The organism is Micromonospora sp. WMMD980 (assembly GCF_029626035.1).
GTDB lineage: Bacteria > Actinomycetota > Actinomycetes > Mycobacteriales > Micromonosporaceae > Micromonospora.
Window position 1 is genome coordinate 6493214 of record NZ_JARUBE010000003.1, and the last position, 56078, is coordinate 6549291.

Consider the following 56078-nt stretch of genomic DNA (forward strand, 5'->3'; position numbering starts at 1 on the left):
GGCCCGGTTGCAGCGGGCGGTGGAGCTGGAGGCCGCCACCCGGGAGCGGGAGCGGCTGGCCCGCGACATCCACGACTCGGTGCTCCAGGTGCTGGCGCTGGTCCGGCGGCGCGGCGCCGACCTGGACGGCGAGGCGGCCGAGCTGGCCCGGCTGGCCGGGGAGCAGGAGGCCGCGTTGCGGTCGCTGATCGGCCGGGTGGACGCCGAACCGGAGCGGGGCGGGGCCGACCGGGACCTGCGCGATCTGCTCGACCGTTACGCCTCGGCGGCGGTGCAGGTGGCCGCGCCGGCCACCCCGGTGCCGCTGCCCGCGCGGGCAGCGGGTGAGCTGGCCGCGGCGGTCGGCGCGGCGCTGGACAACGTGACCCGGCACGCCGGTGGGCGGGCCTGGGTGCTGATCGAGGACGAGGAGGAGACGGTGACCGTCTCGGTACGCGACGAGGGGCCGGGTATCCCGGACGGGCGGCTGGCGGAGGCCGCGGCGCAGGGCCGGCTCGGGGTGGCCCAGTCCATCCGGGGCCGGGTGGCGGACCTGGGCGGCGAGGTGCGGATCGTCTCCGCGCCGGGCGCCGGGACCGAGATCGAGCTGACCGTGCCGCGGAGCCGGCGGCGGTGAGCATCCGGGTGATGGTGGTCGACGACCACCCGATGTGGCGCGAGGGGGTGGCCCGGGACCTGACCGAGGCCGGCCTCGACGTGGTGGCGACCAGCGGCGAGGGGCGGCAGGTGGTCCGGGTGGCCGCGGCGGCCCGCCCCGACCTGGTCGTGCTCGACCTGCAACTGCCGGACGTCTCCGGCGTCGAGGTGGTGCGCGGGCTGCGCGCCGCGCTGCCCGAGGTGCGGGTGCTGATGCTCTCGGCCAGCGGCGAGCCGCAGAGCGTGCTGGACGCGGTCAAGGCCGGCGCCACCGGCTACCTGGTGAAGTCGGCCGCGCCGGCCGAGTTCCTCGACGCGGTGCGGCGCACCGCGGCCGGCGAGCCGGTGTTCACGCCCGGGCTGGCCGGGCTGGTGCTCGGCGAGTATCGCCGGCTGGCCGCCGCGCCGCCGGCCCCGCACGACGACGCGCCCCGGCTCACCGACCGGGAGACCGAGGTGCTGCGGCTGGTCGCCAAGGGGCTGTCCTACAAGCAGATCGCCGAGCGGCTCCGGCTGTCCCACCGGACCGTGCAGAACCACGTGCAGAACACCCTGGGCAAGCTCCAGTTGCACAACCGGGTCGAGCTGACCCGGTACGCCATCGAGCGGGGCCTGGACGAGTGAGTCAGCGCGCGTCCGGCGGCTGGGTCTCGTGCACCGCCAGCTCCTCGGCGCTGGCTCCGCCCCCGGCGGCGCCGGCGTCGTAGGCCACGTTGTCGGTCTCCTGGTCGGTGCGTGCGCCCTCGTCTGGTTCGCCCAGCCGGCCCACCTCGTGGTCGGCGACGGTGCCGAGCTGGCCGTGGTCGTAGACCGAGACCGGGGAGTGCGGGTCGGAGACCGGGCCCGGGTCGATCACGTCCGCGTCGAGCTGGGCCTGCGCGGCGGCCTCCTCGCTGTCCGCCTCGGCCGCGATCGCCGGGTCGACGGTGCCGGCCAGCGGGTCGTCGGCGGGGCGCTCGTACTGCTCGCGGTCGAGCTTGTAGTCGAGTGACTCGCCGTCGAGCTGCTCCTCGGCGGTGGTGCCGAACCGGTCGACGGCGACCGGGGTGCGGTCGCCGGGGATCTGGGCCGGCTCCGGGCCGTCCGCCTCGCGCCCGGTCGACACGTCGTCGTTGGCGGTCGAGTCGTCGTCGGCGGTGTCGGGCAGGCCCTCCGCCTCGGGGTCGGACACGGGGGTGGGGTACTCGTCGTCGCGCATGCCGATGAACTACCCACTGCCCTTGCCCCATTAACCGCGAGCGGCAGGGTAGATCGGGAGGAAAGCGGCGAAATCCCGCCTCAGTTGCGGAACGCCGCCTCGTCCTCGGTGTACAGCACGCACCACACCACCTTGCCGTCGGGCAGCGACGTGCTGCCCCAGCGCCGGGCCACCGTGTCGATGAGCAGCAGCCCGCGGCCGCCCACCGAGTCGACCGGGGCCGGCCCGGCGTAGGCGGGACGCCCGGCGGCGTGGTCCCGCACGGCCGCGTGCAGGGCGTCGCCACGCGACGCGAGCCGGAGCGTCATCGGGGTCGCCGCGTGTGCGACCACGTTGTTGACCATCTCGGTGACCGCGATGCAGGCCGGCTCGGCCAGTTCCCGCAGGCCCCATCTGGCGCACCCCTCGGCGATCAGCGACCGGGCCTCGCGTGCCGCCTCCACCACCGGTGGCAGCTCGACCTCGAGCAGGTCGGAGGGCGCGGCTCGGGGCGCCGGCGGGTCGCCCGGGTCCAGCAGCAGCTCGGTGGCCGGCCAGTCGGCCACCTCACGGCGGACCTCGTCGAGCGCGTCGCGCACCGCCGGGTCGGGGATGCGCACCCCGGACAGGTCGACCCGCACCGGGCCCGGCCGTTGCCACAGCCGGGCGAGCAGCGTGCCCCGCACGGCCTCCGCCCCGGATCGGTCGAGCACGTCGGTCAGCCTGACCGTCGCGGTGGATTCGTCGGTCTCGACCAGGCAACGCGCATCCGTCGGCATGATCGTCCCATTGTGCACGTCGGCTCTGGCGCGCGCATCAGTCCGGCCGACGGGACTCACGGCCGCGCCGATCGGGAGCGCCTGTTGATCGCCGCGACGGTGCCGACCGCGGTGCCGGCGGCGGCCAGGCCGAACGCCGCCGTCACCCGCAGCAACTGGCCGCGCCGGCCGGACCAGCCGTCGGTCCGCTCGGCCGCCGAGCCGGGCGTGAAGACGTTGCCGGTGGCGTCCAGACGGACACCGGGGCCGAACTGCGTCCGCGCGGTGTACCAGCCGAGCGTCCGCTCGGCCAGCGCCGGGGCGAGCCGCCACTGGAGCCCCATCAGCCGGGCCGCGCCACCCGCGTACGCCTCGCGCCGGGGCCGACGCAGCAGCCGGACCATCCTCTCGGCCACCATCTCCGGCGGGTAGACCGGGGGCGGCGGGGTCAGCTCCCGCCCGGTGTGGTTGGCCGCGTGCCGGAAGAACGGCGTGTCGATGCTGGCCGGCAGCACGGTGCAGAGCGAGATGTTCCCGCGACCGGTGACCCGCAGCTCCTGCCGCACCGTGTCGGTCAGCCCGCGGATCGCGTGCTTGGTGGCGTTGTACGCCGACTGGTACGGCATGGCCACCTCGGCCAGCACGGACGCGTTGTTGATCAGCACGCCACCGCCGGCTGCGGCGAGCCACGGCAGCGCGGCCCGGGTGCCGTGCACGGTGCCGAGCAGGTTCACCTCGACCACCCGGCGGAACTCGGCGACCGGGATCTCGTCGAAGAGCCCCACGGTGCCCACGGCCGCGTTGTTGATCCAGGCGTCGATCCGGCCGAACTCCTCCGCCGCGCGGGCCGCCAGCAGTTCCACCGCGTCCGGATCGGTCACGTCGGTGGGCACCGTGAGCGCCTGCCCGCCCAGTTCCCGGCAGTGCTCGGCGACGCGTCGCAACGCCGCCTCGCTGCGGGCGGCGAGCACCACGGCGGCCCCCCGGCCGGCCAGCGCGTAGGCGGTGGCCGCGCCGATGCCACTGGAGGCGCCGGTGATGACGACGGTGGCGTCGGCGAGACTTCGGGTGAGCGGCATTCCTGGGCGGTACCCCGGCGTCGGCCGGTCATGCCGGTGCGGCCCGCGCTGATCGGGTTCGGTCGGACGTGCTGTCCCGTGGACGGGACGCCGGGCACGGTGGCGATCTGCCAGGTTTGGGGCCACCGACGCCGGGTTAATGGGACGCTCTACCGGGAGACCCAGCTACCGAGCAACGCATGGAGGTGCACCATGCGCGTCGGCCTTGTTTGCGCGCACGCCGGCTCGTCCACCGACGGTCCCACCGTCGGGACTCAGGAGCATATTGCGCGCGTGGCGGCTGAACTCGCCGCCCGGGGCCACGAGGTCCGCGTGTACGAACGCCGCGACGCGGCCGCCCAACCGGCCCTGGCCGAGCTGGACGGCTACCGTCTCGCGCGGGTGCCGGTCGGCCCGCCCGATCCGCTGCCCACCGGCGAGCTGGTGCCGTACGTGGCCGAGTTCGGCCGTTGGCTGGCCGGCGAGTGGTCCGGCGACTGGACGCCCGAGGTGGTGCACGGGCACTACTGGGTGGGCGGGCTGGCGGCCGCGCACGCGGTCCGGGCCACCGACATCCCGGTGGTGCAGACGTTCCACTCGCTCGGCGTCGAGCAACTGCGCCACCTCGGCCGCGGCTACGCCGGGCCGGGCCAGCGCATTCCGCTGGAACGGGCGCTCACCCGGGCCGTGGACGTCGCGGTCGCGCAGTGCAACGACGAGGTCGACGAACTGACCCGGATGGGCCTGCAACGGACCTCGGTGGCGATGGTGCCGACCGGTGTGGACACCGGATACTTCCACCCCGACGGCGAGGCGGCCCCTCGGGACCAGCGCCCGCGCATCCTCTCCGTGGGCGGGCTCGCGCCCGGGCACGGCCAGGACGACCTGATCCGGGCGATGCGCCTGGTCGGCGACGCCGAGTTGGTGATCGCCGGGGGCCCGCCGGCCGACCGGCTGGCCGGGCACGCGGAGGCGCGCCGGCTGCGCGAGCTGGCCGCGCGGGCCGGCGTGGCGGAGCGGATCCAGCTCGTCGGCGCGGTGCCGCACGACCAGATGGCCACCTGGTACCGCTCGGCGGACGTGGTGGCCTGCACCCCGCACTACTCCTCGGCCGGCCGGGTGTCGCTGGAGGCGATGGCCTGCGGCGTGCCGGTGGTCGGCTACGCCATGGGCGGCATCGCCGACGCGGTGGTCGACGAGGTGACCGGCAAGCTGGTGCCGCCGGGCGACGTGCGCACCCTCGGCGTCACGCTGCGCCGGATGCTGACCGACAACGCCGGCCGGTTCGCGTACGGGCACGCGGCGGTGGACCGGGTGCGGTGCAGTTACACCTGGGAACGGACCGCCGCCGCCCTGGAGCGGCTCTACGAGCGGGTGATCGGTCGCCGCCGGCCGACGGCCGTGCCGGTGGAGCCGACACCGCCGGTCGAGGTGGCCGTCTCCGAACGGGGGCCGGTCGAGGCGGCCTGAGCCGGCACCACCTGGACGCCGATCATCGCCGGCTCCCGGTCCCGGGCGGTCGCGTGGTGGTGCTGCGGCTCGGCGTAGCGGGTCAGGCCCACCACGGCCGCCAGGGTGACCAGGAAGCCGAGCCCGGCCAACCACTCCCGACCCGGCCAGATCTTGTCATTGAGCAGCAGCAGACCGACGATCGCGGCGGGCACCGCGCCGGCCGCGTCCATCGCGGCCACCGCCGCCGTGGTCGACCCGCGCTGCATGGCCAGGCCGAGCAGCAACTGGCCGACCACCGAGTGGGCGATCAGCAGGTAAAGCAGCGGGTCGCGGACGAACGCCTCCGTCGAGTCGGCGGAGGCGAGCGGGCGGGCCGCCACCGCGGCGGCGGAGAACGCCATCCCGGCCAGCGACCCGAGCACCACCGAGCCGAGTGCGCCCTGCAACCGGGCGGCGAAGAAGCCCGACCCGGCGATCAGGCCGAGCGCCGCCACCAGGCCGACCAGCCCGGCGGTGCCGAGCTGCCGGGACGGCGCCGGCTCGGCCGACAGCACCAACGCGGTGATCCCGCCGAACAGCAGCGCCAGCAGCACCACCTCGGCGGCCGGCAGGCGCCACTTGAGCACCAGCACGCCCAGCACCGCGGTCACTCCGAGCCCGGCCGCCACCGACGCCTGGACCAGGAACAACGGCAGGTCCCGGCGGGCCAGGAAGGCCAGCACGAAGCCGACCACCTGGCAGGCCAACCCGATCAGGTAGGTCCGGTGACCGGCCAGCCGCAGCAGCAGCCCCGGATCGAAGGTGTGGTGCACGGTGGTCCGCGCGGCGGCCACCGACTGGAGGAGGTTGGCGAAGCCGTACGCGACGATCATCGCCGCGAGGAAGCACCAACCGGAGGAGACCACCTGGCGAGGATAGAGGCTCGGGCCCCCTCAGCGCTCGGCCGGCCGGCCGAGCCGGCCCAGGACGTCGGCGTGCAACGGGCCGTTGGTCGCCACGGCGCTGAGGTCGGCCGAGTCGGCGCCGGCCGGGGCGGGCCGGCCGGCCAGGTCGGTGAACCGGCCGCCGGCCTCGGTGACGATCGGCACCAGCGCGGCGATGTCCCACAGCGACAGCTCCGGCTCCACCATCACGTCCAACGCGCCCTCGGCCAGCAGCATGTAACCGTAGAAGTCGCCGTACGCCCGGCTGCGCCAGGTGTCCCGCATGAGCTGGAGCACCGCGTCCAGCCGGTCGGCCTGTTCCCAACCGGTCAGCGACGAGTAGCAGACGCTCGCGTCGGCCAGCGCCGTGACGCCGGAGACCCGGATCGGCGCGCCGTCGGCCGGGCCCGTGCCGGCGAACGCGCCCGCGCCGGTCGCGCCCCACCAGCGCCGGCCGAGCGCCGGCGCGGAGACCAGACCGAGCACCGGCCGGTCGTGCTCCAGCAACGCGATGAGCGTGGCCCACACCGGTACGCCCCGGACGAAGTTCTTCGTCCCGTCGATCGGGTCGAGCACCCAGCGGCGCCCGTCCGGGCCGGCCGGCGGCTGCTCCCCGTACTCCTCGCCGAGCAGGCCGTCGGCGGGGCGGTGGGTGGCCAGCAGCCCCCGGATCTCCCGCTCCACGGCGGTGTCCGCGTCGGAGACCGGCGTCAGGTCCGGCTTCGACTCCACCCGCAGGTCGAGCGCGCGGAACCGGGCCGACGAGACCGCGTCGGCGGCGTTGGCGAGCAGGTGGGCGAGGGCGAGGTCGTCGGCGTACCCGGTCATGGTCGACACGCTAGCGCCGCCGCGGCGGCCGGCACCGGCGGGTGCCGCGCGGTCCGCCGGTCAGGAACCGGCGAGCGGATCGCCGGGGTTGCGCTCGGGTTCGCGGGCGTCGCCCTCGCCGCTGCGCGAGGCCAGCAACCGGCGGTACGAGGCGAGCCGGCGCGGGTCGGCCCGGCCGGCCGCCACCCACGCGTCCAGCGCGCAGGCCGCCTCGTCGGCGGTGTGCGGGCAGTTGGCCGGGCAGTCGACGGTCGCCTCGACCAAGTCTCCGAAGCCGTGCAGCAGGCTCTCCGCGGAGACGTGCGCCAGCCCGAAGCTGCGTATGCCGGGGGTGTCGACGATCCAGCCCGGGTCGCCGCCGGCGTCGGGCCCGGGCGTGGGCGGCAGGCGCAACGCCACCGCGCTGGTCGAGGTGTGCCGGCCCCGGCCGATCGCGCTGACCGTGCCGACCGCCCGCTCGGCCTCCGGGACCAGGCGGTTGACCAACGTCGACTTGCCCACGCCGGAGTGGCCCACCATGACCGAGACGCGCCCGGCGAGCAGCGTGCGCAGATCGGCCAGCTCGGAGCCGGGTCGGATCAGCACGTACGGCAGCTCCAGCTCGGTGTAGTAGCCGAGCACCGCCTCCGGGCCGGCCAGGTCGGCCTTGGTCAGGCAGAGCAGCGGTTCGATGCCCGCGTCGTACGCGGCCACCAGGCAGCGGTCGATGAACCCGGTGCGCGGCGGCGGGTCGGCCAGCGCGCTGACGATCACCAACTGGTCGGCGTTCGCCACCACCACCCGCTCCAGCCGCCCCTCGGCCGTGGTGTCGTCGTCGTCGGCGGTGCGCCGCAGCACGGAGGTGCGCTCGGCGATGCGCACGATGCGGGCCAGCGCGCCGGGCGCGCCGGAGACGTCACCGACCAGCCCCACCCGGTCGCCCACCACCACCGACTTGCGGCCCAGCTCGCGGGCGCGCATGGCGGTGACGACCGGGTCGTCCAGGCCGGCGTCCGGCCGGACGCAGGTGTAGCGGCCCCGGTCGACCGCGACCACGAAGCCGTCGACCGCGTCCGCGTGCCGGGGTCGGGTCCGGGTGCGGGGTCGCGACGACCGGCCGGGGCGCACCCGGACGTCGTCCTCGTCGTACTCCCGCCGCCTGGTCGCCAGGACGTCCCCCCGCTTTCAGCTCTTGCCGGTCACCATCCCCGACCATAGTGCCGGGAACTCCGGCATGGTCTTCGAGGTGCACGTCACGTCGTCGATCTCGATGCCGGGGACGGCCAGCCCGGCCACCGCCGCGGCGTGCGCCATCCGGTGGTCGGCATACGTCCGGAGGGTCCCCCCGCGCAGCGGGCGGGGACGGATCTCCAGGCCGTCGCGGGTCTCGGTGATGTCGGCGCCCAGCGCGGTGAACTCCTTGGCCAGCGCGGCGACCCGGTCGGTCTCGTGGCCCCGGATGTGGCCGATCCCGGTCAGCCGGGACGGCGTGTCGGCCAGCAGGGTGAGCGCGGTCAGCACCGGCGTCAGCTCGCCCACGTCGGAGAGGTCGGCGTCGAGCCCGTGCACCGCGCCGGTGCCCCGCACCCGCAGCCCGTCGGTGCCGAGCGTCACCTCGCCGCCCATCCGGTGCAGCAGCTCGCGCAACCGCTCCACCGGCTGGAGGCTGCCGCGCGGCCAGCCCTGGAGCGTGACCTCGCCACCGGTGACCAGGGCGGCGGCGAAGAACGGCGCGGCGCCGGAGAGGTCGGGCTCGATCTCCCAGCCGCGCCCGGTGGGCGGGCCGGGCTCGACCGCCCACACGTCGGGCGTGGTGTCGTCCACCGCCGCGCCGGCGGCACGCAGCATCTGCACGGTCATCCGCACGTGTGGTGCGGAGGGCACCGGCGGGCCCTCGTGCCGGACCACCAGGCCCCGGTCGAAGCGGGGCCCGGCGAGCAGCAGCCCCGAGACCAGCTGGCTCGACGCGGAGGCGTCGATCACGACGTCGCCGCCGGTCACCCGCCCGGCGCCCTGGACCACCAGCGGCAGGCTGCCGGTGGGCGGGGCGTCGACGCGGACGCCGAGCGCGCGCAGCGCGTCGATCAGCGGGCCGAGCGGCCGGGTGCGGGCGTGCGGGTCGCCGTCGAACGTCACCCGCCCGGCGGCCAGCCCGGCCACCGGGGGGAGGAAGCGCATCACGGTGCCGGCCAGGCCGACGTCGACGTGCGCCGGGCCGACCAGCGGATGCGGCCGGACCAGCCAGCGGTCGTCGTCGGAGACGGACATGTGCGAACCCAGCTCGCGCAGGCCGCCGGCCATCAGCTCGGTGTCCCGGGCGCGCAGCGGCCGGTCGAGCGTCGACGGCCCGCTGGCCAGCGCGGCGAGCACCAGGGCCCGGGCGGTCATCGACTTGGAGCCGGGCAGGCGCAGCGTCGCGGCGACCGGGTCGCTCGCGGTCGGCGCGGTCCACGGCTGCGGCGGACGCGTAGCGGTCAGATTCCCCACGCTCACATTCTGCCAACCCGACACCGCCGGTGGGACCGGTCGTCGGGCCTGCTCCCGCTGGGCGGGACAGCCGGAACGGCCCGGTGGGGCTAGCGTGGGCGCCATGTGCGGGAGGTACGCGACGACCCGGAGCGCGGGCGACCTGAGCGCGCTGTTCGAGTCGGCCGACCCGGACGGCGAGATCGGGCCCGACTTCAACGTCGCGCCCACCGATCCCGCGCCGTTGGTGCGGCTCGGTGCCGAGGGGCACCGGCTGCTCTCGCGGGGCCGCTGGGGGCTGCTCCCGCCCTGGGCCCGCAGCGCGACGGCCGCCGCCCGGATGATCAACGCGCGCGCCGAGACGGTCGCCACCAGCCGGGCGTACGCCCCGTCGTTCGCCCGGCGTCGCTGCCTGGTTCCGGCCGACGGGTGGTACGAGTGGGTCCGGCGACCGGACGGCGGCCGGCAGCCCTACTTCATGACCCCGCGCGACGGCTCGGTGCTGGCCTTCGCGGGCATCTGGTCGGTCTGGGAGTCGGCCGGGTCGGCCCGGCTCACGTTCAGCGTGCTGACCACCGCGGCGCTCGGCGAGCTGGCCGAGGTGCACGACCGGATGCCGGTGCTGGTGCCCCGGGAGCGCTGGGCGTCCTGGCTCGGCCCGACCGACGAGCCGGCCGCGTTGCTCGGTCCGCCCGACGCCGGGCAGCTCGCCGGGTTGGAGATCCGGCCGGTGTCGACGGCGGTCGGCGACGTCCGCAACGACGGCCCGGAGCTGATCGCCCGGGTCGCCACGCCCGCCGGGGCGACCCCCTCCGAACCGATGCTCTTCTGATCACACCCCGCACATTGTCGAGTGCTGATTTGCCGGGGTTGCGCCTGAAACGTCGCCCGGCCGTTTAGTCAGGTTTACCGAAGACCCTTGTCCCCACGTGCGCGAGTGCGATAGAACACAGCGCCGGTGATGGGCGTCCATTCGCACGGGGCGAATGACATTCATCGATCTCTAGCAAGATCTTCGCCGGTCCCACGGGGGAGGTGGGTGTATTGACACGGGCACGCATGCCGCGCCCGCACGAGGTGGCCGCCGCGCGGCGTGATCCGCGCCTGTTGCGGGCCTTGCGCGAACGGCGCCAGGACGAGGCGTGGCGCACCAGGGGAACCTGTCAGAGCGTCGATCCGGAGACGTTCTTTCCGGCGCCCAACGAGCCGGCCGACGCGGCGGTGGCGCTCTGCCGCACCTGCGACGTCCAGGGCTCCTGCCTGGCCTGGGCGCTGGAGGTGGGCGACTGTCACGGCGTCTGGGGCGGCACCACGCCCCGGGAACGGCGGGCCATGCTGGTCGCCTGGCGCAGCGAGGTGCAGCCGGATCCGGACGCGGCCGACGAACCCGGTCCGCCGGTGCGCGACCGCCTGCTCACCCTGGTGCCGCTGAGCTGACGCCGACGTCGCCCGTGGTCCGCCGGCCGGGCCGGGTGGCGGTGGCGTCCGGGTGCCGGATCGGTCCGGCGGCGACGGCTGTCGCCGGGTCTGCCGTCGCCGGGCGACGTGCCGTGCGCAGAATGGGACGGTGCGGCACGACGACGAGGTCGACACACCGAGGGGACCGGCCCACATCCGGCTCGACCCGCCGTCGGCGGCCAGCGGCACGGTGCTGGTGCTGGGTCACGGCGCGGGCGGCGACGTCGACGCGCCGGATCTGGTGGCGGTCCGCGACGCGTTGCGCGGCGCCGGGGCGGGGGTGGCGCTGGTGACCCAGCCCTACCGGGTCGCCGGGCGGCGGGCGCCCGCGCCGGCCGGGCACCTGGACGAGGCATGGGCCGTGGTGCTGGCCGAGCTGCGTCGGCGCCTGCCGGAGGCCGGCCGCTGGGTGGTGGGCGGCCGTTCCAGTGGCGCGCGGGTGGCCTGCCGGACCGCCGGCGCGGTCGGAGCGGCGGGCGTGGTGGCGCTGGCGTTCCCGTTGCACCCGCCCGGCCGGCCGGAGCGTTCCCGGGCCGGCGAGCTGGGCACCGGCCTGCCCACTCTGGTGGTCAACGGCGACCGGGACCCGTTCGGCGTACCCGATGCCGGGCCCGGGATCGAGGTGGTCGTCCGGCCGGGGGAGCGGCACGACCTGCGGCGGGATCCGGCCGGCACGGCGGAGGTGGTACGCGGGTGGTTAGCGGCCCGGGGCTGGCTGCCGTGAACTCGGGCTGAGGCCGAAGCCGTCCTGCTCCGGGCGTCGGCATCGGCGTGCGTGACCGTCCCTGGTGGGCGGTCGTTGCACCGGTTGGTGCCGTCCGCCCGGTTCGGGCGGGGCCGGGACCACCTCCCAGGCCCTTCCTGGTCCCAGCGTCGGTCGCGGCCGAGGCTGGGGCCGGGACGGGTGACCCGCTCCGCCACCCACGCCGACGTCTTCGAGATCTTGGTAAGTGGAACGTTCGTCCCGCACGTTGGGAGATCGTGGACGCGCGGGCCGACCGGGCGCGAGGTGCCTGCTCAAGGCGCGACGGAATGCGGTGGCCCGTGGTCCGCGTTGACACCCGTGGAACGACATTGTCAGCGCGAGGGGGTGACCGGTGCCGATCGAGACACGGAGCCGGGAGCGGGACGAACGGGACGAACGGCAGCTCCGCCGGCTGCTCGACGCGCCGGAGTGGCCCGCGGCGGCGTCGGCCGTGAGCACCGGCACACACTCGGGAAGTGAATCTGCCGGCAGGCGGGTACGCGTATCCTCGGCGGGGAAGCATCCGACGCGAGGGGATGTGCGGTTGACCACCGAGAAGACGGACGAGCGCAGGGCCCGCTTCGAGCGGGACGCGATGCCCTTCGTCGACCAGCTCTACGCTGCCGGGCTGCGGATGACCCGCAACCCGGCGGATGCCGAGGACCTGGTCCAGGAGACCTACCTGAAGGCGTACGCCGCCTTCCACCAGTTCGAGCAGGGCACCAACCTGAAGGCCTGGCTGTACCGGATCCTGACCAACACCTACATCAACTCCTACCGGAAGCGGCAGCGCCAACCGGTCCAGGCGCCGACCGACGAGATCACCGACTGGCAGCTCGCCGAGGCCGAGTCGCACACGTCCAGCGGCCTGCGTTCGGCCGAGACCGAGGCGCTCGACCGGCTGCCGGACAGCGACGTCAAGGAGGCCCTCCAGCAGTTGCCGGAGGAGTTCCGCCTGGCGGTCTACCTGACCGACGTCGAGGGCTTCTCCTACAAGGAGGTGGCCGACATCATGGGCACGCCGATCGGCACCGTGATGTCCCGGCTGCACCGGGGCCGACGCAACCTGCGGAAGCTCCTGGAGCGCTACGCGGCGGAGCGCGGGTTCAGCGCCGCGCCGTCGAAGGGCTCGACCGCCGCCGCCGGCCGGGAGGTGTGACCGTGAGCTGTGGACAACCGCACGAGACGGACTGCCGCGAGGTGCTCGCCGAGGTCTACCTCTACCTCGACCTGGAGTGCGCCGAGGAGCGCCGGGTGCTGATCCGGCACCACCTGGACGAGTGTGGGCCCTGCCTGCGCGAGTACGGCATCGAGCAGGAGGTCAAGGCACTTGTCGCCAGGTGCTGCGGCAACGAGGCCGCGCCCGAGAAGCTGCGCGAGCGGCTGCGACTGCGGCTCACCGAGCTGGTGGTCTTCGAGACCAGCGAGTCCCGCGAGTTGGCCGACTGACGTCAGCCGTCGATCAGAGACCGGTGGCCCGGGTCCGACGCGGACCCGGGCCACCGGTGTGTCCGGCCCCTGGGGGTCGGTGCGGCTGATCGATGATCAGGAGTTGGGGCGCTTGCCGTGGTTCGCGCCGCTCTTCTTGCGGGCCTTCTTCTTGCGGGCCTTCTTCGCCATGCTCTGCCTCCTTGTGCTGGTCACGGTCCGGCCGCGGGCGAGCGCGGCGGAGGTCGCGTGCGGCCGGTGGATACGCCGGGCGCCGACCCGCTCGATGCTAGTGCCGCCGCTGCCGCGCCGGGCGCGGTGGGGCGCGTCGCGGGCCGGTGGTCAACGGGTCGGCGTGACCGGCGTCATGGTTGGATACGTTCGCAGGACCGTCGGACTTGAGGGAGGGCCCGGAGATGGCCGAGGAGATCCGCGCCGAGATGGTGGCGAACGTCTGGAAGGTCGTGGCGTCGACCGGGGACACCGTGTCCGAGGGTGACACGCTGGTGATCCTGGAGTCGATGAAGATGGAGATCCCGGTGGTCGCCGAGTCCGACGGCGTGGTGCAGCAGCTCGCGGTGAACGAGGGCGACGTGGTGCAGGACGGCGACCTGATCGCGGTGATCGGTTGACCGGCCCGCTCGTGCGCCGCGCCGAGCCGGCGGACTTCCCCGCGGTGGCCCGCCTGACGGTGGCCGCGTACGAGGCGGACGGCCAGCTCAAGGCCGAGAACGGGTACGAAGCGGTGCTCGCCGACGTGGCCGGCCGGGCGGCGACCGGTGAGGTGCTGGTCGCCGTGGACGAGCCCACCGGCGCGGTGCTCGGCTCGGTGACGTTCGTGCTGCCCGGCACCCCGTACGCGGAACTCGCCGGGCCGGGCGAGGCCGAGTTCCGGATGCTCGCGGTCGATCCGGCCGCGCAGGGTCGGGGCGCGGGCGCCGCGCTGGCGCGGGCCTGCGTGACGCGGGCCGCCGAGCGCGGTTGCACGGCGGTGGTGATCTGCGTCCGGGCCGGGATGTCGGCGAGCGCGCGCCGACTCTACGACCGCCTCGGGTTCGTTCGCGCGCCGGAGCAGGACTGGACCCCGGCGCCCGGCGTCGACCTGCTCGGCCTCCGCCTGGACCTGACCGCGGCACGCTGATTCGAGCGGGGCCCCGACGGGCTCAGTCGCCGTCGCCGATCTTCGCGAGCAGTTCGTCGGCCACCTCGAGCGCGAGTGCCTTGCGTTCCTCGTCGGTGATGCCGGGCGCGCGCACCGCGAACCAGCTCGTGTGCACCGCGAACAGGGTGAGGGCGGCGCGTAGCTGCGCGGCGGGTGAGTCGTCGCCCCGGCTCAGCTCCGCGGCGAGCCCCATGATCCGGTCGCGCATCTGCTGGCCGGCGGGCAGACTCTTGAGCACCGTCTGGTTCTGTTCGAAGAACCGCATCACCTTGGGCAACTCACCGGCGAACATGGCGTCCGCGTAGCGGCCGATCAGCGCGCGCCGGGTGGTGTGCGTGGCGGGCTGGTCGGCGGCCCAGGCGATCAACTCGTCCACCAGGCGCAGCCGGTCATCCACGAAGCTGGTGACGATCTCGTCCTTGCTCTTGAAGTGGTAGTAGAGCGCGGCCTTGGTCACGTCGAGTCGCTCGGCGATCTCCCGGAGCGAGGTTCTCTCGTACCCCTGCTCGGTGAAGAGCTGCAGCGCGACGGCCTGGATCCGTTGCCGCGTGCCACCTGTGCTCTCGCTCACCCGACCGACACCTGCCAATCCGCTTGACGTTGTTCCCGGATCGAGCTTACCGTGCGGCTAGTAAGTTCACTAGCCGGGCGGCAAGTAAGTCGACCACCGATCTGCGGGGGAGCCTACCCATGAGTCAACCAGCCCCGGTCACCGCGAAACCGAACGTCCGGGTCGTCCTGTTCGGCCTGATGATCGCGATGATGCTCGCGATGCTCGACAACATGATCGTCAGCACCGCGCTGCCGCGCATCGTCTTCGAGTTCGGCGGCGCGGACCACTTCACCTGGGTGGTCACCGCGTACGTGCTGGGCACCACGGTCTCCACCCCGATCTGGGGAAAGCTCGGTGACCTCTATGGCCGCAAGGCGGTCTTCCTCACCGCGGTGGTCGTCTTCCTGGTCGGCTCCGCGCTCTGCGGCATGTCCGGCTCCGGCGTCTTCGGCGGCGCCGACAGCGGCATGATCGAGCTGATCGCGTTCCGGGCGGTCCAGGGTCTCGGCGCCGGCGGTCTGATGGTCGGGGTCATGGCGATCATCGGCGACCTGGTCCCGCCCCGTGAGCGCGGCCGCTACCAGGGCATGATCGCCGGCATCATGGCCATCGCCATGGTGGCCGGCCCGCTGGTCGGCGGCTTCATCACCGACCACCTCTCCTGGCGCTGGGCGTTCTACGTCAACCTGCCGCTCGGCGGCGTGGCGCTGCTGCTCCTCGCCACCACCATGCACCTGCCGAAGTACCGCACCGAGCACAAGATCGATTGGCTGGGCGCGGCACTGCTCTCCGTCGGCATCACCGCGATCGTGCTGGTCACCACCTGGGGCGGCAACGAGTACGCCTGGGCCTCGGCGCAGATCCTCGGCCTGGCCGTGCTGGCGGCGGTCGCGCTCGCGGCGTTCGCGCTCGTGGAGCGGCGGGTGCCCGAGCCGATCCTGCCGCTGGGCCTGTTCGCCAACCGCAACTTCGCGCTCATCTCGGTGATCGGCTTCCTGCTCGGCTTCGCCATGTTCGGGGCGATGAACTTCCTGCCGCTCTACCAGCAGACCGTCCAGGGCGCCTCGGCCACCAACAGCGGCCTGCTGCTGCTTCCGCTGATGTTCGGCATGCTCGTGGTCTCGCTCGTGGTCGGCCGGACGATCACCAAGACCGGTCGCTACCGCGCCTTCCCGATCGTCGGCGGCGTGGTGATGGCGCTCGGCATGGGCCTGCTCAGCCTGCTCGACCTGGACACCAGCAAGGCGCAGTCCTCGCTCTACATGGTGGTGCTCGGCGTCGGCATGGGCTTCCTCATGCAGACCTCGATGCTGATCGCGCAGAACAGCGTCGAGCAGAAGGACCTGGGCGCGGCGAGCGGCGCGGCCACCTTCTTCCGGTCCATCGGCGGCTCGTTCGGGGTCTCGCTCTTCGGTGCCATCTTCGCCAACCGGCTGGCCGACTCGCCGGCCGGCCCCGCGTTCGCCGGCAAGGGCGGCGGCGAGGGCGGCGCGATGGACCTGGAGAAGCTCAAGGAGCTCACCGGCCCGGCGCGGGAGCTGGTCCTCGGCGCGCTCGCCGACGCCATCTCGCACGTGTTCCTGTGGGCGGTCTTCTTCACCGTCGCGGTGCCGGTGCTCGCCTGGTTCATCAAGGAGGTGCCGCTGCGCGCGACGAACGACGTCCCGCCCGCCGGCGCCACACCGGAGGACGAGGCCGAGGTGGCCCTCGGCAGAGCCCCGGTCTGAGGCAAAGGAGGGGCCCCCGCTTAACGCCTGGCGTTGTAAAGGGGCCCCTTCTTAACGCCGCCGCGGGGTGCCGACGCCGCAGCGAGACGCCGAGCGGCGGGGCGCCGCCGACGCGCGCTCAGGTGCGGCGGAACAGGCCGGTGAGGCGTCGCCAGAGGCGGCGCAGCGGGCCGGCACCGGAGTCGGCGACCACCGCGTCGGCGGTGGCGCGGGCGGCCGGGTCGAGGGCCGGGGTGGCCCGGGCCAGGTGCGCCAGCGACACCGCTTCCGGGGTGCGTCGGGCCGCGCCGGACGCCACCTCGGCGAGCCGCCCGGCCACCACCGAGGCCACGTCGGGGCGGACCGCCGGGTCCACCCAGGCGGCGGTGACCAGGGCGAACAGCGCCGCCTCGGTGACCGGCCCGGGTGCGCCGGCGGCCAGTTCCCGCAGCACCCGGCGGCGCGTCGACTCCGGCCACGGCTCGTCGGTGCGGTGGTGCAGCAGGCCGAGGCAGGCCCAGACCTGCGCGCAGCGCACCCAGAGGGCGGGGTCCTGGTCGCCGAGCACCCGGCCCAGCGCGGTGGGCGGCGCGTCCGGCGGACACGCCAGCAGGCCGAGCAGGTCGGCCAGGTCCAGCGTGGCCAGCCCGACCGCGGCGTCGTACGCGGCCGGCGGGTGCGGCCAGGCGGGGTGGGCCAGTTGCCGGAGCCGCTGCGCCGCGTTCGCCGACGGGGGAGTGGCGTCGGCGGGCGGCACCTGGGTGGGCGTCGGGCCGGCCGGGGTGACCTGGCCGAGCCATGGTCGACCACGGCAGCACTCGGCCAGGTCGCCGTGCTCGTGCGAGTCGTCCGGGTGATCGCGGACGAAGTCGGCGAGCGCCACCAGATGGTCCACGTCGCCGTCGCGCTGGAAGCGCAGCCGGTGCGCGGTGTGCACGGCGCAGTCGAAGGTCGGGTCCTTGGCCAGCGCCCGGTCGACCCACGCCAGTGCCTCGTCGAGCCGGCCGTGGTCGGCGAGCGTGCCGGCGATGTCCGCGTAGACCGCCAGGTCGTCCGGGTCGAGTGCCACCGCGCGTTCCAGCGCGGCGAGCGCGTCGCCGGTACGGCCGGCGCTGCGGTAGGCGTACCCGAGCCACACCTCGCCGAGCTTGGTGGGCTCCGCGCGTACTCCCCGGGTGGCCCAGGTGACGGCGAGGGCGACCTCGCCGAGGCGCCGGGCCAGCGCGGACGCCGCGCCCAGCAGCAGCGGGTGGGCGGGGTGCACGGTGATCGCGTTGCGGGCCAGGGTGAGGTAGGGCAGCAGCGGCTCGCGCAGCCGGCGTGGGACGGGGTCGGGCGTGGCGGCGCAGACCTGCATGAGGATCCGGGCGGTCCGCTCCGGGTCGAGCCGCTCGGGCAGGTCGGCGGCGGTCACCCAGGGCACGGCGGCCCACGGCGCGCCGGGGGCGTAGCCGGTGGCGGCGGCCAGCAGGTCGAGCCCCTCGGCGGGGCGGCCGGCGGCGGCGAGCAGGTGCGCCCGGGCGACCACGGCGCCGACGAAGGCGTGCTGCCCGAGCGGGAAGAGGTCCAGGTCGCCGCCGCTGGCCGCGGCGAGCCGGGCGAGCGTCTCGTGCGCCTCGGGCAGGGTGGGGGAGCGCACCAGCGCGGCGGCGACGTGGTCGGCGGCGTGCTTGAGGTCGCCCTCGCCCAGCGCCAGCCGGGCCAGCGCGAGTTCCTCCTCCGCGGAGAGCGCGGCGTCGTCCTCGGGCACGTGGTCCTTCCATCGGCGGCGGGTCTGTCGGTCGGCCGGGCCAGCGTAGGGGATCTTGCCAATCAATGGTGATCCACTGCGCACTAGTGCTCGTTGCTTTGCTTCCTGCGGCCAAAACGTGCAAGACTGAGCATCGAACGCGCGGCAATCGCGCAGAAGGGGGTGCTGGGTGACGCGTCCAGGGACCGGAATGGCCGCCGACATCGACGAGCAGCCGGCCGGCTACGAGCGCCTGCTCGCCACCGAGCACGCCACGGCGATCGCCCAGGTGGCGGCGGCCGTCGCGCGGCGGCGACCCCGCCACGTGGTCTTCACCGCCCGGGGCACCTCCGACCACGCCGCGCTCTACGCCGCCTACCTCACCGAGATCCGCCTCGGGCTGCCCGCCGGGCTCGCCTCGCCCAGCGCGGTCACCCTCTTCGGCGCCCGCCCCGACCTGTCCGACGCGCTCGTCGTCGGCGTCAGCCAGAGCGGCGGCTCGCCCGACCTCGCGGAGGTGCTGCGGGTGGCCCGGGACTCCGGCGCGCTCACCCTCGCGGTCACCAACAACCCCGACTCGCCGCTGGTGGAGACCGCCGAGTTGAGCGTGGACATCGCCGCCGGCCACGAGCGCGCGGTCGCCGCCACCAAGACCTACACCGCCGAGCTGCTCGCGCTCCTCATGCTCGTCGAGGGGGTACGCGCCGGCGACGGCGCGCTGCCCGCCGAGGAGCGGGACGCGCTGGCCCGGCTGCCCGAGTTGGCCGCCCGCACGCTCGCCGACGACACCCCGGCCCGGCTCGCCCCGCGCTACCGGTTCGCCGCCCAGCTCGTCACCACCGGCCGGGGCTACGCCTACCCGACCGCCCGGGAGGCGGCGCTGAAGCTGATGGAGACGTCCTACCTGCCGGCGCTCGCCTTCTCCGGCGCCGACCTGCTGCACGGCCCGCTCGCCATGACCGACCCGGACGTGCCGGTGCTCGCCGTGGTCGGCTCCGGCCCCGGCGGTGAGTCGATGCGCGAGGTGCTGCCCCGGCTCGGCGAGCGCCGGGCCGACGTGGTGGTGGTCGGCTCCGCCGAGGTCGGCGCCACCCGGATGGCGGTGCCCGACGTCGACGAGCGCTACGCGCCGCTGCTCGACATCCTGCCGCTGCAACGGCTCGCGCTGGCCCTGGCGCTGGCCCGGGGCGAGGACCCGGACGCACCACGCGGGTTGAAGAAGGTCACCGCGACGATGTGAGCCCGGCGTGGCACGCTGTGGGGCGTGTCCACCCTCCGTGACCTCGCCGAGGAGCACACCACGCTCCGGCCGGCGGACATCGACCACCTGCACCGCATCGCCGGTGACTGGCAGCTGCTGTCCGACCTCTCCTTCGCCGACCTGCTGCTCTGGGTGCCGGTGGACGGCGACGGCACCTTCCTCTGCGTGGCCCAGGTGCGCCCGACCACCGCCCCCACCGCCTACCTCGACGACCAGGTCGGTCGCATCGTGGGCGGCCCCGAGGTGGCGCACCTGGAGGTGGCCCACCGGCAGGGGCGGATCTGGCGGGAGGGCGACCCGGTCTGGTACGGCGACGTGCCGGCCCGGCACGAGGCCATCCCGGTGTGGCTGCGCACCGGCGACGGGGAGAACGGCGAGGTCGTCGCCGTGGTCGGCCGGGACACCAACCTCTCCACCGCGCGCACCCCGAGCCAGCTCGAACTGAACTACCTGACCACCGCGGACGACCTGGCCCAGATGATCGCCGACGGCACGTTCCCGCCGCCCCGGCACCCCGGCGAGACCACCTCCGCGCCCCGGGTCGGCGACGGCCTGGTGCGGCTGGACGCCAACGGCAAGGTCACCTACGCCAGCCCGAACGCGCAGTCCGCGTACCGCCGGCTGGGTTACGCCTCCCACCTGGTCGGGGAGGACCTGGCCAAGCTGCACCGCCGGCTGGCCGGCGACCCGCTCGAAGGCACCGACGCGGGCAACGCGGTCCTCGCCGCGCTGCGCGGCGAGGCCCCGCCCCGGCGGGAGATCGACGCCCGGGGCGCCACCATGCTGACCCGGGCGCTGCCGCTGATGCCCGCCGGGGTGCCGATCGGCGCGCTGGTGCTGGTCCGCGACATCACCGAGGTACGCCGCCGCGACCGTGCCCTGATCACCAAGGACGCCACCATCCGGGAGATCCACCACCGGGTGAAGAACAACCTGCAGACCGTCGCCGCGCTGCTGCGCCTCCAGGCCCGGCGGGTGGCCATGCCGGAGGCCCGGGTCGCGCTGGAGGAGTCGGTACGCCGGGTCGCCTCCATCGCGCTGGTGCACGAGACGCTCTCCATGTCCAGCGACGAGGCGGTGGAGTTCGACGGCATCGTGGACCGGGTGGCCAGCGCCGCGACCGAGGTGGCCGCCACCGAGGTGACCGTCGGGATGCGCCGCACGGGCAGCTTCGGCGTACTGCCCGCCGAGATCGCCACGTCGCTGGTGATGGTGCTCAACGAGTTGCTGCTCAACGCCGTCGAGCACGGCTTCCCGCCGGCCGACGAGGACGCCGAGCCCGCGCCGGCCGACGCGCCGCGACCCGAGGTGGTGGTCTCGGTGCACCGGCGCCGCAAGGAGTTGCACGTGGCGGTCACCGACAACGGCGGTGGCCTGCCCGGGCAGTTCGACGCCGAGCGCGGCGGCAACCTCGGGCTCCAGATCGTCCGGGCGCTCGTCACCGGCGAGCTGCGCGGCACCATCGAGCTGCGCAACGGAACGGCCGGCGGCACCGAGGCGATCCTCGTGGTCCCGTTGGCCCGCGGCACCACCGACCGCCTCACCGGGCGAGCAGGGCCACCGTGAGGCCCGGGCGGGGCCAGACCTGGCGGACGGTGAAGCCGCCACGCAGCGCCTCGCCCTTGGCGCCGGGCACCGCCGCCAGCGGATCCGCCCGGCGGCCGGTGACGACGAGCCAGACCCGGTCCACGCCGGCCAGGCAGCGGGCCGGATCCCCGCACTCGACGGCCCAGAGGCTGCCGTCCGCCCGCTGGTCGCGGACCACCAGCACGTCGCGGGGCACCCGCGACCCCAGGTGGTACGCCAGGCCCAGATCCGGGAAGAGCCAGCCGTCCCGGGGCGAGTAGACGACCGCGTCTCCCGGCCGCTGGCCGGCCGCGACGATCCGGGCCGCGCCGGCGTAGTCGACCGGTGCGCTGCGGGGCCACTCGTGGGTCCGGCACAACGCCACCTGGTCGGGCAGGCCGAGCAGCCCGGCCAGCGTGATCACGGCCAACGCCGCCCCGAGCCCACCGCCGGCACCCGTTCTCGTCGCGGCGGCTCCGGTCCTGGCGGGTGCTGTGCTGGCGGGTCCGGTTCCGGCTGGTCCCGCTGTGTGCGGTTCCGCTCGGGGCGGCCCTGTTCCGGCCGGCTCGGTTCGGGCGGGCTCGGTTCGGGGTGGCCCTGTTCCGGCCGGTCCGGATCGGGGCGGCTCGGTTTCGGGTGGTGCCGGAGCGGGCCGGGGGGTGCCGGCCGGCGTCGTCGCGGCCAGTGCGGCCCCGGCCAGCACGCAGGCGAACGGCACGGTGAAGACCAGGTAGCGGGTCACCCAGAGCGGCACCACCGTGCCGGCGGCGAAGAGCAGCAGCACCGGCAGCAGCACCGCCGCCCCGGGCAGCAGCGACCGCCGGCCGAGCCGGGCCGAACCGAGCGCGGCGAGCCCCAGCAGGAACCCGCCCAGCACGCCGCTCTGCGCCAGCCCGCCCGGCAGCGACGCCAGATCCGGCAGGCGGGCCGGGTCCACCCAGTCGAGTTGCCGGCCGCGCTGTCCCCGGGCCACCAGCGCCAGCGGGCCCACCAGCAGAGCCGTCGGCAGCAGCGTCACCAGCCACCGCCCGAGCAATCGCCGGCCGGGCGCCGGTGCCGCTCGGGCGTCGCGCGCCACGTTCCCCGGTCCCGCCCCGGGCTCACCGGGCGGGTCGAGGCCGGCGGTGGTTGGGCCGCGGGCGGCGGTCAGCAGCACCGCCACCGCGTGCGCGGCGAGCAGGGTGAGCGCGACCAGATGGAGCAGGCCGAGCGCGGCGACCGCGACCGCGTACCCGGCCCAGCGTCGCCAGGTCGGCCGGCGCAGCGCGTCGACCAGCAGCAGCGTGGCCAGCACGGCGAGCAGTGTGGCGAGCGCGTACGGGCGGGCCTCCTGGCCGTACCGCGAGGTGGCCGGAAGCACGGCGAACAGCAGCCCGGCCAGCAGCCCGGCCCGGTCACCGACCAGGCGCGCGCCGAGCCGGGCGGTCAGCGCGGCGGCGGCCGCCATGGCGAGCGCGGAGGGCAGCCGCAGCGCCGTGGGCGAGGTGCCGGCCAGCGCGGTCCAACCGTGCATGAGCAGGTAGTACGGGCCGGTGGCGGCGTCGATGGTGCGGGTGAGGCGGACCAGGTCGGGAAGGGGGCGGGTGGCGGCGCTCCAGGTGGCCAGCTCGTCCCGCCAGGGCTGCGCGTGGCCGATCCGGACCAGGGTGACCGCGAGCGTGAGCAGGCCGGGAACCGCCCACACCGGCCAGCCGAGGCGGACTCGGGACGGCGCAGGCTCGGCATGACCGCTCACACCCCGCAGCGTCACACGCCCACCCACCCCTGCCACCCCGCTCCGCCAATTCCGCCCCGACCGGTCCGTGACGGCGTCCGCCGGTCCGGTCGGCACCGCCAACTTCATGATCGACTCGACTGGGGCGGGGTGCCGGGGAGTGACGCTGGTCACCGGGGGTGGGGGGTGGACGGGTGTCGATCTGGGCGGAGGTGGCCCGTGATGTGGGATCACCGGGTCGGGCGGTGGTCGGGCCTGCCGGGGTGTGGCAGCATGAGGCACATGACCGCCGCTGTCGTCCGCCGCTTCGTGGCCCGTCGCCACGTCGACTACGGCCGCGTGCGCAGCGCGATCTGTCCGGCCCACTGACGACGCCCGACCCATCCGTCTCGGGCGCGTGTCCGCGCCGGCCGTCATCGACATCGCCGTCCACGGCCCTGAAGAAGGGCCGGCCGTCGCGTCCGCGCTCCCAGGCACCGCAGCAGACAAACGGAGGACGCCGCGATGGCGGTCAGCAGCACCCCCACCCGCCCCGACCAGCCGGCTCCCGCCGCCCGGGCGCCCCGTCGGCCGCGCGGCGAGGGCCAGTGGGCGCTCGGGCACCGCGAGCCGCTCAACCCCAACGAGCGGATCAAGAAGGACGACGACCCGCTGAACGTGCGGGACCGGATCGAGAACATCTACGCCCACCGGGGCTTCGCCTCGATCGACCCGCAGGACCTGCGCGGCCGGTTCCGCTGGTGGGGCCTCTACACCCAGCGCAAGGCGGGCATCGACGGCGGGCGCACCGCCGTGCTGGAGCCGCACGAGCTGGAGGACGAGTTCTTCATGCTCCGGGTGCGGGTGGACGGCGGCCAGCTCAACCTGGCCCAGCTCCGGGTGATCGCGGAGATCTCCCGGGAGTTCGCCCGGGACACCGCCGACATCACCGACCGGCAGAACATCCAGTACCACTGGATCCGGGTCGAGGACATGCCGGAGATCTGGCGCCGGCTGGAGGCGGTCGGCCTGCAGACCACCGAGGCGTGCGGCGACTGCCCCCGGATCGTGCTCGGCAGCCCGGTGGCCGGGGTGGCGCGCGACGAGCTGCTCGACCCCACCCCGGCGATCGACGAGATCGTCCGCCGGTACGTCGGCGACAAGCAGTTCTCCAACCTGCCCCGCAAGTTCAAGACCTCGATCTCCTGGCTGGTCGACACGCCGTACGAGGCGAACGACATCGCGTTCCTCGGCGTCGACCACCCGGAACACGGGCCGGGCTTCGACGTCTGGGTGGGCGGCGGGCTCTCCACCAACCCGATGCTGGCCAAGCGGCTCGGCGTCTGGGTGCCGCTGCACGAGGTGCCGGACGTGTGGGCCGGCGTGGTCGGCATCTTCCGCGACTACGGCTACCGCCGGCTGCGCAACCGGGCCCGGCTGAAGTTCCTGGTGGCCGACTGGGGCGTGGAGCGCTTCCGCGAGGTGCTGGAGAAGGACTACCTGGGCCGGGCCCTGCTCGACGGGCCGGCCGCGGAGCTGCCGGCGAAGCCGGTCGACCACATCGGCGTGCACCCGCAGCGCGACGGCGCCAACTACGTGGGCGCGGCCCCGGTGGTGGGTCGGGTGTCCGGCACCCAGCTCGCCGCGCTGGCCGACGTGGTCGAGGCGCACGGCAGCGACCGGGTGCGGCTCACGCCGTACCAGAAACTGCTGGTGCTGGACGTGGCGCCGGAGCGGACCGAGGAGCTGGTGACGGCGCTGCGCGGGATCGGCCTGGCGGCCCGGCCGTCGGCCTGGCGGCGCGGCACCATGGCCTGCACCGGCATCGAGTTCTGCAAGCTGGCCATCGTGGAGACCAAGCGACGAGGCGAGGAGCTGGTGGCCCGGCTGGAGGAGCGGCTGCGCGACTTCGACGCGGACATCTCCATCCACCTCAACGGCTGCCCGAACGCCTGCGCCCGTACCCAGGTCGCGGATATCGGGCTCAAGGGCCAACTGGTGGTCGGTCCGGACGGCCGGCAGGTCGAGGGCTTCCAGGTGCACCTCGGCGGCGGCCTCGGCATGGCCGCGGGGCAGACCGCCGGCTTCGGCCGCAAGCTGCGCGGCCTGAAGACCACCGCCGACGACCTTCCGGAGTACGTGGAACGGCTGGCCCGCCGCTACCTGGCCGGCCGGACCGACGGCGAGAGCTTCGCCAACTGGGTGATCAGGGTCGACGAGGAGGAACTCCGATGAGCGATGCTCGATCTGCGCCTCTCTACTGCCCGTACTGCGGCGAGGAGGATCTGCGTCCGCACGAGGCCGGGCACGGCGCCTGGGAGTGCCACGCCTGCGCCCGGGTCTTCTCGGTGCGGTTCACCGGCCTGCTGAGCCGGGCGGTGAACCGGTGACCGGCCTGCTCTCCGCCGCCGGTCTGGGCCTGGTCGGCGCGGGCGCGACCGACCCGGCGGATGAGGCCCGGCGGGACCCGGAGGAGCTGCGCGCGCTGGCCGAGGAGGCCGGGCGGGAGTTGGCGGACGCGCCCGCGCTGGAGATCGCCCGCTGGGCGGCGCAGACGTTCGGGGACCGGTTCTGCGTGACCAGCTCGATGGCCGACGGCGTGGTGGCGCACCTGGTGTCCCGGGTCGCCCCCGGCGTCGACGTGGTGTTCCTGGACACCGGCCTGCACTTCCCGGAGACGCTCCGGGTGCGTGACGAGGTGGCCCGGCGGATGCCGGTGCGGGTCCGCTCGATCCGGCCCCGGATGACCGTGGGCCAGCAGGACGGCCAGTACGGACCCCGCCTGTTCAACAGATCCCCGGACGAGTGCTGCCAGCTACGCAAGGTCGAGCCGCTGGAGCGGGCGCTGGCCGGGTACGACGCCTGGGCCGCCGGGCTGCGCCGGGACGAGTCCCCGACGCGGGCCAACACGCCCGTGGTGGGTTTCGACGCCAGGCGCGGCAAGATCAAGGTGAACCCGATCGCGGCCTGGACGCAGCGCGAGGTGGACGCGTACGTGGCCCGCCACGGCATTCCGGTCAACGAGCTGTTCGCCCGGGGCTACGGCTCGATCGGCTGCTGGCCGTGCACCCGCCGGACGAAGGCGGGGGAGGACCCCCGGGCCGGCCGGTGGGCGATGTTCGAGAAGACCGAGTGCGGGCTGCACACCTGACGGCCGTGCCACCTGTGGTGCTGGTGGCACACGGCAGCCGTGACCCGCGCGCGGCGGAGGCGACCCGGGCGTTGGCCCGGGCGGTGGCGACCGCCTGCCCGGGCCGTCCGGTGCTGCCGAGCTGGCTGGACCACGCCGATCCCGGGCCGGCCGACGTGCTGCGCCACCTGGCCGCCGACGGGCACTCCCGAGTGGTCCTGGTGCCGTTGCTGCTGACCGCCGCGTACCACCGGAAGGTGGACATCCCGGCGGCGGTGGCGGCGGCCGGCGCGGGCCTGGACGTGCGGGTGACGGAGGTGCTGGGGCCGACCGGCGGCGTGGTCGACGGCCGGTTGCTGGCCGCGCTGCGGCGCCGGCTGGCCGAGGCGGCCGGGGAGGACGCGGACGCGGTGGTGCTGGCCGCGGCCGGCACCCGGGACGCCGGTGCGCGTGCCTCGGTGGGCCGGGTCGCCGCGGCGCTCGGCGCCGGCCTGGGCGTGCCCTGCCGGGTCTCGTACGCCTCGGCCGCGCCCCCGGAGGTCGGCGGCGCGGTGGCGCGGCTGCGCGCGGCGGGTGCCCGGCGGGTCGCGGTGGCGGCCTACTTCCTGGCCCCCGGCCGGTTCCACGACGGGGTACGCGCGGCGGCCCGCTCGGCCGGTGCGGTGGCGGTCGCCGAGCCGCTCACCGACCTGCCGGAACTGGCCGACCTGGTGCGGCGGCGGGTGACGGCGGCGGGCTGATCGACCCGGACAGCAGAGCGCCCCGGCCGGAAACCCGGCCGGGGCGTGTGCGTGTGATGTGGGTCAGGCGGAGTGAGCGCGCAGCACCCGGAGACCGCCGCGGCGCTTCACCGCGCGGCGCTCCTCCTCGCTCATCCCGCCCCAGACGCCGGCGTCCTGACCGGACTCCAGCGCCCACTGCAGGCACTGGTCGGTCACGGGGCAGCGCCGGCAGACGGCCTTCGCCTGCTCCACCTGCAGGAGGGCCGGACCGGACGTCCCGATCGGGAAGAACAGCTCCGGGTCCTCGTCGCGGCAGACCGAATCGTGGCGCCAGTCCATGGCGGCAACACTCCTCATTCTTAGTGGATGGCTGGATAACGCTTCGTTGCTATTCCTATATGCATCCGCATTGCCGATCGGTGACGGTCAGCATCCGTCAATTCGGCGTTGCGTGAGCAGGCTGCGGGCCCCTGGACCTGCTGGAACAGCTCAACCTGACGAGCATATCCAGGCAATGTCCCGGTAACACGAGTTCGCTTGTGAATACTTTCACGAACTACAGCGATGTCAAGGGTGACGCTCGGAAAAACTCCGAGCAGTGAGCGGGCTCACCACCCATTTGTCCCGGTTTGCGAGGGCTCTCGTTACCCGGCGTGCCACAGTCGAGGATCAATATAGTACGGTCTGCGTGACGTTGCTGACATTTCCGGCACCCTTCCTCGGCGTGGCGGCCACCTCACCCTGCGCGGCGGGGGGTCCGCGTCAACCGACGGGGATACCCGAGACCTAGCAGATTACTCTCAGTGCGGCCGGCACGGAGGTGAATCTGACTTTTTCCCGTTCGCCGAGATAGTCGCCGTCGAGCTGGAACGGGAGCGGACGCGTCGCGACCAGCGTGAACTCCGACAGGTCGTGCAACCGGAGCACCTGCTTGCCGTGCGGATCGGGCTGCCGGGAGAAGAACTGGGTCACCGTGCGTGCGGTGCTCGCCACCTTGAGCTGTCGGATCGCCAGCACGTCGAGCCCGCTGTCGAACGACGCCTCCGGATTCGGGTTGATCTCCCGGTCGCCCAGGTAGGTCCACGGCGCGGTGTTCTGGATGATGGCGGTGGCCAACTCGGTCGCCGGCGCCTCCCCCGGACGCTCCAGCGTGATCGGCGGGTGCCGGCGGTCCGAACCGACGAAGTACTGGCTCGCGGTGGACCGGAAGTAGAGCGCCGGCGTGGCGACCCGGCCCCGCCTGCGGGCCTGCTCCACCCGGCGGATCACCGCCGCGTCCAGCCCGAAGCCCGCGCAGAACGTGAAGTAGCGGTCGTCCGCCCGGCCCAGCCCGATGGTGCGGGACCGGCCCAGGCGCAGTCCCTCCAGGATCATGCTGGTGCCGTCCGGCCACTCCCGCGGCAGGCCGAGGGCGCGGGCGAAGACGTTCGTCGAGCCGCCCGGCACGGTCGCCAGCGCCGGCAGTCGCTCCGCCGAGGTCGGGCCGGTGCGGAACGTCGGCGGCTCCGCCGCCATCAACCCGTTGACCACCTCGTTGACCGTGCCGTCGCCGCCGAGCGTGACCACCAGGTCGACGCCCTCCTGGGCGGCCTCCCGGGCCAGGTCCATGGCGTGGCCCCGTCGGCGGGTGTAGCGCACCGACAGGTCGACTTCACTGCGCAGTGCCCGGACCAGCACGTCCCGGCTGCGCTCGCTTGTGGTGGTGGCCTTCGGATTGACCACCAGGACGGCCCGCATGGGCGGCACCTTACCGCGCCTACCCACCGGTATCGTGGCGGCCGTGACGATCGACTCCGACCCGGTCCCCGGCCCGCTCCGCGCAGCGGTGCTCCTGCTGCGCGCCGAGGCGGTGGCGCTCGGGCTGGTCGCGGTGTGGCTGATCTGGTCCGACCTCACCGCCCGCCGCACCGACCTGACCTCGGCGCTGCTGGTGACCGTCTTCGCAGTCGCCGGTGCGGTGGCGCTCTGGGCGCTCGGCGGCGCGCTGTCCCGGCGGCGGGCCGGCGCCCGCGCGCCGGCCATCGTGCTCCAGCTCATGCTGCTGCCGGTCGGGTGGTACATGATCCAGGGTGGCATGGCCTGGCTCGGGGTGCCGCTGATGGCGCTCGGGCTCGTCGTCGTCGGGCTGCTGGTCAACGGCCCGACCAACCGGGCACTCGGTTTCGGCGAGCCGGCCGGCCGCTGACCGCCCGCCGGCGCGACGCCGCCCGGGGCCGGTCAGAAGCCGCCGGAGCGGCGGGTCAGCAGCGCGATGGTGGCCCGGCCGTCGGCCGCCCGGGCGCCCGCCGAGGTGGTCAACGCGGTGAGCACCTTCCAGGCGAAGGACGACTCGGACGGAAGCGTGGCCCCCCGCACGGTCGGCACGGTCACCTCGACGGTGAGCGCGTCCTCGGTGACCGCGAAGCGGCACTCCAGTTCGGCGTCGCGGGTGGCGATGGCGAGCAGCATCGCGCACGCCTCGTCGACCGCGATGCGCAGGTCCTCGATCTCGTCGAGGGCGAACTGGAGCCGGGCCGCGAGCCCGGCCGTGGCGGTGCGGAGCACGCCGAGGTAACCACCGTCGGCGGGCACGGTGAGGTGCACGACGTCGTCATCCGTCGTCGGCTGCCCGGTCAGTTGAGTCACGCCTCATCCCCCCGGTGCGGGACTCTACCCGGTCAGGCGGCCGGGTGGGTGGGCGCGGGCGTCGCCCCGTGCGGCGAGGTCGCGCAGCGCGGCCCCGGTCAGCCGGTACGGCGTCCACTCGTCCATCGGCGTGGCGCCGATCGCGGCGTAGAAGCGGGCCGCCGGGTTCCAGTTGATCATCCACCAGTCGAGCCGCTGGTAACCCCGCTCGACGCAGATCGCGGCCAGGGCGGCCAGCAGCAGGCGGCCGGCGCCGGTGCCCCGGGCGTCCGGCCGGACGTAGAGGTCCTCCAGGTAGATGCCGTGCACGCCGGCCCAGGTCGAGAAGTTGAGGAACCAGAGGGCGAAGCCCACCGGCTCGTCGTCCGCGTCCACCGCGACGTGCCCGAACAGCGCCGGCGCGCCTCCGAACAGCGCGGCGTGGAGTTGGTCGACGGTGAGGTGACACTGCTCCGGTGCGCGCTCGTACTCGGCGAGTTCGTGCACCATGGCGACGACGGCCGGCACGTCCTCGGGACGTACCGGCCGGATCGTCGGTGCCGTGGCGGGCGAGGTCACGCCTGCTTGGTCTCCCAGAAGATCTTGGAGATCTCGTCGATCTTCGAGAGCAGCTCGTCGGCCTTGGCCGGGTCGGTGCCGCCCTTGGCGCCGGCCGCGCCGGCCAGCTTGGTGGCCTCGTTGAAGAGCTGGTGCAGGTGCGGGTACTTCTCGAAGTGCTGCGGCTTGAAGTAGTCGGTCCAGAGCACCCACAGGTGGTGCTTGACCAGGTCGGCCCGCTGCTCCTTGATCAGGATGGCGCGGGTGCGGAACTCCGGGTCGGTGTTCGCCTGGTACTTCTCGCAGATCATTTTGACCGACTCGGCCTCGATCCGGGCCTGGGCCGGGTCGTAGACGCCGCAGGGCAGGTCACAGTGGGCGCTTGCGGTCACCCGGGGCGTGAGGATGCGAGGAAGGCGCATCAGGGTCCTCCATGGGATGTTTGCGATGATCCAAGACGACATTACTCCTGGAGATGCTTTCCAGCGGGCGGGAGGTGAAACCCGTGCTGCCCGTGCTGATCACCGGTCCGTCCATGTCGCCGACCCTGCGCCACGGCGACGCGGTGCTGGTCCGCACCGGCGGCCGGCCGGTCCGCCCCGGTGACGTGGTGATCGCGGTCTTCCGCAGCCGGCCCGACCTGCTGGTGGTGAAGCGCGCGGTCGAGCCGCGTGCCGGCGGCTGGTGGCTGCGCGGCGACAACGACCTGGTCACCGACGACTCCCGGGCGTACGGGGTGGCCGACGTGCGCGGCCGGGTGGTGGCCCGCTGGTGGCCGCGTCCCGGCCGGATCAGGGGCGGGCAGGGGTAGGCGTGGATATGACCCCGCTCACATCCTGGGAGCCGGTGCGTGACTATGCTCGGAAAGTGCCCGGGTGACCCCCCCGCACCGCCGCCCCGCCGGTCGCTGACCTCCGCTGACCGCGCCGGCCGGTCCGTCTGCTCGACAGATCCTGGAGTCACCATGTCTGCGTCCACCCCGGACCCCGCCGATCCCGTCTTCCGACTGCATGTCGGCGGCAAGATGGCCGTCGCCTCCACCGTGCCGCTGACCAGCCGGGAGGACCTCTCCCTCGCGTACACCCCGGGGGTGGCCCGGGTCTGCGAGGCGATCGCCGCCGACCCGGACCTCGCCGACACCTACACCTGGGTGTCGCACACCGTCGCCGTGGTCACCGACGGCTCCGCCGTGCTCGGCCTGGGCAACATCGGCCCGCGCGCCGCGCTGCCCGTGATGGAGGGCAAGGCGGTGCTGTTCAAGCAGTTCGCCGGCGTGGACGCCGTGCCGGTCTGCCTGGACACCCAGGACGTGGACGAGATCGTCGCGACGGTCAAGGCGCTCGCGCCCTCGTTCGGCGGGATCAACCTGGAGGACATCAGCGCGCCACGCTGCTTCGAGGTGGAGCGCCGGCTGGACGAGGCGCTCGACATCCCGGTCTTCCACGACGACCAGCACGGCACCGCGATCGTGGTGCTGGCCGCGCTGCGCAACGCGGCGACGCTGCTCAACCGCAAGCTCGGCGACCTGCGGGTGGCGGTCAGCGGCGCCGGCGCGGCCGGGGTGGCGGTCACCAAGATGCTGATCGCCGGCGGCGTCGACCCGGCTCGGGTGGTGGTGTGCGACTCGCGCGGCATCATCGGCCGGCACCGCGAACTCACCGGCACCAAGGCCGAGCTGGCCGACCTCACCAATGCCGACGGCCGCCAGGGCGACGTCACCGAGGCGCTGCGCGACGCGGACGTGCTGGTCGGCGTCTCCGGCGGCCAGATCCCCGAGGCGGCGGTGGCCGGCATGGCGCCCGGCGGCATCGTCTTCGCGCTGGCCAACCCCACCCCGGAGGTGCACCCGGAGGTGGCCGCCCGGCACGTGGCGGTGGTCGCCACCGGGCGCAGCGACTACCCCAACCAGATCAACAACGTGCTCGCGTTCCCCGGGGTGTTCCGCGGCGCGCTGGACGCCGGCGCCACCCGGATCACCGACGCGATGAAGGTGGCCGCCGCCGACGCCATCGCGGGCGTGGTGGCCGAGTCGCTGACCGCGGACGCGATCGTGCCGTCCCCGCTCGACCCGCGCGTCGCCCCCGCGGTGGCCGAGGCGGTCGCCGAGGCCGCCCGCCGCGACGGGGTCGCCCGCCGCTGAGGTGTAAGGAGGGGCCCCTTCTTATCGCATTTCGCATAGGAAGGGCCCCTTCTTAACGCCCGCTCAGCTTGTTACCGTGCCGATCATGCGTGCTGCCTATGCCTCGGCCTTCGACGCCGACAACCCGCTCGCCGCGCTCGCCGTCGGCGACCGTCCCGAGCCGACCCACCCGCAGGACGACTGGGTCACCGTGCGGGTCCGGGCCAGCTCGCTCAACCACCACGACCTCTGGTCGCTGCGCGGCGTGGGCCTGACCGCCGACCAGCTCCCGATGATCCTGGGCTGCGACGCGGTCGGCACCGACCCGGACGGCAACGAGATGGTCATCTACCCGGTGGTGCCCACCCCGGGTGACCCGCGCGGGGTCTCCATCCTCTCCGAGCACTTCCAGGGCACCTTCGCCGAGCTGGTCGCCGTACCCCGGATGAACCTGCTGCCGCTGCCCGACGGCCTGTCGGCGACCGACGCGGCGTGCCTGCCCACGGCCTGGCTCACCGCGTGGCGGATGCTCACCACCAAGGGCCGGGTCGCCGACGGCGAGTCGGTGCTGGTCCAGGGCGCCGGGGGTGGCGTGGCCACCGCGGCGGTCGCGCTCGCCGTCGCGCTCGGCAAGCGGGTGTACGCGACCAGCCGCGACGCCGCGAAGCGGGAGCGGATCGCCGAGCTGGGCGCCACCGCGCTGGAGCCCGGCGCCCGGCTGCCGGAGCGGGTGGACGTGGTGATCGAGACGGTCGGCGCGGCCACGTTCGACCACTCGCTGAAGTCGGCCGCCCCGATGGCCCGGATCGTGGTCTCCGGCGCCACCGCCGGGCACGAGCCCACTGTCAACCTGCGCCGGGTCTTCGCCATGCAACTGGAGATCCTCGGCACCTCCATGGGCACCCCGGACGAGCTGGCCGAGCTGCTCGCGTTCTGCGCCGAGCACGGGGTCCGCCCGGTGGTGGACGGGGTGGTGCCGTTCGGGGAGATCGAGGAGGCGTTCGCCCGGCTGCACTCCGGCGAGGTCTTCGGCAAGGTGGTCGTCGACCACACCGCGTGAGGTGTTAAGCGGGGCCCCCTGCTCTACCGTAGGCGTTAAGCGGGGGCCCCTCCTTACAACCGGTCGTCGAGGGTGGCCAGGCCGCCACGAGCTGCGTCAGCGGGGAGTCGCTTCTTCGCGGCGGGGTCGCCGTAGAGCGTCCAGCGGAGGAACTCGACAGTGGTGTCGGCGACCACCCGCAACGCCTTCCCGTCGCCGAGCAACGCCCGGCCGTGGTCGCCCTTCGGCAGGCTGAGCATCGCCTTCGGCCACGGCACCGCGTCGAAGACGGCCTTGCCGGCGGCGTAGGACACCACCTCGTCCGCCTCGCCGTGCACGAACATCTGCGGCGCGGCGGCACCGGCGAACGCGGTGCCCACGCCGAGCGCCGTGCCGGCGAACACGATCCCGGCGTCCAGCCGCTCGTCCCGCCCGGTGGTGAACAGCCCGATGGTGGTCACCCCGCCGGCGCTGTGCCCGGTCGCGGCCACCCGCTCCGGATCCAGCCGGCCGCGCAGCGGGTCACCCGCCGTCTTCCCGAGCGCGAGCACTTTGGTCAACACGTACGACACGTCGGCCGGCTGGTTGAGCACGTCCAGCGGGTTGCCGTCGCCACCCCGGCCGGTGTGCGGGAAGCGCGGCGCGGCGACCACGAACCCGGCCGCCGCCCAACGCGTCAGCAGCACCTGGTAGTCCTCCGGCCGGGCACCCAGGCCGTGACTGAACAGCACCACCGGAAACCGCCCGGTGGCCGCCCGGGCGGACCGCTCGGCCGGGCCGCCGGCCGCCCCCGTCGCCGGGTACCAGAGCGTCACCGGCAACGGCCGGTCGCCGTCGCGGTTCAGCTTCACCTGGCGTACCCCGACCGCGAAGCTCGTGGTGGGCGCCGTGCCGGCGGCCACCCGGGGCGCGGGCGAGGTGGCCCGCGGTGGGCTGTCGGGAGCGGGCCGCCCGGCCGGGGCAGCCGGCGGCCCGGAGCAGCCGGCCAGACCGACGCCGAGCAGCGCGACGGCAACGAGGGCAACGGGACGACGGCGCATGAACCCGATTGTGCCTCGCGACCTGAAGGAGGGGCCCCTTCTTGACGCCTACGGTAGAGGCGGGGCCCCCGCTCAACATCTCGCGGGGGCGGTACGGCGGGTCAGGCCGGGGGACGGTCGCCGGCCGACGCCCGGAGGCGGGCCAGGTCGGCGGCGTCCTTGGCGCGGCGGGGACGCTCCGGCATCCAGACCGGGAACATCTCCTTGAACTCGATCTGCGCGGTGACACTGATCACCGGCGCCGCCAGCGAGCCGAGCCGGCCGGGCCGGGCGGCCAGCATCCCGTCCGGCAGGGCGGTGCCGGCCCACGGCCCGGCGCCGACGACGACCCGGCCGGCCGGGTCCCGGTCCAGGTAGGCGAAGCTCAGTTCCACGTCGCCGCGGAGCAGGTCGAGTTGCTTGGTGGCCGGCATCCGGGGGTCGGGGCACCAGCCCCGCGCACCGAGCAGGGCCGCCAGCCGGTCGGCGTCGTGCCGCCAGCAGTACCAGTCGACGTCGACGTGCGGGCGGCTCACCGCGCCGAGGTGGAAGTCCATCGCCCAGCCGCCCCGCAGCCAGACCTCGATCCCGGCCGCGCCCGCCAGGTCGACCACCTCACGGATCGCGTCCAGTTGCCGCCCGGTCAACTCGTCCACTGCGGCAACGCTACCGCCCGACGCGGTGAAGGAGGGGGCCTCTGTTAACGCTTGCGGTAGCGGCAGCGCACCCTCTTGACAGCCGGCGACCGGGTGTCAGGCGGGGAAGGCGCGGGTGGCGAATGTGGTGACGCCGGGCGTGGTGGCGTCGGCGGGGAGGCGGCGCAGGGCCGCCCGGTCGCCGTAGAGCGTCCAGCGGAGAAAGTCGGTGGTGGTGGCGAGCACCTCCGGGAACCCCGGCCGACCGGGACCCAGATACTCGCCGTGGCCCTGGCCACGCAGGCTGAGGAACGCGGCCGGCCCGAGACATCGGGCGTACGCGGCCCGGGCGATCGACTGCGGGACGATCTTGTCGGCGGTGCCGTGCACGAACAGTACCGGCGCGAGCGGCCGGACCGGGCCGATGACCGGCCGGCCACCGGCGATGACGATGGCCGCCCGCAACGGGACCGGTGGCGCGGACGCGAACATGCCGAGGGTGGTGTGGCCGCCCGCCGAGTGTCCGGCGACGGTGAGCCGGTCCGTCGCCAGGTGCGCGCCGAGCGGGTCACCGAGGCGGGTGCCCAGGCGGACGAGGTGGCGGACCAGCCGCCAGGCGTCGCCGGGCTGGTTGCGTACGTCGTCCCGGCTGAAGTTCCGGGCCCGCCGGTTGGTACGCGGATAGGTGGGCGCGACGACCACCAGTCCGGCGGACGCCCAGCGGCTGGTCAGCGGTGCGTGCAGTGCGGGCAGGCTGCGCAGCCCGTGGCTGTAGACGACGACCGGGAACCGTCCGGTGGCCACCGGCGCCCCGGCCCACACCCTCGGCCCGGTCGGCGTACCGACGCTCGACGCGACGGCCGGTCGACCCGGCCCGGCCCGGTCGGGTGAGGACGGTGCGGGTGCCGCGTCGGTGGCGGGACCGGGCGCCGTGCGGGTGGGGACGCCCGTGGGCGGGTCGGGGGCGGTCGGTCGGTCCACCGGGTACCAGACGGTGACCGGCAGGGGCCGTGGGCCGTCGGGGTCGACGGTGAACTGGCGCATGCCCACCGCGTACGGGCGCTCGGGCGCGGGTCGGACGGTGGCCGGGACCGGGTCGGAGGTGGCGACGGCCGGCCCGCAGCCGGCCAGCAGCGCCGTCGTCAGCGCGGCCACCAGTCGCTCCCCCCTCACCCCCGCACGGTAGGCGGCCGAGTGGGTCGCCCGTGCCCGCCGTCCGGGCCGGCTGCTTTCGCCGGCCGGCCGGGCGGAGCCTCCGCCGACCGGCCGGGTTCCCCGGAACAGGTCGCCCGGTTCCGTGGGCGCCGGCCCGGCGGGACACTCCGGTCCCGCCGGTTTCGCTAGGGTCACGCGCATGACTGAGAACTACACCGATCCGAGCGGCAACACGGCGCAGTTCCGCGCCTTCGTCGACACACCCGAGCCGGCCTCGGCGGCGGCGTCCGCCCCGTCCCGGCTGCCGCTGATCGCCGGCGTCGGCGTGGCCGTCGTGGTCGTCGTCGCCCTGGTCGCCTGGCTCGCGCTGGGCTGAGCCGGGCCGTGTTCAGGCGTGCCGCGCCGGGCCGGGCGGGAGGTCAGGCGAGCACCTCGCGGGTCTCGCGGGCGATCTCCCGCTCCTCGTCGGTGCCGACCACGAGCACGGTGACCTCAGCGCCGTCGGGTGAGACGACCCGGTCGCCCGTACCGTCGTCGCGGGCCGGGTCGACGGCGATGCCGAGCCGGTCCAGCCCGGCCAGCGACGCGGCCCGGACCGCGGCGGCGTGCTCACCGACCCCGGCGGTGAAGGCGACCGCGTCGACCCGCCCGAGCAGCGCGTAGTACGCGCCCACGTAGCCGGTGATCCGGCGGCAGTAGACGTCGAACGCCAACGCCGCCGCCGGGTCGCCGGCGTCCCGGCGGGCCAGCACCTCCCGCATGTCGTTGACCCCGGTGAGCCCGAGCAGGCCGCTGCGGTGGTTGAGCAGGTCGTCGATCTCGTCGACGCCCATGCCGCCCTCGCGGCGCAGGTGGAAGATCACCGTCGGGTCGAGGTCGCCGCTGCGGGTGCCCATCACCAGCCCCTCCAGCGGGGACATGCCCATCGAGGTGGCGACGCTGCGGCCGCCCTGGACCGCGCACGCGCTCGCCCCGTTGCCCAGGTGCAACGTGATGGTGTTCAGCTCGGCGTACGGCCGGTCCAGCAGTTCGGCGGTCCGCCGCGACACGTACGCGTGCGAGGTGCCGTGGAAGCCGTACCGTCGCACGTCGTACCGCTCGGCGGTGGCCCGGTCGATGGCGTAGGTGGCGGCGGCCTCGGGCAGCGTGTGGTGGAACGCGGTGTCGAAGACCGCCACCTGCGGGGTGTCCGGCAACGCCTCCCGGGCCACCCGGATGCCGGCGAGGTTGGCCGGATTGTGCAGCGGGGCGAGCGGGACCAGCTCCTCGATCGCGGCGACCACCGCGTCGTCGATCAGCACCGGGGCGCTGAACCGCCGCCCGCCGTGCACCACCCGGTGCCCGACGCCGGCGAGCCCGGTGAGGTCGAGCCGGTCGATGATCTCCCGGACCGCGGTCTCGTGGCCGGCCGGCCCGCCGCCCGGCTCGCCGACCCGCTCCACGGTGCCCTTGTCGAGAATCTCGTCGCCGTCGTAGAGCCGGTACTTGACCGACGAGGACCCCGTGTTGAGGACCAGGATCCGGCTCATTCCGACGCCTCCGCGGCGGCCTGGATGGCGGTGATCGCCACCGTGTTGACGATGTCGGGGACGGTGGCGCCCCGGGACAGGTCGTTGACCGGCCGGCGCAGGCCCTGCATGACCGGCCCGACCGCCACCGCCCCGGCCGAGCGCTGCACCGCCTTGTAGGTGTTGTTGCCGGTGTTCAGGTCCGGGAAGATGAACACGGTGGCCCGTCCGGCCACCGGGCTGTCCGGCAGCTTGGTGGCCGCGACCTGTGGGTCGATGGCCGCGTCGTACTGGATCGGGCCTTCGACCAGCAGCTCCGGCCGGCGTTTCCGGACCAGCTCGGTGGCCGCCGCGACCTTCTCCACGTCCGCGCCGGCGCCGGAGCTGCCGGTGGAGTAGGACAGCATGGCCACCCGGGGCTCGATACCGAACCGGGCGGCGGTGTCGGCCGACGAGATGGCGATGTCGGCGAGCTGCGCGGCGTCCGGGTCCGGGTTGACCGCGCAGTCGCCGTAGACCAGCACCCGGTCGGCGAGCAGCATGAAGAAGACGCTGGAGGCGACCGAGACGCCGGGCACGGTGCGGATGATCTCGAACGCCGGGCGGATGGTCGCGGCCGTGGTGTGGGTGGCCCCGGAGACCATCCCGTCGGCGCGACCGGCCTGCACCATCATGGTGCCGAAGTAGTTGGGTTGCGCCACCACGTCGTACGCCAGCTCCGGAGTCACGCCGCGGTGCGCGCGCAGCTTCGCGTACGCCTCGGCGAACTCGTCCCGCCACTCGCTGGTCGCCGGGTCGACCACCTGGGCGTCGCCGACGTCGACGCCCAGCTCCCGGGTCCGTCGGGCGATCTCGTCCGGCCGGCCGAGCAGGGTCAGCTCGGCGACGCCGCGGCGCAGCAGCACCTCCGCCGCGCGCAGGATCCGCTCCTCGCTGCCCTCGGGCAGCACCAGCCGGCGACGGTGTGCCCGGGCCCGGTCGATCAGATCGTTCTCGAACATCAGCGGGGTGACCCGCGCGGAGCGGGTGACCCGCAGCCGGCGGGCCAGGTCGTCGGTGTCCACGCACCGCTCGAACGCGCCCAGCGCGGCCTCCACCTTGCGCGGGTTGGCGGTGCTGGGGCGGCCCTCGATCCGGCTGGACGCCTCGACCGTGTCGTAGCTGTCGCTGGTCACCGAGAGCACGGCCAGCCCGGTGTTCATCCGCTCGACCAGCCGCATGGCGCGCGGGTCGGGCTGCTCGCCGAGCGTGAGCACCAGCCCGGCGAGGGAGACCTGCCCGGCCACGTGCGCGGCGCCGGCGGCCACCAGCAGGTCGGCCCGGTCGCCCGGGGTGATCACCAGCGCGCCGTCGGTGAGGTGGTCCAGCAGGGTCGGCACGTGCGCGGCGCCGACCACGTAGTCGAGCACGTCGCGGTCGAGCGCCGCCGGGTCGCCGGCGAGCCGGGTGGCGCCGAGCGCCGCCGCCACCTCGGCCACCGTCGGCGCCGACACGGTCGGCACCTCCGGGATGGCGTACGCGGGGACCGGCAGCTCGGGCAGCGTGGTCGGCTCGGGCGCCCGGTTGGCGACCACCGCGACCACCGTCGCGCCCAGGTCGGCCAGATCGTGGTACGCGCCGCGCGCGGCCGCCGCTATCGCCTCGGGCGACTGGCCGAACCCGTCCACGACGGGCACCACGACGCTGCCGAACTCGGTGGCGAGGCGGGCGTTGAAGGCCAGTTCGCGGGGTCCGGCCCCGTCGCCGTCGGCGAAGTCGCTGCCCACCACCACGACCGCCGGGCAGCGCCGTTCCACGTCCCGGTAGCGGGCCACGATCCGCGAGATCAGCTCCTCCCGCCGGCCGTTCGCGACCAGCTCGGTGGCTTCGGCGTACGTCGCGCCGTGCAGCTCGTCGACCGGCAGTTCGACCCGGTAGCGCTCGGTGAGCAGGGCGAGGATCGGGTCGGTGCCGTCGCCGGCGACCAACGGCCGGAACGCGGCGATCCGCCCGACCTGCCGGGACAGCAGCTCGGCCAGCCCGAGCGCCAGTGTCGACTTCCCGCCGCCGGACCCCACGCTGGTCAGGTACACGCTGCGCGCCACGCCCCCACGCTACAAGATCGCCCGTACCCCCGCCCGGGTCCTTGTACCCCCCGCCCCGTGCCTCACCCTCCGCCCGGTCCCTGCGCCGATCTTGCGGTTACCGCCCCGACAATGGCCGCTGTTGGGACGTCTGGCGGGCCGCAACTGCAAGATCGCGCGAGCAGGGGGTCAGGCGGGGGTGGGTGATCTGGTGGGGGGCTCGGTGCGGTTGAGGGTGTCGGGTGGGCCGGCGGCGCGGAGGAGGGCGTCGGACTTCGCCACCCAGGCCGCGCCGAAGGCGAACACGGCGAGCGTCTCGCACCACAGGACCGGCTTGAGCGTGTGCCGGACGTCCTCCGGGAGCAGCGTGCTGGCCAGCGCGAGCGTGATCGCCAGCACGATCAGGCCGCCGCAGGTGCGGTAGAAGAGCACCGCCGGGCGGCGCGGCGGCTCGCCGGCGGTGTCCGGCCGGACGAACAGCGCCAGGCAGAAGATCCCTAGCAAGGTGAAGAGGCCGGCGGCGGCGACCTGGTGCACCACGCCGACCGCGCGGTCGAGTCGGTCGACAGTGGCGGCCGGCGCGCCGGTGGTGGTGGGGAAGAGGGCCACCGTCACCGCCAGGACGCCGGCGACGGTGCCCAGGACGTCCTCCGGCCGGCGATAGCGGTAACCGATCAGGAAGACGCCGACGGCGCACATCGAGCCGACGAAGACGTCCCGCATCTCGGAGTGGTAGTAGCCGCTGAGCGAGTCCAGCAGGGTGAGTCGCCGGGTGGCGGCGAGGTGGCCGACCACCAGCACGACGGGCAGCGCGAGACCGACCGATCCGACACCGAGGCGCAGGTGGCGCACCGTCACCGCGTCCTGCGGCGGTTTGTGGCTCCCGGGGTTCATACCCCAATAGTGGACGTCACCCAGCGAAACTAGTCAGACGCGAACTGTCACTCATCGTCGGGGTCGTCGAGGCGGGCCAGCCAGGTGGCGAACCGCTCGACCGGGGTCTCGAAATCCGGGTTCAGGTCGACGAAGTCGCGCAGGCGCTCACCCAGCCACTCCAGGCTGACCTGCTCGTCGCCCCGGCGCTCGACGAGCTCCTCGATGCCACGGTCGGTGAAGTACACGGTCGTCCTCTCGTCGTACGGCAGCGGCCCGCCCCGGTGCCGGGACGGGCCGCTGCCGGCAATCTCCGTCAGGGGCGGGGGAGAGCCGCCTCGATCAGCGCGTTCTGCTCGACCTCGTGCATCTTCGCCGAGCCGACCGCCGGGGCGGCGGCGGCCGGGCGGGAGATGCGACGCAGTCGCACCTCGGGCAGGTGCTCCAGCAGGTTGAGCGCGACGAACGACCAGGCGCCCTGGTTGGCCGGCTCCTCCTGGACCCAGGCGAAGTCCTCGGCGTTCGGGTACTGCGCCAGCGCGGCCCGGACCTCGTCCACCGGGAGCGGGTAGAGCTGCTCCATCCGGAGGATCACGGTGTCGGTGACACCCCGCTCCTGCCGGGCCTGGAACAGGTCGTAGTAGACCTTGCCCGAGCAGAGCAGCACCCGCTTCACCTGCTCCGGCGCCGGGGCGCCGGTGTCGGCCAGCACGGGCTGGAAGGTGCCCGTGGTGAAGTCCTCCACCGACGACACGCAGAGCTTGTGCCGCAGCAGCGACTTCGGCGTGAACACCACCAGCGGCTTGCGCTTGGGCGACAACGCCTGACGGCGCAACAGGTGGAAGTAGTTCGCCGGGGTGGTCGGGATGGCCACCCGCATGTTGTCCTCGGCGCACTGCTGGAGGAACCGCTCCGGGCGTCCGGAGGTGTGGTCCGGCCCCTGGCCCTCGTGGCCGTGCGGCAGCAGCAGGGTGACCGCCGAGCGCTGGCCCCACTTCACCTCGCCGGAGGAGATGAACTCGTCGATCACCGACTGGGCGCCGTTGACGAAGTCACCGAACTGGGCCTCCCAGGCCACCAGCGCGTTGACGTTCTCCACCGAGTAGCCGTACTCGAAGCCCATGGCGGCGTACTCGGAGAGCAGCGAGTCGTGGACGAAGAAGCGGGACCGCTCGCCGTCGGCGGTGAACGTCTTCAGCGGCAGGTAGTCGTCGCCGGTGCGGGCGTCGACGACCGAGGCGTGCCGCTGGACGAACGTGCCGCGGCGCGAGTCCTGCCCGGCGAGCCGGACGGTGACCCCGTCGTGCAGCAGCGCGCCGAACGCGATGATCTCGCCGAAGCCCCAGTCGATGTTGCCCTCGACGGACATCTTCCGGCGGCGCTCCAGCAGCTGCTGGATGCGCTTGTGCGGGGTGAAGCCCTCGGGCAGGTTGACGTGCGCCTCGCCGATCGCCTTCACCACCGAGGCGTCGGTGGCGGTGTCGACCTGCGGCTCCGGCTCCTCCTCCCGCTTCGGGCGGCCGAGCTGGCGCGGCGTGGTGGCCGCGTCGCGGGTGGCCTTGAAGACGCGTTCGAGCTGGGCCTGGTAGTCGCGCAGCAGCTCCTCGGCGTCCTCCACGGTGATGTCACCGCGCCCGATCAGCTCCTCGGTGTAGAGCTTGCGGACCGACCGCTTCGAGTCAATGATCTTGTACATCTGCGGGTTGGACATCGACGGGTCGTCGCCCTCGTTGTGCCCGCGCCGGCGGTAGCAGACCAGGTCGATCACGACGTCCTTGTTGAACGCCTGGCGGTATTCGAAGGCGAGCCGCGCCACCCGGACCACGGCCTCCGGGTCGTCGCCGTTCACGTGGAAGATCGGGGCCTGGATCATCCGGGCCACGTCGGTGCTGTAGAGGCTGGACCGGCTGTATTCCGGGGCGGTGGTGAAGCCGACCTGGTTGTTGACCACCACGTGCACGGTGCCGCCGGTGCGGTAGCCGCGCAGCTGGGACAGGTTGAGCGTCTCGGCGACCACGCCCTGCCCGGCGAAGGCGGCGTCACCGTGCACCGCCAGCGGCAGCACGGTGTAGCCCTCCAGCTTGAGGTCGATCCGGTCCTGCTTGGCCCGGACGATGCCCTCCAGCACCGGGTCCACGGCCTCCAGGTGCGACGGGTTCGCCACCACCGACACCTTGACCGCGTGCTCGCCGTCCGGCGTGGTGAACTTGCCGTTCTGGCCGAGGTGGTATTTCACGTCGCCGGAGCCCTGGGTGGACCGCGGGTCGAGGTGCCCCTCGAACTCGGAGAAGATCTTCTCGTACGGCTTGCCGACGATGTTGGCCAGCACGTTGAGCCGGCCCCGGTGGGCCATGCCGATGACGACCTCGTCCAGCCCGGCCTCGGCGGAGGACTCCAGCACCTCGCCGAGCAGCGGGATCAGCGACTCGCCGCCCTCCAGCGAGAAGCGCTTCTGGCCCACGTACTTGGTCTGCAGGAACGTCTCGAACGCCTCGGCGGCGTTGAGCCGGTTGAGCACGTGCTTCTGCTCGTCGGAGCCGGGCTTCTCGTATTTCCGCTCGACCCGCTCCTGGATCCAGCGCCGCTCCTCCGGGTCCTGGATGTGCATGTACTCGATGCCGACCCGGCGGCAGTAGGAGTCACGCAGCACGCCGAGGATCGAGCGCAGCTTCATCCGCTGCTGGCCGGCGAACCCGTTGACCGGGAAGACCCGGTCCAGGTCCCACAGCGTCAGCCCGTGCTGGAGCACGTCCAGGTCGGGGTGCTTGCGGATCTCGAACTCGAGCGGGTCGGTGTCGGCCATCAGGTGACCGCGCACCCGGTACGCGTGGATCAGCTCGTGCACCCGCGCGGTCTTGTTGATCTGGCCCTCGCTGTCGACGGCCACGTCGCGCATCCAGCGCACCGGCTCGTACGGGATGCGCAGCGAGGTGAAGATCTCGTCGTAGAAGCCGCGCTCACCGAGCATCAGCTCGTGCATGACCTTGAGGAACTCGCCGGACTGCGCGCCCTGGATGATCCGGTGGTCGTACGTGCTGGTCAGCGTGATCACCTTGCTGACCGCGTTCTCGGCCAGGGTGGCTTCGCTCATGCCCTGGTAGGGCGCGGGGTATTCCATCGCGCCGACGCCGATGATGGCGCTCTGGCCCTGCATGAGGCGCGGGATCGAGTGCACCGTGCCGATGCCGCCCGGGTTGGTCAGCGAGATGGTGGTGCCGGAGTAGTCCTCCATGGTCAGCTCGTTGCGGCGGGCGCGCCGGACCACGTCCTCGTACGCCTGCCAGAACTGCCGGAAGTCCATCTGCTCGCAGGCCTTGATGGACGGCACGACCAGGTTGCGGGAGCCGTCCGGCTTGGCCAGGTCGATGGCGATGCCCAGGTTGACGTGCTCGGGGCGGAGCATCGCCGGCTTGCCGTCGACCTCGGCGAAGGAGTTGTTCATCTCCGGGTGCTCGATCAGCGCCCGGACCATCGCGTAGCCGATGAGGTGGGTGAAGCTGACCTTGCCACCGCGGCCCCGGGCCAGGTGGTTGTTGATCACGATGCGGTTGTCGACCACCAGCTTCGCCGGGACCGCGCGCACGCTGGTGGCGGTCGGCACGGCGAGCGAGGCGTCCATGTTCTGGACGATCTTTGCGGCCACGCCGCGCAGCGGGGTGGTGCCCGCCCCGCTCGCGGCCGGCGCCTTGGCGGCCGGCTTGGCCGGGGTGGTCTTCTTCGCCGGGGCCGGCTCGGCCGCCTTCGCCGCCGGCTTGGCGGCGGGCTTCGCGGCCGGCTTGGCCGGCGCGGTCTTGGCGGGGGCCGGCTTCTCGGTGACCGTGGCCACGGCCTCCTGCTGCTCGGCGGGCTCCGGCTGCGCGGCCGGCGCGGCCGGCTTCTCCGGACGCGGGGTGGCGGCGCCGGGCGCCGGCCGGTAGTCGGCGAAGAAGTCGTGCCATGCCGAGTCGACGCTCGACGGGTCGGCGAGGTAGCGCTGGTACATCTCCTCGACGATCCACTCGTTCGGGCCGAAACCCGCCAGTGGGTTCTCCTGCGATGTCTGCTGGGTCGACACGGCCGCTAATCGCCTCTTTCACGCGGTTGTGAATGTCACGCGGTGGGCTCCCGCGCCCGGTTCGCCGGGGCACAGGAGACGGATCCCAGGCTACGCCGTGCGATTGCCACAGGCATTCTCGCCTCCGGCTGGTGGCCCGTTTCACAGAAGATGCCAGAAGTTCGGCAAACGCTGCGTGGCCCGCCGACTCCTGCTAGACGACGACGGGCCCCGCCCGGTGACGCAGGGTCACCGGCCGGGGCCCGGGTCGCGCGTGGCTCAGGAGATGTCGCGCCGTCGGATGGTCAGCACGCCGATCACGCCGGTCACCACCGCGTACCCGATCAGCACCGCGGCCCCCGCCCAGCGCGGCGGGTTGCCGGGGATCTCGGCGCCGCTGACCATCAGCGAGGAGGCCAGCGACGGCACCAGCAGTTGCAGCTCGTTGATCCAGTCACCGAACCGCTGCGCCAGCAGCCCGATGGCGATGGCCGCGCCGATGGTGCCGCCCAGGTAGAGCAGGATGCCGGTCACGGTCGCGCCGATCTGGCTGCGGATCAGCACGCCGAGCCCGACGCCGAGCACCGACCAGAGCAGGTACGCCAGCCCGTTCAGGGCCACCGCGCGCCACACCGCCCCGCTGTCGAGCTGGGTGCCGACATCCGTGGCGTTCAGGATCAGCGGCGCGAAGATCAGGTTGAGCACCGTGGTGACGATCCAGAAGAGCAGCGCGAGCACGCCGGCGGCGACGAGCTTGGCCAGCATCACCGCCGTGCGGTGCGGCGCGGTGAGGAACGTGGTGGTCACCGTCTGGTGGAAGAACTCACTGGTCACCACCACGATGCCGAGCAGCATCACGATGAGCAGGCCGAAGAACTGGCCGTTGGTGTAGAGGTTGGCGGCGATGCTGTCGGCGCTCGACACCGCCTGGATCTGGTCGGCCTGGTCGGCCGGCACGTCGCCCACGTTGCCGCTGGCCAGCGCGTCGGTCTGCAACCAGTTGAAGCCCAGCGCGAGCGCCCACAGCGGCAGGCTGATCAGGCCGAAGATCCACCAGGTGCTGGTGGTGCGGATCTTGAGCAGTTCGGATCGGACCAGCGTCATCGGATCTCCGCCTTTCCGGCCGTCAGCTCCAGGAAGACCCCTTCGAGGTCGGGACGTTCGGTGGTCAGCTCGTGCAGCTCGACCTTCGCGGCCAGCGCGACGCGGCCCACGGTCGGCGCGTCCACGCCACTGACCAGCAGCGCGCCGTTCGGGTCGGCGTCGACCGTGGCGGACTGCTCGCGCAGCGCCGCGGCCAGCTCGTCCGCCTGCGGGGTGCGCACCCGGATCCGGGCGCCGTGCGTCATCGAGCCCATCACCTGCTCGACCGGCCCCTGCCGGACCAGCTTGCCGGCCGCGATGATCACCACGTCGTCGGCGAGGAGCTGCATCTCGGAGAGCAGGTGGCTGGAGACCAGCACCGTCCGGCCCTCGGCGGCCAGCCCCTTGAGGAAGCCCCGCATCCAGCGGATGCCCTCCGGGTCCAGGCCGTTGGCCGGCTCGTCCAGGATCAGCACCTGCGGGTTGCCGAGCATCGCGGCGGCGATCCCGAGGCGCTGCTTCATGCCCAGCGAGTAGCCCTTGAACTTGCGCTTCGCCGCCGGGGAGAGCCCGACCAGGGCGAGCGCCTCGTCCGCCCGCTCCCTCGGCAGCCCGGCCGCCGCGCAGATCACCCGCAGGTGGTTGATCCCGGTGCGGCCCTTGTGCGCGCTGGACGCCTCCAGCACCGCGCCCACCGTGCGCAGCGGGTCGGTCAGGTCGGCGTACCGGTGGCCGCCGATGGTGGCCGTGCCGGCGGTCGGCGTGACCAGGTTGAGCAACATGCGCAGCGTGGTCGTCTTACCGGCGCCGTTCGGGCCGAGGAAGCCGGTGACCCGGCCCGGCTCGACCGTGAACGACAGGTTGTCGACCGCGCGGACGTTCTTGTACTGCTTGGTCAAGCCGGACACGATGATCTGGCCGGTCGCGGCGTTGGGGCGTGGCTGCCCGTCGGACATCATTCTCCTCTCCTGCCCCGGCGCGCTCGACGCACGCCGGTGGGACGCCGTTGCGGGGGCGCCCCGCACAGCCTTCCAACCCGCCGCAAGGGGGTCAATCAGGCGGGATGTGTACGCGCCGTCCTCCTCAGGGAGGAGATCACCCGGCCGGCAGCGCGACCCAGGTGGCACGGGCCCGGCCCAGCAGCGCGCCGTCCGGCCCGTACAGGCTGGTGTGCACCTCGGCCCGGCGCCCCTCGCGGCCCACCGCGAGGCCGGTCACCACGCAGGCGTCGCCGGGCCGTGGCAGCGCCGTGACCTGCGCGGCGATCCGACCCAGCACGTACGGGCGGCCGGCCGAGAGCACCGCCCATCCACCCGGGCAGTCCAGCGCCGCCCAGACCGTGGCGGGCGCCACCTCGGCCGGCGCGCGGAACGGCGCCGCGGTCCGCCCGTCCGGCAGCCGGCCGGGAAAGATCCGCAGGCCGTCCGGGTGGTCCGGGCCGCAGACGTAGCAGCCGGGGAACGGGTGGTCCACCAGCCCGGGGTACGCGCGTGCGGCCTCCTCGGCGGTGGCCGGGTCCACCGGCGGCACCACCGCGTCCACCGGCCCGACCCGGCGTACCTCGGCGACCAGCCGGTCCTGCGGGTCGCGTACCTCGCCGTCGGCGGCGGTCAGCGGGGTGTCCAGCGGCGGCGGCCGGCGCAGCGTGACCTCCACCGGCCCCTGGTCGTCGATGAGCGCGGCGAAGATCCCGGCGCTCCAGCCACCGTTGCCGGAGCCGTCCGGTCCGTGGAAACGGGCCTCGACCAGCACGTGCACCTCCACCTCCACCTCCACCGGCGCCGTCGCCGGTGGTCGCCCGGCAGCCTCGCACATCCGCCGTCGGCGCTCCGCACGCCGCCGCCGACGGGCGTTCACCGGATCGACACCCCTCACCCCGGGTACGGCAACCCGGGGCCCTTACACAGGACCCATGGCTGTTCTGCACGCCGCTGGCGCACCCATCACGACCAGCGGTTACACCCTGCTGATCGCCGACGACCCGAACCTGGTCGCGGCCGCGCAACGCCTGCGCCACGAGGTGTTCGCCGGGGAACTCGGCGCCACCCTGCCGCCCGGGTCCGCCGGGCTCGACACCGACGAGTTCGACGCGCACTGCGACCACCTGGTGGTGCTCCGCGAGGGCACCGGCGAGGTGGTCGGCACCTACCGGCTGCTGCCGCCCGGCCGCACCGACCGGCGGTACGCCGACGGCGAGTTCGACCTGGGCGCGCTGGCCCCGCTCCGCGACGACCTGGTCGAGGCCGGCCGCTCCTGCGTGCACCCGGACCACCGCACCGGCGCCGTGATCAACCTGATGTGGGCCGGCATCTGCCGCTACCTGCACCTGCGCGGCTCGCGCTGGCTCGGCGGCTGCGCCTCGGTGCCGGTCGCCGACGGCGGGGTCGCGGCCGCCGAGGTGTGGGCGCAGGTCACCGACCGGCACCTCGCTCCGCCGCCACTGCGGGTGACCCCGCGCCGCCCCTGGTTCGCCGAGGCGCCGCTCGCCGGTGCCGCCCCGCTCACCCCGGCCGAACGCCGGGCGCTCGTCCCGCCGCTGCTCCGCGGCTACCTGCGGCTGGGCGCCTGGGTCGCGGGCGAGCCGGCGTACGACCCGGACTTCGGCTGCGCCGACTTCTACGTGCTGTTCTCGCTGGACCGGATGAACCCGCGCCACCTGCGGCACTTCCTCGGCGAGGTGGCACCGTGACGCGGCTCGTGGACACCGCGCACCCGAGCCGGGCCGGCGTCGCCGGTCCCCCGGCCGGCGACCGTCCGGCCGGCGACGGGCTGTGGCGGCCCGCCTCCGGCTGCGGGCCGAGCTGCCTGCCACCACCGGCCGCGCCGGACGTGTCCGCCCCGCGCCGGCTCGGCCGGCTGCTCGGCGTACTCGGAATGCTCCTGGTCGGGGCCGGTCTGGCCGCGCTCCTGCCGGTGCTGCCGGCGGCCGACCGGCAGGCCGCGCTGCGCGGCTGGGCCCGGGGAACGCTGCGGGCCCTCGGCGTGCGGTTGGTGGTCCGGGGCCGGCCGCCGCGCCGCCGCGCGCTGCTGGTCGCCAACCACGTCTCCTGGCTGGACGTGCTGGCGGTGCTCGCGGTGTCGCCGGCCCGGATGCTGGCCAAGCGGGAGGTCCGGGGCTGGCCGGTGGTGGGCGCGCTGGCCGCCGCGGCCGGAACCGTCTTCGTGGACCGGTCCCGGCCGCGCGAGCTGCCGGCGACGGTCGCCCGGGTGGCCGACGCGCTGCGCGGCGGGCACCCGGTGGCGGTGTTCCCGGAGGGCACGACGTGGTGCGGCGCGGCGGGCGGTTGCCGCCCCGGTTGCGGCTTCCGCCCGGCGATGTTCGAGGCGGCGGTGGCGGCCGGCGCGCCGGTGGTGCCGCTGGCCGTCGCCTACCGTTACGCCGGTGACCCGAGCACGTTGCCCGCCTTCCTCGGTGCGGACACGCTCTGGGCGTCGGTCCGGCGGGTGCTGGCCGCCCGGGACCTGACCGTGGCGGTGACGGTGGCCGCCGCGTTGCATCCGGCCGACGGGGCGGACCGCCGGCTGCTGGCCCGCGCCGCCGAGGCCGCGATCCACCGGGCCCCGCCCCCACGGGCACGCGCGCCGCGTCCCGCGCGGACGCCCTCCCGCGCAGCGACCTCGCCCGAGCTGCTGTCCTCGCCCGAGCCGCTGCGCTCGGCCGCATTGCTGCCCGGGTCCACTGCCGGGTCCACTGCCGGGGCCGGTGCCGGTCCCGGGTTCGGGACGGTGCGGGAAGACCGGCCGACCGGAACCGGGCTCGATCTGGCTGCCTGACGCGCCGCCCGCGCCGGGGCGCACGTGCTGCGCCCGCATGCGGAGCGGGGCGCTGCGGGAAGGCACGGCGATCGGGGGCCGCCGTGGGACGCGACGCGTGGGCGTGTCGCGCCCGGAAAGGGAGGAGACCCGCAGGGCGGTATACCTCAAAGTCATAATTATTCCTCTGAGGTATACCGCATCCACGGCGCATGCCTTTCAGCGGCGTGACGCAGCGTGGTCAGGCCCGAAACGCGATACAGTCTTGTTGGATCGCGATGTATCGCGTTATGCTCCTTCTGTTGTTCGACGCGTCGCGGTGACACGTCGGCGAGGGGAGGACGCCATGGCCAGTTGGACTGTCGACGGCCCGCAGCGGATCACGCTCGACGAGCCGGTCACCCGGCTGGACGTCCGGCTGGTCAGCGGGCGGCTCAACGTGGTCGGCACGGACGGCCCGGCCCGGGTCGACGTCACCCGGGTCAGCCGGCGGCCGCTCGTGGTCGAGCTCCGCGACGGGCGGCTGAGCGTCGGTCACGAGCGCTTCCCTCGCCGGCCCGGCGTGCTCTGGTGGCTCGGTCAGCTCCGTCGCCGGTTCCGCGCCGAGGTGTCGGTGGCCGTGCCGGCCCAGGCGCTGGCCGACCTGCGCCTGGTCGACGGCGCGCTGGTCGCCTCCGGGCTGCGCCGCGACACCCGGGTCGACGTCACCTCCGGCCAGGTCACCCTGATGGGACTGCGCGGCCGCACCACCGCCAAGGTCGTCTCCGGCCCGGTGGAGGCGCTCGGCATCGGCGGCGACCTCGACCTGGAGACCGTCTCGGGCGAGCTGATCCTGGCCGACAGCGCGCCCGACCGGGTCCGCGCCCACGCCGTCTCCGGCTCGATCACCTGCGACCTGGACAACCCCCGGGGCAGCGAGATCAAGCTCAGCGCCATCTCCGGCAGCATCACCGTCCGGGTCCGCGAGGACAGCGATCTCAGCGTGCACCTGCACACCACCTCCGGCCGGATCACCAGCGGCTTCCCGCAGATCTGCGGCGGCCAGCACGGTTTCGGCGCGGTCAAGGACAGCCACGGGGTGCTCGGCGGGGGCGCGGGTAAGCTCTGGGCGTCCGCGACGTCCGGCAGCATCGCGCTGCTGGCCCGCCCGGTCCCGGACGTCGCCGACCAGGAGGACCTGCCGTGACCGCCGTGTTCAGCCACGGGCGGCTCCGGCTCTATCTGCTCAAGCTCCTCGACGACGGGCCGAAGCACGGCTACGAGCTGATCCGCCTGCTGGAGGAGCGCTTCCTCGGGCACTACGCGCCCAGCGCCGGCACCATCTATCCCCGCTTGCAACGGCTGGAGGTGGAGGAGCTGGTCACCCACACCGCGGCGGGTGGGCGCAAGGTCTACGAGATCACCGAGGCCGGGCGTGGCGAGCTGCGGCAGCGCGCCGACGAGCTGGCCACGCTGGAGGCCGACATCAGCGCCTCCGTGGAGGATCTCGCCGCGCTGGCCGGCGAGATCCGCACCGAGGTACGCGGCTCCGCGCGCGACCTGAAGCGGGAGCTGCGCGAGGCGACCCGGCAGACCCGACAGGGCCGCTGGGCGCCGCCACCGCCCACCGTGCGTTCCCACGGCAACGGCAGCGGCACCCGGCCCGCCGATTCGTCGCTGCACGCCGAGTTCGACGAGCGGCTGGCCGCGTTCACCGTCGAGGTCGGCGCGCTGGTGCGGGCCGGGCGGCTCAGCGACAACCAGCTCCGCACCGCGATCCGACTGCTCGACGGCGCGCTCGACGGGCTGCGCCGACTACTCCGCTGATCTCACAGGTTGTTTCCAGCTTCCGCCCAGCGCGGCCGCAGCCGGAGCACGGATGATGGGTGCCATGGCGGCTACCCAGACCGAGGCCCGACTGCTCGTCGTCGAGGACGACCCCAACATCCTCGAACTGCTCTCCGCGAGCCTGCGCTTCGCGGGCTTCGACGTGGCGACCGCGACCAGCGGCAGCGCGGCGCTGCACGCCGCCAAGGACCACCGGCCCGACCTGGTCGTGCTCGACGTGATGCTGCCCGACCTCGACGGCTTCGAGGTCATCCGGATGCTGCGCGAGGGTGGCACGCGGACCCCGGTGGTGTTCCTGACCGCGCGGGACGCCACCGACGACAAGATCCGGGGGCTGACGCTCGGCGGCGACGACTACGTCACCAAGCCGTTCAGCCTGGAGGAGCTGACCGCCCGGATCCGGGCCGTGCTGCGGCGCACCGCGACCGGCGAGCAGGCCCCGTCCCGGCTCACCTTCGCCGACCTGGAGCTGGACGAGGAGACCCACGAGGTGCACCGGGCCGGCCAGCGGGTGCAGCTCTCGCCGACCGAGTTCAAGCTGCTGCGCTACCTGATGCTCAACGCCAACCGGGTGCTCAGCAAGGCGCAGATCCTCGACCACGTGTGGAACTACGACTTCCGCGGTGACGACAACATCGTCGAGTCCTACATCTCCTACCTGCGGCGCAAGGTCGACAACACCCAGCCCCGGCTCATCCACACCCTGCGCGGGGTCGGCTATGTGCTGCGCAAGCCGGCGGCGTGAACGCCCTCCACGACGCGAAGGGCTGGGTACGCACCGTTCCGCTCCGCCTGAAGCTGGTCGCCTCGGTCCTCGCGCTCGTGGCGGCGGCACTGCTGGTGATCAGCGTCTCCACCGCCTACTTCCTGCACAGCTATCTGGTGGGCCAGATCGACGCCGAGCTGCGGGACTCGGTGAACCGGTTCGAGTCGATCCCGCCGGCCGGCATCACGTTGCCCAGCGACTACCTCGTGGTGCTGACCGACCGGAGCACCGGCGAGATCAAGGGTGTCGCCTACGACACCGGCCGCTTCCAGGAGCGGGACCTGCCCACGTGGCCCGCCAACGCGGCCGGCTTCCAGGCCCGGGAGGGCGATCCCTCCACGGTGCGGGCGCGGGACAGCTCGGTGCGGTGGCGGGTGCTCTACACGCAACTGCCGAACGGGCAGATGGCCGTGATCGGCGAGCACCTGACCGACGTCGACCAGGCGGTGCGCCAACTCATCTGGATCGACCTGCTGGTGGGTGGCGCGGTGCTGATCATCCTGGCGTCGGTCGGCGCGGGCATCGTGCGTACCAGTCTCAAGCCGCTGGTGGAGATCGAGCGGACCGCGGCGGCCATCGCCGGCGGCGACCTGACCCGGCGGGTGCCCGACCCGGAGGAGGGGCGGCCGTGCCCGACCTCCGAGCTGGGTCGGCTCTCCCGAGCGCTGAACGCGATGCTGGCGCAGATCGAGGCCGCGTTCACCGCGCGGGGCCGCCTCCGAGGCGGCGGCGCGCAGCGCCGAGATGGGCGCCCGGGACGCCGCCGCGTACGCGCAGGCGTCCGAGGCCCGGGCGCGCCGCTCGGAGGAGCGGATGCGGCAGTTCATCGCGGACGCCTCACACGAGCTGCGGACGCCGCTGACCACGATCCGCGGCTTCGCCGAGCTGTACCGGCAGGGTGCCGCGCGCGCCCCGGAGCAGACCGCCGACCTGCTGCGCCGCATCGAGGACGAGGCGTCCCGGATGGGGCTGCTGGTCGAGGACCTGCTGCTGCTGGCGCGGATGGACCGGGAGCGGCCGATCGCGTTGGCCCCGGTGGAGCTGCCGGTGCTGGCGTCCGACGCGGTGGCGGCCGCCCGGGTGGTCGACCCGGACCGGCGGATCGAGCTGGAGCGGGAACCGGGCGCGGGCCCGCTGGTGGTGCTCGGTGACGACGCCCGGCTGCGGCAGGTGATCGGTAACCTGATGACCAACGCGCTCACCCACACCCCGTCGGACGCCGCGGTCACGCTGCGGCTGCGGGCGGAGCCGGGAAACCTCGCCGTGGTGGAGGTGGCGGACACCGGCCCCGGTCTGACCCCGGAGCAGGCGGAGCGGGTCTTCGAGCGCTTCTACCGGGTGGACGCCGCCCGGACCCGCCGGGCCGGCCGGCCGACCAGCACCGGCCTCGGCCTGGCCATCGTCGCCGCGCTGGTGGCGGCGCACCACGGCACGGTGGAGGCGGCGGAGACGCCCGGTGGCGGTGCGACGTTCCGGGTGAAGCTGCCGCTGCTGCCCGACGCGCCCGAGCCGGGCGAGTGACTTACAGAAAACATTCAGGCTGATTCCAGGCTGGTGACAGTGCCACGGGGAAAGCTGTAGGCATGACCGACCACGAGACCGAGCCGCAGCGGTCGCCGGCACCCGCCGACGCCGAGCCGTCGCACCACACCGCCGAGCTGCCCCGCGTCCAGAGCGGGACATCGGACTCCACCCCGGCCGCCGCGTCGGTTCCGGCCGACTCCCCGGCCGCCGGAACCACCCCGCCCGCCGACACCCCGGCCAGCCCGTACGCGCCCGCGTCCGGCGCGCCGGCCGGCCCGTACGGCCCGCCGGCCGCGACCCCGGCCAGCCCGTACGCCCCGCAGTACCCGGGTTCCGGGCAGCCGCAGCAGCCGCATCCCTGGTACGGGGGACAGCAGCACGGCTGGGCCCAGCAGGGTGGCACCGGCTACTCGCAGCCGTCCGGCGGCCCGGTGCCGACCTACCAGGCACAGCCCGGGCACCAGCCCTACCAGCAGCACCAGCACCACCAGGCGGGGCAGCCGGTCCCGCCGTGGGGCCAGCCGCAGCCGGCGCGGCCCAGCCGGGCCGGCAAGTTCATCGGCGCGGGTGCGCTGGCGCTGGCCCTGATGCTCGGCTCCGGTGTGGCCGGCGGCGCGCTGGCGCTGGCTTTCGACGGGGGCGGGGGGCCCGCCCGCACCTACTCCGCCGCCCCCGTGATCAACAGCGCCGACCTGCCCAAGATCGCGGCTTCCGTCCAGGACAGCATCGTCACGATCATGACGGACAGCGGTGAGGGCTCCGGGGTGATCCTCAGCGCCGACGGATTCGTGCTGACCAACAACCACGTGGTCGCCTCCGCGAGTGGCGACACGGTGAAGGTGGTCTTCGCCGACGGCAAGACCGCCCCGGCGAAGATCGTCGGGACCGACCCGAAGACCGACCTCGCGGTGGTCAAGGCCAGCGGCGTCAGCGGCCTGAAGGCGGCCAAGTTCGGCGACAGCGACGGCATGCAGGTCGGCGACCAGGTGCTCGCGCTGGGCAGCCCGCTCGGCCTGCAGGGTTCGGTGACCGCCGGCATCCTCAGCGCCCGCGACCGCACCATCTCGGCCGGCGAGGGTGGCCAGCAGCAGAGCCCGCAGGGCGCCAGCTCGATCTCCGGCCTGCTGCAGACCGACGCCCCGATCAACCCGGGCAACTCCGGCGGCGCGCTGGTCAACACCCGGGGCGAGGTGATCGGCATCAACACCGCGATCGCCACCGCCGGGCAGGGCAGCAACGGCAACATCGGCGTCGGCTTCGCCATCCCGAGCAACAAGGCCAAGGACGTGGCCGAGAAGCTCCAGCGCGGCGAGAAGATCAGCCACCCGTCGCTCGGGGTCAGCGTGAACGCCGCCGAGGACGGTGGCGCGCTCGTCGCCGCCGTCACCCCGGGCAGCGCCGCCGAGAAGGCCGGGATCCAGCGCGGCGACGTGATCACCAAGTTCGGCGACAAGCCGATCAACGACTCCAACGACCTGGTCGGCGCGGTGCAGGCCGGCAAGGTCGGCGACCGGGTCGAGGTCCAGTTCAAGCGAAACGGATCCGACGAGAAGGCAACCGTGACGCTCGCCGAGACGTCATAGTCCCCAAGACCTGCCTCCCTCCCGGGCGGCGGGCGACGGAGCCAAGGGGGTTGGCTCCGCCGCCCGCCGCCCCTCTTCGTCTCTCCCCGCACCGCCGTTTACCGCGTGCCGCCTCGGGAACCCGTCGCCGATCGGATACGCCGGGGGACCAGCGGGGAGGGACTCATGGCCGTGAACCAGCCGTCGCCGGAGCGCGCGCGGGCCGGGCCCCTCCGGATCGCGATGGTGGTCCCGCCGTGGCTGTCCGTGCCGCCCCCCGGCTACGGCGGACTGGAGACCCTGGTGGCCGGGCTGGTCGACGCGCTGATCGACCGGGGGCACGCGGTGACGCTCTTCGGCGCCGGCACCGAGCACGGCACCGCCGCCGAGTTCGTCTCGACCTGCGACGAACTCCAGTACGACCGGATGGGCGAGTCGCTGCCCGAGCTGGCCCACCTGGCCCACGTCGACCGGCTGCTCGACCCGGCGGACTTCGACCTGGTGCACGACCACAGCACCATCGGCCCGCTGGTCGCCGGCCGGCGTCGGGTGCCCACCGTGGCGACCGTGCACGGCAACCCGGTGGGCGAGTACGGCACCGTGCTGAGCAACACCGACCGGGGGGTCGGCCTGATCGCGATCTCGCACGCCCAGCGTCGGGCCAACGCCGGCCTGCCCTGGGTCGGCACGGTGCACAACGCGATGCCGTTGCGGGACTTTCCGCACAAGCGGGCGCCGGGGCGCGGGCCGGTGCTCTGGCTCGCCCGGTTCAGCCCGGACAAGGGCCCCGACGTGGCGATCCGGGCCTGCCGGGCGGCCGGGTTGCCACTCACCCTGGCCGGCAAGTGCAACGAGCCGGCCGAGCGCCGCTATCTCGAGCAGGTGGTCGGGCCGCTGCTGGACGACGACGTCGACCTGGTGGTGAACGCCGACCGCGACACCGTGCTCCGGCTGCTGCTCGACGCCCGCTGCCTGGTCATGCCGATCCAGTGGGCCGAGCCGTTCGGCATGGTGATGGTGGAGGCCATGGCGACCGGGACGCCCGTGGTGGCGTTGCGCCGCGGGGCGGTGCCGGAACTGGTCCGTCCGGGGCTCACCGGTCTGGTCTGCGACCGCACCGAGGAGTTGGCGGCGGCGTTGCGCGCGGTGGCCGACCTGGACCCGGCGGACTGCATCACGCACGTGGCGCGGAACTTCTCGGTGGAGCGGATGGCCGCCGACCACGAGGCGGTCTACCGGGCCTTCCTCGCCGGCCGGGCGACGGCCGAGGGGCCCCGGGCGGTCGCCCGGCTCGTCGCCGGCTGACCGCCGTTCAGGTGCGTCCGGCCACCAGGGCCGCCGCGGCGGCGTCGAGCTGCCGCGCGTACCCCGGGGTGATGCTGCCCTCGCGCCGGCGCTCGACGATCTTGCCGCGGAGCCGTTCCACGGCGGTGGTCACCGCCCCCTCGTCGCTCGCCGCCACCGCGTTGCGCAGCAGGTTGCGCAGGTCCACCCCGACGTCCTCGCGGATCTGGCCGTCCGCCAGCC

At 74.1% G+C, this 56078-nt stretch carries 56 protein-coding genes and 1 pseudogene (2 of these 57 running past the window's edge); 30 read left to right on the top strand and 27 right to left on the bottom strand.

The features are described 5' to 3' along the window. Together O7618_RS30785 and O7618_RS30790 are read left to right on the top strand one after the other, a co-directional pair. Positions 1-616 carry the 3' portion of a DUF5931 domain-containing protein gene (locus O7618_RS30785; RefSeq protein ID WP_278109638.1) on the top strand. The gene continues 509 nt to the left of window position 1, outside the view, so only the last 616 of its 1125 coding nucleotides appear in the window; the start codon falls outside the window, past its left edge; its stop codon occupies positions 614-616. Between the two features lie 11 nt (positions 617-627). Then, the gene (locus O7618_RS30790; protein WP_278110210.1) at positions 628-1260 is read left to right on the top strand and encodes a response regulator transcription factor; all 633 of its coding nucleotides are present in this window, start codon (positions 628-630) and stop codon (positions 1258-1260) included. Position 1261: 1 nt separating this feature from the next. On the opposite strand, the gene O7618_RS30795 is transcribed toward O7618_RS30790, so the two are convergent. From O7618_RS30795 to O7618_RS30805, 3 genes are all read right to left on the bottom strand, one after another. Further along, positions 1262-1834 (bottom strand): DUF5709 domain-containing protein, encoded by a 573-nt coding sequence (locus tag O7618_RS30795; protein WP_278109639.1) that lies wholly within the window; start codon positions 1832-1834, stop codon positions 1262-1264. Positions 1835-1914: 80 nt separating this feature from the next. Beyond that, entirely contained in the window at positions 1915-2592 is a 678-nt protein-coding gene (locus O7618_RS30800; RefSeq protein WP_278109640.1) for an ATP-binding protein, read from the bottom strand. A 56-nt stretch (positions 2593-2648) separates the two neighbouring features. Further along, positions 2649-3650: an SDR family oxidoreductase gene (locus O7618_RS30805; protein WP_278109641.1), complete on the bottom strand. Its 1002-nt coding sequence runs from the start codon at positions 3648-3650 to the stop codon at positions 2649-2651. A gap of 192 nt (positions 3651-3842) precedes the next feature. On the opposite strand from O7618_RS30805, the gene O7618_RS30810 reads away from it, so the two are divergent. Continuing rightward, entirely contained in the window at positions 3843-5099 is a 1257-nt protein-coding gene (locus tag O7618_RS30810; protein ID WP_278109643.1) for a glycosyltransferase, read from the top strand. On the opposite strand, the gene O7618_RS30815 is transcribed toward O7618_RS30810, so the two are convergent. The 4 genes from O7618_RS30815 to aroA all read right to left on the bottom strand — a co-directional run bounded on the left by O7618_RS30815 (position 4994) and on the right by aroA (position 9298). Next, the gene (locus tag O7618_RS30815; RefSeq protein WP_278110211.1) at positions 4994-5953 is read right to left on the bottom strand and encodes a hypothetical protein; all 960 of its coding nucleotides are present in this window, start codon (positions 5951-5953) and stop codon (positions 4994-4996) included. The two genes, O7618_RS30810 and O7618_RS30815, sit on opposite strands and share 106 nt — an antisense overlap. A gap of 60 nt (positions 5954-6013) precedes the next feature. After that, entirely contained in the window at positions 6014-6832 is an 819-nt protein-coding gene (hisN, locus tag O7618_RS30820; RefSeq protein ID WP_278109644.1) for a histidinol-phosphatase, read from the bottom strand. 60 nt (positions 6833-6892) lie between these two features. Then, positions 6893-7792, bottom strand: coding sequence for a ribosome small subunit-dependent GTPase A (gene rsgA, locus O7618_RS30825; RefSeq protein ID WP_278110212.1), 900 nt, complete (start codon positions 7790-7792; stop codon positions 6893-6895). 204 nt (positions 7793-7996) lie between these two features. Further along, positions 7997-9298 (bottom strand): 3-phosphoshikimate 1-carboxyvinyltransferase, encoded by a 1302-nt coding sequence (gene aroA, locus O7618_RS30830; protein WP_278109645.1) that lies wholly within the window; start codon positions 9296-9298, stop codon positions 7997-7999. Positions 9299-9401: 103 nt separating this feature from the next. Here aroA and O7618_RS30835 point away from each other — a divergent pair, with 103 nt between their 5' ends. From O7618_RS30835 to O7618_RS30865, 7 genes are all read left to right on the top strand, one after another. Further along, positions 9402-10109, top strand: coding sequence for an SOS response-associated peptidase (locus O7618_RS30835; RefSeq protein ID WP_278109646.1), 708 nt, complete (start codon positions 9402-9404; stop codon positions 10107-10109). Positions 10110-10321: 212 nt separating this feature from the next. Further along, the gene (locus O7618_RS30840; protein ID WP_107161005.1) at positions 10322-10714 is read left to right on the top strand and encodes a WhiB family transcriptional regulator; all 393 of its coding nucleotides are present in this window, start codon (positions 10322-10324) and stop codon (positions 10712-10714) included. 130 nt (positions 10715-10844) lie between these two features. Continuing rightward, positions 10845-11459 (top strand): alpha/beta family hydrolase, encoded by a 615-nt coding sequence (locus O7618_RS30845; RefSeq protein ID WP_278109647.1) that lies wholly within the window; start codon positions 10845-10847, stop codon positions 11457-11459. Between the two features lie 373 nt (positions 11460-11832). Continuing rightward, positions 11833-12639: a sigma-70 family RNA polymerase sigma factor gene (locus O7618_RS30850; protein ID WP_278109648.1), complete on the top strand. Its 807-nt coding sequence runs from the start codon at positions 11833-11835 to the stop codon at positions 12637-12639. A 2-nt stretch (positions 12640-12641) separates the two neighbouring features. Beyond that, positions 12642-12929: a mycothiol system anti-sigma-R factor gene (rsrA, locus tag O7618_RS30855; protein WP_278109649.1), complete on the top strand. Its 288-nt coding sequence runs from the start codon at positions 12642-12644 to the stop codon at positions 12927-12929. Between the two features lie 395 nt (positions 12930-13324). Then, positions 13325-13540 (top strand): biotin/lipoyl-binding carrier protein, encoded by a 216-nt coding sequence (locus tag O7618_RS30860; RefSeq protein WP_091447276.1) that lies wholly within the window; start codon positions 13325-13327, stop codon positions 13538-13540. Continuing rightward, positions 13537-14049 (top strand): GNAT family N-acetyltransferase, encoded by a 513-nt coding sequence (locus O7618_RS30865; protein ID WP_278109650.1) that lies wholly within the window; start codon positions 13537-13539, stop codon positions 14047-14049. The genes O7618_RS30860 and O7618_RS30865 overlap by 4 nt, the downstream gene beginning before the upstream one ends. A 22-nt stretch (positions 14050-14071) precedes the next feature. Here O7618_RS30865 and O7618_RS30870 read toward each other — a convergent pair whose 3' ends face one another. Beyond that, positions 14072-14641 (bottom strand): TetR/AcrR family transcriptional regulator, encoded by a 570-nt coding sequence (locus O7618_RS30870; RefSeq protein WP_278109651.1) that lies wholly within the window; start codon positions 14639-14641, stop codon positions 14072-14074. Between the two features lie 119 nt (positions 14642-14760). On the opposite strand from O7618_RS30870, the gene O7618_RS30875 reads away from it, so the two are divergent. Further along, positions 14761-16350 (top strand): MDR family MFS transporter, encoded by a 1590-nt coding sequence (locus O7618_RS30875; RefSeq protein WP_278109652.1) that lies wholly within the window; start codon positions 14761-14763, stop codon positions 16348-16350. 118 nt (positions 16351-16468) lie between these two features. On the opposite strand, the gene O7618_RS30880 is transcribed toward O7618_RS30875, so the two are convergent. After that, positions 16469-18079 (bottom strand): tetratricopeptide repeat protein, encoded by a 1611-nt coding sequence (locus O7618_RS30880; protein ID WP_278109653.1) that lies wholly within the window; start codon positions 18077-18079, stop codon positions 16469-16471. A gap of 190 nt (positions 18080-18269) precedes the next feature. On the opposite strand from O7618_RS30880, the gene O7618_RS30885 reads away from it, so the two are divergent. Next, positions 18270-19298 (top strand): SIS domain-containing protein, encoded by a 1029-nt coding sequence (locus tag O7618_RS30885; RefSeq protein ID WP_278110213.1) that lies wholly within the window; start codon positions 18270-18272, stop codon positions 19296-19298. A gap of 24 nt (positions 19299-19322) precedes the next feature. Next, positions 19323-20885: a PAS domain-containing sensor histidine kinase gene (locus O7618_RS30890; protein WP_278109655.1), complete on the top strand. Its 1563-nt coding sequence runs from the start codon at positions 19323-19325 to the stop codon at positions 20883-20885. On the opposite strand, the gene O7618_RS30895 is transcribed toward O7618_RS30890, so the two are convergent. Continuing rightward, entirely contained in the window at positions 20860-22569 is a 1710-nt protein-coding gene (locus O7618_RS30895; protein WP_278110214.1) for a glycosyltransferase family 39 protein, read from the bottom strand. The genes O7618_RS30890 and O7618_RS30895 overlap by 26 nt on opposite strands. A 534-nt stretch (positions 22570-23103) precedes the next feature. Here O7618_RS30895 and O7618_RS30900 point away from each other — a divergent pair. From O7618_RS30900 to O7618_RS30915, 4 genes are read left to right on the top strand one after another with little or no spacing between them, the layout of a single operon-like run. After that, the gene (locus tag O7618_RS30900; RefSeq protein WP_278109656.1) at positions 23104-24813 is read left to right on the top strand and encodes a nitrite/sulfite reductase; all 1710 of its coding nucleotides are present in this window, start codon (positions 23104-23106) and stop codon (positions 24811-24813) included. Then, positions 24810-24968 carry a hypothetical protein gene (locus tag O7618_RS30905; protein WP_181570118.1) on the top strand — a complete coding sequence of 53 codons (159 nt, stop codon included), beginning with the start codon at positions 24810-24812 and terminating at the stop codon, positions 24966-24968. The genes O7618_RS30900 and O7618_RS30905 overlap by 4 nt, the downstream gene beginning before the upstream one ends. Next, positions 24965-25729 carry a phosphoadenylyl-sulfate reductase gene (locus tag O7618_RS30910; RefSeq protein WP_278109658.1) on the top strand — a complete coding sequence of 255 codons (765 nt, stop codon included), beginning with the start codon at positions 24965-24967 and terminating at the stop codon, positions 25727-25729. Before O7618_RS30905 ends, O7618_RS30910 begins: the two co-directional genes overlap by 4 nt. A 14-nt stretch (positions 25730-25743) precedes the next feature. Next, positions 25744-26448 (top strand): CbiX/SirB N-terminal domain-containing protein, encoded by a 705-nt coding sequence (locus O7618_RS30915; protein ID WP_278110215.1) that lies wholly within the window; start codon positions 25744-25746, stop codon positions 26446-26448. 63 nt (positions 26449-26511) lie between these two features. Here O7618_RS30915 and O7618_RS30920 read toward each other — a convergent pair whose 3' ends face one another. Next, complete coding sequence (locus O7618_RS30920; protein ID WP_013288358.1) at positions 26512-26769, bottom strand: WhiB family transcriptional regulator; 258 nt, start codon at positions 26767-26769, stop codon at positions 26512-26514. Positions 26770-27216: 447 nt separating this feature from the next. Beyond that, complete coding sequence (locus O7618_RS30925) at positions 27217-28167, bottom strand: diacylglycerol kinase family protein (protein WP_278109659.1); 951 nt, start codon at positions 28165-28167, stop codon at positions 27217-27219. A 43-nt stretch (positions 28168-28210) separates the two neighbouring features. On the opposite strand from O7618_RS30925, the gene O7618_RS30930 reads away from it, so the two are divergent. After that, the gene (locus O7618_RS30930) at positions 28211-28615 is read left to right on the top strand and encodes a hypothetical protein (protein ID WP_278109660.1); all 405 of its coding nucleotides are present in this window, start codon (positions 28211-28213) and stop codon (positions 28613-28615) included. 32 nt (positions 28616-28647) lie between these two features. Here the strand turns inward: O7618_RS30930 and O7618_RS30935 are convergent, their stop codons facing one another. Genes O7618_RS30935 through sodN form a run of 3 tightly spaced genes read right to left on the bottom strand, consistent with a single transcriptional unit; the run spans position 28648 to position 30014 of the window. Then, complete coding sequence (locus O7618_RS30935) at positions 28648-29055, bottom strand: ATP-binding protein (RefSeq protein WP_278109661.1); 408 nt, start codon at positions 29053-29055, stop codon at positions 28648-28650. A gap of 24 nt (positions 29056-29079) precedes the next feature. Beyond that, positions 29080-29613 carry a GNAT family N-acetyltransferase gene (locus O7618_RS30940; protein WP_278109662.1) on the bottom strand — a complete coding sequence of 178 codons (534 nt, stop codon included), beginning with the start codon at positions 29611-29613 and terminating at the stop codon, positions 29080-29082. Continuing rightward, positions 29610-30014, bottom strand: coding sequence for a superoxide dismutase, Ni (gene sodN, locus O7618_RS30945; protein WP_089155059.1), 405 nt, complete (start codon positions 30012-30014; stop codon positions 29610-29612). Before sodN ends, O7618_RS30940 begins: the two co-directional genes overlap by 4 nt. 53 nt (positions 30015-30067) lie before the next feature. On the opposite strand from sodN, the gene O7618_RS30950 reads away from it, so the two are divergent. From O7618_RS30950 to O7618_RS30960, 3 genes are all read left to right on the top strand, one after another. Beyond that, positions 30068-30403, top strand: coding sequence for a S24/S26 family peptidase (locus O7618_RS30950; protein WP_278109664.1), 336 nt, complete (start codon positions 30068-30070; stop codon positions 30401-30403). Positions 30404-30556: 153 nt separating this feature from the next. Continuing rightward, positions 30557-31732, top strand: a complete 1176-nt coding sequence (locus O7618_RS30955; RefSeq protein WP_278109666.1) for an NADP-dependent malic enzyme — start codon at positions 30557-30559, stop codon at positions 31730-31732. A gap of 76 nt (positions 31733-31808) precedes the next feature. Then, positions 31809-32771, top strand: a complete 963-nt coding sequence (locus O7618_RS30960) for a zinc-binding dehydrogenase (RefSeq protein ID WP_278109667.1) — start codon at positions 31809-31811, stop codon at positions 32769-32771. Positions 32772-32824: 53 nt separating this feature from the next. Here the strand turns inward: O7618_RS30960 and O7618_RS30965 are convergent, their stop codons facing one another. From O7618_RS30965 to O7618_RS30975, 3 genes are all read right to left on the bottom strand, one after another. Continuing rightward, a complete protein-coding gene (locus tag O7618_RS30965) occupies positions 32825-33790 on the bottom strand; it encodes a chlorophyllase (protein WP_278109669.1) in 966 nt (321 codons plus the stop codon). Positions 33791-33891: 101 nt separating this feature from the next. After that, positions 33892-34425: an aminoglycoside adenylyltransferase gene (locus O7618_RS30970; protein WP_278109671.1), complete on the bottom strand. Its 534-nt coding sequence runs from the start codon at positions 34423-34425 to the stop codon at positions 33892-33894. Between the two features lie 96 nt (positions 34426-34521). Continuing rightward, positions 34522-35577: an alpha/beta hydrolase gene (locus tag O7618_RS30975; protein WP_278109673.1), complete on the bottom strand. Its 1056-nt coding sequence runs from the start codon at positions 35575-35577 to the stop codon at positions 34522-34524. A gap of 181 nt (positions 35578-35758) precedes the next feature. Here O7618_RS30975 and O7618_RS30980 point away from each other — a divergent pair, with 181 nt between their 5' ends. Continuing rightward, a complete protein-coding gene (locus O7618_RS30980; RefSeq protein ID WP_278109674.1) occupies positions 35759-35935 on the top strand; it encodes a hypothetical protein in 177 nt (58 codons plus the stop codon). A gap of 43 nt (positions 35936-35978) precedes the next feature. Here the strand turns inward: O7618_RS30980 and O7618_RS30985 are convergent, their stop codons facing one another. From O7618_RS30985 to O7618_RS31020, 8 genes are all read right to left on the bottom strand, one after another. Further along, positions 35979-37088 (bottom strand): acetate kinase, encoded by a 1110-nt coding sequence (locus O7618_RS30985; protein ID WP_278109675.1) that lies wholly within the window; start codon positions 37086-37088, stop codon positions 35979-35981. Next, a complete protein-coding gene (pta, locus tag O7618_RS30990; protein ID WP_278109676.1) occupies positions 37085-39151 on the bottom strand; it encodes a phosphate acetyltransferase in 2067 nt (688 codons plus the stop codon). The genes O7618_RS30985 and pta overlap by 4 nt, the downstream gene beginning before the upstream one ends. Positions 39152-39319: 168 nt before the next feature. Further along, entirely contained in the window at positions 39320-40024 is a 705-nt protein-coding gene (locus O7618_RS30995; RefSeq protein WP_278109677.1) for a hypothetical protein, read from the bottom strand. Between the two features lie 47 nt (positions 40025-40071). Then, on the bottom strand, positions 40072-40251 hold the full coding sequence (locus O7618_RS31000) for a DUF6104 family protein (RefSeq protein WP_278109678.1): 180 nt from the start codon (positions 40249-40251) through the stop codon (positions 40072-40074). 68 nt (positions 40252-40319) lie between these two features. Further along, positions 40320-44057, bottom strand: a complete 3738-nt coding sequence (locus O7618_RS31005) for a multifunctional oxoglutarate decarboxylase/oxoglutarate dehydrogenase thiamine pyrophosphate-binding subunit/dihydrolipoyllysine-residue succinyltransferase subunit (protein WP_278109679.1) — start codon at positions 44055-44057, stop codon at positions 40320-40322. A 258-nt stretch (positions 44058-44315) separates the two neighbouring features. Next, on the bottom strand, positions 44316-45140 hold the full coding sequence (locus O7618_RS31010) for an ABC transporter permease subunit (RefSeq protein WP_278109680.1): 825 nt from the start codon (positions 45138-45140) through the stop codon (positions 44316-44318). Next, on the bottom strand, positions 45137-46075 hold the full coding sequence (locus O7618_RS31015) for an ABC transporter ATP-binding protein (protein WP_278110216.1): 939 nt from the start codon (positions 46073-46075) through the stop codon (positions 45137-45139). The genes O7618_RS31010 and O7618_RS31015 overlap by 4 nt, the downstream gene beginning before the upstream one ends. Positions 46076-46214: 139 nt before the next feature. Continuing rightward, the gene (locus O7618_RS31020; RefSeq protein WP_278110217.1) at positions 46215-46871 is read right to left on the bottom strand and encodes a hypothetical protein; all 657 of its coding nucleotides are present in this window, start codon (positions 46869-46871) and stop codon (positions 46215-46217) included. 160 nt (positions 46872-47031) lie between these two features. On the opposite strand from O7618_RS31020, the gene O7618_RS31025 reads away from it, so the two are divergent. The 8 genes and pseudogenes from O7618_RS31025 to O7618_RS31060 all read left to right on the top strand — a co-directional run bounded on the left by O7618_RS31025 (position 47032) and on the right by O7618_RS31060 (position 55856). Beyond that, on the top strand, positions 47032-47808 hold the full coding sequence (locus tag O7618_RS31025) for a GNAT family N-acyltransferase (RefSeq protein WP_278109681.1): 777 nt from the start codon (positions 47032-47034) through the stop codon (positions 47806-47808). Between the two features lie 80 nt (positions 47809-47888). Beyond that, on the top strand, positions 47889-48893 hold the full coding sequence (locus tag O7618_RS31030) for a lysophospholipid acyltransferase family protein (RefSeq protein WP_347405433.1): 1005 nt from the start codon (positions 47889-47891) through the stop codon (positions 48891-48893). A gap of 325 nt (positions 48894-49218) precedes the next feature. Beyond that, the gene (locus O7618_RS31035) at positions 49219-50058 is read left to right on the top strand and encodes a DUF4097 family beta strand repeat-containing protein (protein ID WP_278109683.1); all 840 of its coding nucleotides are present in this window, start codon (positions 49219-49221) and stop codon (positions 50056-50058) included. Then, on the top strand, positions 50055-50678 hold the full coding sequence (locus O7618_RS31040; protein ID WP_278109684.1) for a PadR family transcriptional regulator: 624 nt from the start codon (positions 50055-50057) through the stop codon (positions 50676-50678). The genes O7618_RS31035 and O7618_RS31040 overlap by 4 nt, the downstream gene beginning before the upstream one ends. Positions 50679-50742: 64 nt before the next feature. Beyond that, a complete protein-coding gene (locus tag O7618_RS31045; protein ID WP_091068807.1) occupies positions 50743-51444 on the top strand; it encodes a response regulator transcription factor in 702 nt (233 codons plus the stop codon). Beyond that, a pseudogene (locus tag O7618_RS31050) lies at positions 51441-52986 on the top strand (HAMP domain-containing sensor histidine kinase). The gene O7618_RS31045 and the pseudogene O7618_RS31050 overlap by 4 nt, the downstream one beginning before the upstream one ends. 62 nt (positions 52987-53048) lie before the next feature. Next, entirely contained in the window at positions 53049-54572 is a 1524-nt protein-coding gene (locus tag O7618_RS31055) for a trypsin-like peptidase domain-containing protein (protein ID WP_278109685.1), read from the top strand. Positions 54573-54737: 165 nt separating this feature from the next. Next, complete coding sequence (locus O7618_RS31060) at positions 54738-55856, top strand: glycosyltransferase family 4 protein (protein ID WP_278109686.1); 1119 nt, start codon at positions 54738-54740, stop codon at positions 55854-55856. Positions 55857-55863: 7 nt separating this feature from the next. Here the strand turns inward: O7618_RS31060 and O7618_RS31065 are convergent, their stop codons facing one another. Continuing rightward, on the bottom strand, positions 55864-56078 hold the end of the coding sequence (locus O7618_RS31065; protein ID WP_278109687.1) for a serine/threonine protein kinase. Its footprint extends 1243 nt past the window's final position; the window shows 215 of its 1458 coding nt (coding positions 1244-1458); its start codon lies beyond the right edge, outside the window — the gene reads right to left on this strand; its stop codon occupies positions 55864-55866.

What these genes read in the sequence shown, in the direction of transcription:
- O7618_RS30790 (WP_278110210.1), top strand. Translation starts at nt 628, where the DNA reads ATGGTGGTCGACGACCACCCGATGTGGCGCGAGGGGGTGGCCCGGGAC.
- O7618_RS30795 (WP_278109639.1), bottom strand. Translation starts at nt 1,834, where the DNA reads ATGCGCGACGACGAGTACCCCACCCCCGTGTCCGACCCCGAGGCGGAG.
- O7618_RS30800 (WP_278109640.1), bottom strand. Translation starts at nt 2,592, where the DNA reads ATGCCGACGGATGCGCGTTGCCTGGTCGAGACCGACGAATCCACCGCG.
- O7618_RS30805 (WP_278109641.1), bottom strand. Translation starts at nt 3,650, where the DNA reads ATGCCGCTCACCCGAAGTCTCGCCGACGCCACCGTCGTCATCACCGGC.
- O7618_RS30810 (WP_278109643.1), top strand. Translation starts at nt 3,843, where the DNA reads ATGCGCGTCGGCCTTGTTTGCGCGCACGCCGGCTCGTCCACCGACGGT.
- O7618_RS30815 (WP_278110211.1), bottom strand. Translation starts at nt 5,953, where the DNA reads ATGATCGTCGCGTACGGCTTCGCCAACCTCCTCCAGTCGGTGGCCGCC.
- hisN (WP_278109644.1), bottom strand. Translation starts at nt 6,832, where the DNA reads ATGACCGGGTACGCCGACGACCTCGCCCTCGCCCACCTGCTCGCCAAC.
- rsgA (WP_278110212.1), bottom strand. Translation starts at nt 7,792, where the DNA reads ATGCGCGCCCGCGAGCTGGGCCGCAAGTCGGTGGTGGTGGGCGACCGG.
- O7618_RS30835 (WP_278109646.1), top strand. Translation starts at nt 9,402, where the DNA reads ATGTGCGGGAGGTACGCGACGACCCGGAGCGCGGGCGACCTGAGCGCG.
- O7618_RS30860 (WP_091447276.1), top strand. Translation starts at nt 13,325, where the DNA reads ATGGCCGAGGAGATCCGCGCCGAGATGGTGGCGAACGTCTGGAAGGTC.
- O7618_RS30875 (WP_278109652.1), top strand. Translation starts at nt 14,761, where the DNA reads ATGAGTCAACCAGCCCCGGTCACCGCGAAACCGAACGTCCGGGTCGTC.
- O7618_RS30885 (WP_278110213.1), top strand. Translation starts at nt 18,270, where the DNA reads ATGGCCGCCGACATCGACGAGCAGCCGGCCGGCTACGAGCGCCTGCTC.
- O7618_RS30900 (WP_278109656.1), top strand. Translation starts at nt 23,104, where the DNA reads ATGGCGGTCAGCAGCACCCCCACCCGCCCCGACCAGCCGGCTCCCGCC.
- O7618_RS30905 (WP_181570118.1), top strand. Translation starts at nt 24,810, where the DNA reads ATGAGCGATGCTCGATCTGCGCCTCTCTACTGCCCGTACTGCGGCGAG.
- O7618_RS30920 (WP_013288358.1), bottom strand. Translation starts at nt 26,769, where the DNA reads ATGGACTGGCGCCACGATTCGGTCTGCCGCGACGAGGACCCGGAGCTG.
- O7618_RS30925 (WP_278109659.1), bottom strand. Translation starts at nt 28,167, where the DNA reads ATGCGGGCCGTCCTGGTGGTCAATCCGAAGGCCACCACCACAAGCGAG.
- sodN (WP_089155059.1), bottom strand. Translation starts at nt 30,014, where the DNA reads ATGCGCCTTCCTCGCATCCTCACGCCCCGGGTGACCGCAAGCGCCCAC.
- O7618_RS30950 (WP_278109664.1), top strand. Translation starts at nt 30,068, where the DNA reads ATGCTTTCCAGCGGGCGGGAGGTGAAACCCGTGCTGCCCGTGCTGATC.
- O7618_RS30955 (WP_278109666.1), top strand. Translation starts at nt 30,557, where the DNA reads ATGTCTGCGTCCACCCCGGACCCCGCCGATCCCGTCTTCCGACTGCAT.
- O7618_RS30965 (WP_278109669.1), bottom strand. Translation starts at nt 33,790, where the DNA reads ATGCGCCGTCGTCCCGTTGCCCTCGTTGCCGTCGCGCTGCTCGGCGTC.
- O7618_RS30980 (WP_278109674.1), top strand. Translation starts at nt 35,759, where the DNA reads ATGACTGAGAACTACACCGATCCGAGCGGCAACACGGCGCAGTTCCGC.
- O7618_RS30985 (WP_278109675.1), bottom strand. Translation starts at nt 37,088, where the DNA reads ATGAGCCGGATCCTGGTCCTCAACACGGGGTCCTCGTCGGTCAAGTAC.
- O7618_RS30995 (WP_278109677.1), bottom strand. Translation starts at nt 40,024, where the DNA reads ATGAACCCCGGGAGCCACAAACCGCCGCAGGACGCGGTGACGGTGCGC.
- O7618_RS31010 (WP_278109680.1), bottom strand. Translation starts at nt 45,140, where the DNA reads ATGACGCTGGTCCGATCCGAACTGCTCAAGATCCGCACCACCAGCACC.
- O7618_RS31015 (WP_278110216.1), bottom strand. Translation starts at nt 46,075, where the DNA reads ATGTCCGACGGGCAGCCACGCCCCAACGCCGCGACCGGCCAGATCATC.
- O7618_RS31025 (WP_278109681.1), top strand. Translation starts at nt 47,032, where the DNA reads ATGGCTGTTCTGCACGCCGCTGGCGCACCCATCACGACCAGCGGTTAC.
- O7618_RS31035 (WP_278109683.1), top strand. Translation starts at nt 49,219, where the DNA reads ATGGCCAGTTGGACTGTCGACGGCCCGCAGCGGATCACGCTCGACGAG.
- O7618_RS31045 (WP_091068807.1), top strand. Translation starts at nt 50,743, where the DNA reads ATGGCGGCTACCCAGACCGAGGCCCGACTGCTCGTCGTCGAGGACGAC.
- O7618_RS31055 (WP_278109685.1), top strand. Translation starts at nt 53,049, where the DNA reads ATGACCGACCACGAGACCGAGCCGCAGCGGTCGCCGGCACCCGCCGAC.
- O7618_RS31060 (WP_278109686.1), top strand. Translation starts at nt 54,738, where the DNA reads ATGGCCGTGAACCAGCCGTCGCCGGAGCGCGCGCGGGCCGGGCCCCTC.